The organism is Pantoea sp. USHLN298 (assembly GCF_037149395.1).
GTDB classification, from domain to species: Bacteria; Pseudomonadota; Gammaproteobacteria; order Enterobacterales; family Enterobacteriaceae; genus Pantoea; species Pantoea astica.
Window position 1 is genome coordinate 799,895 of record NZ_JBBCRO010000001.1, and the last position, 57,671, is coordinate 857,565.

General features: G+C 56.8%; 48 protein-coding genes and 1 pseudogene (2 of these 49 running past the window's edge). 32 read left to right on the forward strand and 17 right to left on the reverse strand.

Translation table 11 applies throughout. The features are described from left to right. The 16 genes and pseudogenes from tssH to WFK59_RS03930 all read left to right on the forward strand — a co-directional run. On the forward strand, nucleotides 1–1,153 hold the final stretch of the coding sequence (gene tssH, locus WFK59_RS03855) for a type VI secretion system ATPase TssH (protein ID WP_336755046.1). It extends 1,502 nt beyond the left edge of the window; the window shows 1,153 of its 2,655 coding nt (coding positions 1,503–2,655); the start codon falls outside the window, past its left edge; it ends in the stop codon at nucleotides 1,151–1,153. Continuing rightward, on the forward strand, nucleotides 1,150–3,633 hold the full coding sequence (locus WFK59_RS03860; protein WP_336755047.1) for a type VI secretion system Vgr family protein: 2,484 nt from the start codon (nucleotides 1,150–1,152) through the stop codon (nucleotides 3,631–3,633). Before tssH ends, WFK59_RS03860 begins: the two co-directional genes overlap by 4 nt. A gap of 16 nt (nucleotides 3,634–3,649) precedes the next feature. After that, nucleotides 3,650–4,396, forward strand: coding sequence for a T6SS immunity protein Tli3 family protein (locus tag WFK59_RS03865; protein WP_336755049.1), 747 nt, complete (start codon nucleotides 3,650–3,652; stop codon nucleotides 4,394–4,396). A gap of 141 nt (nucleotides 4,397–4,537) precedes the next feature. Then, complete coding sequence (locus tag WFK59_RS03870) at nucleotides 4,538–5,182, forward strand: T6SS effector phospholipase Tle3 domain-containing protein (protein ID WP_336755050.1); 645 nt, start codon at nucleotides 4,538–4,540, stop codon at nucleotides 5,180–5,182. Between the two features lie 199 nt (nucleotides 5,183–5,381). Further along, a complete protein-coding gene (locus tag WFK59_RS03875; RefSeq protein ID WP_336755052.1) occupies nucleotides 5,382–6,122 on the forward strand; it encodes a T6SS immunity protein Tli3 family protein in 741 nt (246 codons plus the stop codon). A 19-nt stretch (nucleotides 6,123–6,141) separates the two neighbouring features. Continuing rightward, complete coding sequence (locus WFK59_RS03880; protein WP_336755054.1) at nucleotides 6,142–8,106, forward strand: T6SS effector phospholipase Tle3 domain-containing protein; 1,965 nt, start codon at nucleotides 6,142–6,144, stop codon at nucleotides 8,104–8,106. A 45-nt stretch (nucleotides 8,107–8,151) separates the two neighbouring features. Further along, nucleotides 8,152–8,415 (forward strand): PAAR domain-containing protein, encoded by a 264-nt coding sequence (locus WFK59_RS03885; protein ID WP_336755056.1) that lies wholly within the window; start codon nucleotides 8,152–8,154, stop codon nucleotides 8,413–8,415. After that, nucleotides 8,415–9,845: a hypothetical protein gene (locus WFK59_RS03890; protein WP_336755058.1), complete on the forward strand. Its 1,431-nt coding sequence runs from the start codon at nucleotides 8,415–8,417 to the stop codon at nucleotides 9,843–9,845. The genes WFK59_RS03885 and WFK59_RS03890 overlap by 1 nt, the downstream gene beginning before the upstream one ends. Before the next feature lie 5 nt (nucleotides 9,846–9,850). After that, nucleotides 9,851–10,129: a hypothetical protein gene (locus tag WFK59_RS03895; protein WP_336755059.1), complete on the forward strand. Its 279-nt coding sequence runs from the start codon at nucleotides 9,851–9,853 to the stop codon at nucleotides 10,127–10,129. Between the two features lie 8 nt (nucleotides 10,130–10,137). Then, nucleotides 10,138–13,272: pseudogene (locus tag WFK59_RS03900) on the forward strand (ImcF-related family protein); the annotation flags it as partial. Further along, nucleotides 13,272–14,864, forward strand: coding sequence for a type VI secretion system protein TssA (tssA, locus tag WFK59_RS03905; RefSeq protein WP_336755060.1), 1,593 nt, complete (start codon nucleotides 13,272–13,274; stop codon nucleotides 14,862–14,864). The pseudogene WFK59_RS03900 and the gene tssA, both read left to right, overlap by 1 nt. Before the next feature lie 258 nt (nucleotides 14,865–15,122). Then, nucleotides 15,123–16,877 (forward strand): type VI secretion system baseplate subunit TssF, encoded by a 1,755-nt coding sequence (tssF, locus tag WFK59_RS03910; protein WP_233984542.1) that lies wholly within the window; start codon nucleotides 15,123–15,125, stop codon nucleotides 16,875–16,877. Then, entirely contained in the window at nucleotides 16,841–17,926 is a 1,086-nt protein-coding gene (tssG, locus tag WFK59_RS03915) for a type VI secretion system baseplate subunit TssG (RefSeq protein WP_336755061.1), read from the forward strand. The genes tssF and tssG overlap by 37 nt, the downstream gene beginning before the upstream one ends. Beyond that, nucleotides 17,904–18,449: a type VI secretion system lipoprotein TssJ gene (gene tssJ / locus WFK59_RS03920; RefSeq protein WP_336755062.1), complete on the forward strand. Its 546-nt coding sequence runs from the start codon at nucleotides 17,904–17,906 to the stop codon at nucleotides 18,447–18,449. The genes tssG and tssJ overlap by 23 nt, the downstream gene beginning before the upstream one ends. Continuing rightward, on the forward strand, nucleotides 18,449–18,907 hold the full coding sequence (gene tssE, locus WFK59_RS03925; protein WP_336755063.1) for a type VI secretion system baseplate subunit TssE: 459 nt from the start codon (nucleotides 18,449–18,451) through the stop codon (nucleotides 18,905–18,907). The genes tssJ and tssE overlap by 1 nt, the downstream gene beginning before the upstream one ends. 39 nt (nucleotides 18,908–18,946) lie before the next feature. After that, nucleotides 18,947–20,320: a VasL domain-containing protein gene (locus tag WFK59_RS03930; RefSeq protein ID WP_336755064.1), complete on the forward strand. Its 1,374-nt coding sequence runs from the start codon at nucleotides 18,947–18,949 to the stop codon at nucleotides 20,318–20,320. A gap of 327 nt (nucleotides 20,321–20,647) precedes the next feature. On the opposite strand, the gene ychF is transcribed toward WFK59_RS03930, so the two are convergent. Both ychF and pth read right to left on the reverse strand, forming a co-directional pair. Then, on the reverse strand, nucleotides 20,648–21,739 hold the full coding sequence (ychF, locus tag WFK59_RS03935; protein ID WP_031375312.1) for a redox-regulated ATPase YchF: 1,092 nt from the start codon (nucleotides 21,737–21,739) through the stop codon (nucleotides 20,648–20,650). Between the two features lie 108 nt (nucleotides 21,740–21,847). Continuing rightward, complete coding sequence (gene pth, locus WFK59_RS03940) at nucleotides 21,848–22,435, reverse strand: aminoacyl-tRNA hydrolase (protein ID WP_233984537.1); 588 nt, start codon at nucleotides 22,433–22,435, stop codon at nucleotides 21,848–21,850. 260 nt (nucleotides 22,436–22,695) lie between these two features. On the opposite strand from pth, the gene ychH reads away from it, so the two are divergent. Then, nucleotides 22,696–22,971 (forward strand): stress-induced protein YchH, encoded by a 276-nt coding sequence (ychH, locus tag WFK59_RS03945; protein WP_336755065.1) that lies wholly within the window; start codon nucleotides 22,696–22,698, stop codon nucleotides 22,969–22,971. Here the strand turns inward: ychH and WFK59_RS03950 are convergent. The 4 genes from WFK59_RS03950 to lolB form a co-directional block, all read right to left on the reverse strand. Next, the gene (locus WFK59_RS03950) at nucleotides 22,968–24,119 is read right to left on the reverse strand and encodes a GGDEF domain-containing protein (RefSeq protein ID WP_336755137.1); all 1,152 of its coding nucleotides are present in this window, start codon (nucleotides 24,117–24,119) and stop codon (nucleotides 22,968–22,970) included. The two genes, ychH and WFK59_RS03950, sit on opposite strands and share 4 nt — an antisense overlap. Before the next feature lie 213 nt (nucleotides 24,120–24,332). After that, nucleotides 24,333–25,280: a ribose-phosphate diphosphokinase gene (gene prs / locus WFK59_RS03955; protein ID WP_006118899.1), complete on the reverse strand. Its 948-nt coding sequence runs from the start codon at nucleotides 25,278–25,280 to the stop codon at nucleotides 24,333–24,335. Between the two features lie 136 nt (nucleotides 25,281–25,416). Continuing rightward, a complete protein-coding gene (gene ispE / locus WFK59_RS03960) occupies nucleotides 25,417–26,274 on the reverse strand; it encodes a 4-(cytidine 5'-diphospho)-2-C-methyl-D-erythritol kinase (protein WP_233984536.1) in 858 nt (285 codons plus the stop codon). After that, nucleotides 26,271–26,894 (reverse strand): lipoprotein insertase outer membrane protein LolB, encoded by a 624-nt coding sequence (gene lolB / locus WFK59_RS03965; protein ID WP_094121776.1) that lies wholly within the window; start codon nucleotides 26,892–26,894, stop codon nucleotides 26,271–26,273. The genes ispE and lolB overlap by 4 nt, the downstream gene beginning before the upstream one ends. 216 nt (nucleotides 26,895–27,110) lie before the next feature. Here lolB and hemA point away from each other — a divergent pair, with 216 nt between their 5' ends. The 6 genes from hemA to kdsA are packed head-to-tail and all read left to right on the forward strand — an operon-like array spanning nucleotide 27,111 to nucleotide 32,432. After that, entirely contained in the window at nucleotides 27,111–28,367 is a 1,257-nt protein-coding gene (gene hemA, locus WFK59_RS03970) for a glutamyl-tRNA reductase (protein WP_233984535.1), read from the forward strand. 42 nt (nucleotides 28,368–28,409) lie between these two features. Continuing rightward, nucleotides 28,410–29,492, forward strand: a complete 1,083-nt coding sequence (prfA, locus tag WFK59_RS03975; RefSeq protein WP_233984534.1) for a peptide chain release factor 1 — start codon at nucleotides 28,410–28,412, stop codon at nucleotides 29,490–29,492. Beyond that, nucleotides 29,492–30,325, forward strand: a complete 834-nt coding sequence (prmC, locus tag WFK59_RS03980) for a peptide chain release factor N(5)-glutamine methyltransferase (protein ID WP_336755067.1) — start codon at nucleotides 29,492–29,494, stop codon at nucleotides 30,323–30,325. The genes prfA and prmC overlap by 1 nt, the downstream gene beginning before the upstream one ends. Before the next feature lie 23 nt (nucleotides 30,326–30,348). After that, entirely contained in the window at nucleotides 30,349–30,741 is a 393-nt protein-coding gene (locus WFK59_RS03985; RefSeq protein WP_233984532.1) for a SirB2 family protein, read from the forward strand. Between the two features lies 1 nt (nucleotide 30,742). Further along, on the forward strand, nucleotides 30,743–31,552 hold the full coding sequence (gene sirB1, locus WFK59_RS03990) for an invasion regulator SirB1 (protein WP_094121771.1): 810 nt from the start codon (nucleotides 30,743–30,745) through the stop codon (nucleotides 31,550–31,552). A 25-nt stretch (nucleotides 31,553–31,577) separates the two neighbouring features. Then, nucleotides 31,578–32,432 (forward strand): 3-deoxy-8-phosphooctulonate synthase, encoded by an 855-nt coding sequence (gene kdsA, locus WFK59_RS03995; protein ID WP_233984531.1) that lies wholly within the window; start codon nucleotides 31,578–31,580, stop codon nucleotides 32,430–32,432. 64 nt (nucleotides 32,433–32,496) lie between these two features. On the opposite strand, the gene chaA is transcribed toward kdsA, so the two are convergent. Beyond that, a complete protein-coding gene (gene chaA, locus WFK59_RS04000) occupies nucleotides 32,497–33,588 on the reverse strand; it encodes a sodium-potassium/proton antiporter ChaA (RefSeq protein WP_233984530.1) in 1,092 nt (363 codons plus the stop codon). 370 nt (nucleotides 33,589–33,958) lie between these two features. Here chaA and chaB point away from each other — a divergent pair, with 370 nt between their 5' ends. Together chaB and WFK59_RS04010 are read left to right on the forward strand one after the other, a co-directional pair. Beyond that, nucleotides 33,959–34,189, forward strand: a complete 231-nt coding sequence (gene chaB, locus WFK59_RS04005) for a putative cation transport regulator ChaB (protein WP_233984529.1) — start codon at nucleotides 33,959–33,961, stop codon at nucleotides 34,187–34,189. Nucleotides 34,190–34,417: 228 nt separating this feature from the next. Beyond that, entirely contained in the window at nucleotides 34,418–35,095 is a 678-nt protein-coding gene (locus WFK59_RS04010; RefSeq protein ID WP_233984528.1) for a gamma-glutamylcyclotransferase, read from the forward strand. A gap of 87 nt (nucleotides 35,096–35,182) precedes the next feature. Here WFK59_RS04010 and WFK59_RS04015 read toward each other — a convergent pair whose 3' ends face one another. The 8 genes from WFK59_RS04015 to WFK59_RS04050 all read right to left on the reverse strand — a co-directional run bounded on the left by WFK59_RS04015 (nucleotide 35,183) and on the right by WFK59_RS04050 (nucleotide 44,192). Next, complete coding sequence (locus WFK59_RS04015; RefSeq protein WP_336755068.1) at nucleotides 35,183–36,613, reverse strand: serine/threonine protein kinase; 1,431 nt, start codon at nucleotides 36,611–36,613, stop codon at nucleotides 35,183–35,185. A 44-nt stretch (nucleotides 36,614–36,657) separates the two neighbouring features. After that, complete coding sequence (locus WFK59_RS04020) at nucleotides 36,658–37,611, reverse strand: hypothetical protein (RefSeq protein ID WP_233984526.1); 954 nt, start codon at nucleotides 37,609–37,611, stop codon at nucleotides 36,658–36,660. A 14-nt stretch (nucleotides 37,612–37,625) separates the two neighbouring features. After that, nucleotides 37,626–38,402 (reverse strand): PP2C family protein-serine/threonine phosphatase, encoded by a 777-nt coding sequence (locus tag WFK59_RS04025; RefSeq protein WP_233984525.1) that lies wholly within the window; start codon nucleotides 38,400–38,402, stop codon nucleotides 37,626–37,628. Continuing rightward, nucleotides 38,399–39,535 (reverse strand): type VI secretion system-associated FHA domain protein TagH, encoded by a 1,137-nt coding sequence (gene tagH, locus WFK59_RS04030; protein ID WP_233984524.1) that lies wholly within the window; start codon nucleotides 39,533–39,535, stop codon nucleotides 38,399–38,401. The genes WFK59_RS04025 and tagH overlap by 4 nt, the downstream gene beginning before the upstream one ends. Nucleotides 39,536–39,571: 36 nt before the next feature. Next, complete coding sequence (tagF, locus tag WFK59_RS04035) at nucleotides 39,572–40,270, reverse strand: type VI secretion system-associated protein TagF (protein WP_233984523.1); 699 nt, start codon at nucleotides 40,268–40,270, stop codon at nucleotides 39,572–39,574. A 13-nt stretch (nucleotides 40,271–40,283) separates the two neighbouring features. Then, nucleotides 40,284–42,398 carry a type VI secretion system membrane subunit TssM gene (gene tssM, locus WFK59_RS04040; protein WP_233984522.1) on the reverse strand — a complete coding sequence of 705 codons (2,115 nt, stop codon included), beginning with the start codon at nucleotides 42,396–42,398 and terminating at the stop codon, nucleotides 40,284–40,286. Further along, a complete protein-coding gene (icmH, locus tag WFK59_RS04045) occupies nucleotides 42,398–43,615 on the reverse strand; it encodes a type IVB secretion system protein IcmH/DotU (RefSeq protein WP_233984521.1) in 1,218 nt (405 codons plus the stop codon). The genes tssM and icmH overlap by 1 nt, the downstream gene beginning before the upstream one ends. Before the next feature lie 85 nt (nucleotides 43,616–43,700). Further along, nucleotides 43,701–44,192: an SH3 domain-containing protein gene (locus tag WFK59_RS04050; RefSeq protein ID WP_336755070.1), complete on the reverse strand. Its 492-nt coding sequence runs from the start codon at nucleotides 44,190–44,192 to the stop codon at nucleotides 43,701–43,703. Between the two features lie 489 nt (nucleotides 44,193–44,681). On the opposite strand from WFK59_RS04050, the gene WFK59_RS04055 reads away from it, so the two are divergent. The 7 genes from WFK59_RS04055 to cobA all read left to right on the forward strand — a co-directional run bounded on the left by WFK59_RS04055 (nucleotide 44,682) and on the right by cobA (nucleotide 56,587). Next, the gene (locus WFK59_RS04055; RefSeq protein ID WP_233984519.1) at nucleotides 44,682–45,890 is read left to right on the forward strand and encodes a nitrate regulatory protein; all 1,209 of its coding nucleotides are present in this window, start codon (nucleotides 44,682–44,684) and stop codon (nucleotides 45,888–45,890) included. Between the two features lie 261 nt (nucleotides 45,891–46,151). Next, on the forward strand, nucleotides 46,152–47,396 hold the full coding sequence (locus WFK59_RS04060) for a CmpA/NrtA family ABC transporter substrate-binding protein (RefSeq protein ID WP_233988190.1): 1,245 nt from the start codon (nucleotides 46,152–46,154) through the stop codon (nucleotides 47,394–47,396). Nucleotides 47,397–47,407: 11 nt separating this feature from the next. Then, nucleotides 47,408–48,280: a nitrate ABC transporter permease gene (ntrB, locus tag WFK59_RS04065; RefSeq protein ID WP_336755071.1), complete on the forward strand. Its 873-nt coding sequence runs from the start codon at nucleotides 47,408–47,410 to the stop codon at nucleotides 48,278–48,280. A gap of 10 nt (nucleotides 48,281–48,290) precedes the next feature. After that, nucleotides 48,291–49,079: an ABC transporter ATP-binding protein gene (locus tag WFK59_RS04070; protein ID WP_233984517.1), complete on the forward strand. Its 789-nt coding sequence runs from the start codon at nucleotides 48,291–48,293 to the stop codon at nucleotides 49,077–49,079. A gap of 10 nt (nucleotides 49,080–49,089) precedes the next feature. Further along, nucleotides 49,090–53,157 (forward strand): nitrite reductase large subunit NirB, encoded by a 4,068-nt coding sequence (gene nirB, locus WFK59_RS04075; protein ID WP_336755073.1) that lies wholly within the window; start codon nucleotides 49,090–49,092, stop codon nucleotides 53,155–53,157. Further along, the gene (locus WFK59_RS04080; protein ID WP_336755074.1) at nucleotides 53,154–55,772 is read left to right on the forward strand and encodes a nitrate reductase; all 2,619 of its coding nucleotides are present in this window, start codon (nucleotides 53,154–53,156) and stop codon (nucleotides 55,770–55,772) included. Before nirB ends, WFK59_RS04080 begins: the two co-directional genes overlap by 4 nt. After that, on the forward strand, nucleotides 55,769–56,587 hold the full coding sequence (gene cobA / locus WFK59_RS04085; protein WP_233984514.1) for a uroporphyrinogen-III C-methyltransferase: 819 nt from the start codon (nucleotides 55,769–55,771) through the stop codon (nucleotides 56,585–56,587). The genes WFK59_RS04080 and cobA overlap by 4 nt, the downstream gene beginning before the upstream one ends. A gap of 156 nt (nucleotides 56,588–56,743) precedes the next feature. Here the strand turns inward: cobA and WFK59_RS04090 are convergent, their stop codons facing one another. Continuing rightward, nucleotides 56,744–57,097 (reverse strand): DUF6404 family protein, encoded by a 354-nt coding sequence (locus WFK59_RS04090; protein WP_336755075.1) that lies wholly within the window; start codon nucleotides 57,095–57,097, stop codon nucleotides 56,744–56,746. Between the two features lie 96 nt (nucleotides 57,098–57,193). Then, a protein-coding gene (locus tag WFK59_RS04095) for a DeoR/GlpR family DNA-binding transcription regulator (RefSeq protein ID WP_336755076.1) crosses the window boundary here: on the reverse strand, nucleotides 57,194–57,671 show its 3' portion. It continues 335 nt past the right edge of the window; the window shows 478 of its 813 coding nt (coding positions 336–813); its start codon lies off the right edge, out of view; the stop codon is at nucleotides 57,194–57,196.

Sequence of the window (57,671 nt, forward strand, 5' to 3'; positions counted from 1 at the left end):
CAAGGAAAAGGCGCTGGTGCAGCAGCTGATGGCCAGCCGGCAGAACGTCAGCCAGCAGGCTGACATTGCCGGCCTGCAACAGCAGCTGGAACAGGCGCAGCAGGGCGACGTGCTGGTTCAGGGGGATGTGGACACCCGCACGGTCGCGAACGTGATTGCCGACTGGACCGGCGTGCCGCTCTCATCGCTGCTGAAAGATGAGCAGACCGGCCTGCTGACGCTGGAAGATGAAATCGGCAGGCGCGTGGTGGGCCAGCCGGTGGCGCTGAACGCTATCGCACAGCGTCTGCGCGCCGCCAAAACCGGGCTGACGTCAGAGAACGGCCCGCAGGGCGTGTTCCTGCTGGTCGGCCCGAGCGGAACCGGGAAAACCGAAACCGCGCTTGCGCTGGCCGATGTGCTGTACGGCGGCGAAAAGTCCCTCATCACAATTAACCTGTCGGAATACCAGGAGCCGCACACCGTTTCTCAGCTGAAGGGCTCGCCGCCGGGCTACGTCGGCTACGGCCAGGGCGGCATTCTGACTGAGGCGGTGCGCAAGCGTCCGTACAGCGTGGTGCTGCTCGATGAGGTGGAGAAAGCGCACCGCGACGTGATGAACCTGTTCTATCAGGTGTTCGACCGCGGCTTTATGCGCGACGGCGAAGGGCGTGAAATCGACTTCCGCAACACCGTGATTCTGATGACCTCGAACCTCGGCAGCGACCACCTGATGCAACTGCTGGATGAGCAGCCGGACGCCACCGAAGGCGAGCTGCACGAACTGCTGCGCCCGATTTTACGCGACCACTTCCAGCCGGCGCTGCTGGCCCGCTTCCAGACCGTGATTTACCGCCCTCTGACGGAAACCGCCATGCGCACCATCGTGCAGATGAAGCTTGCACAGGTGAGCCAGCGCTTACATCGTCACTACGGCCTGACCACGCAGTTTGATGAGAGCCTGTATGACGCCCTGACCGCCGCCTGCCTGCTGCCGGACACCGGTGCACGCAACGTCGACAGCCTGCTGAACCAGCAGATTTTACCGGTGCTGAGCCAGCAGCTGCTGACCCGGATGGCGGCTAAACAGAAACCGCAGTCGCTTACTCTGGAATGGCGTGAGGAAGAGGGGATTGCGCTGGAATTTGATCCTGTACAAGGAGTGAACGCATGAATCTCCCGATAAGATTCAGCCACAGCCACCACCTGCTGGCGGTGAAAGAGAGTGAAACAGCGCCCGACGTGCTGGCGTTTGAGGGCGATGAGGCCCTGAGCAGGCCGTTCCGTTACCGCATTGAGTTCACCAGCAGTGACCATGCCATCAGCAAAGAAATGATGCTGATGAAGGCCGCCTCCCTGACGCTGCAGGCCCCGGTTGACCAGGGCTACGGCATTAAAATACAGCAGCCGGTGCGGGTGATTCAGGGCGTGGTGACGGGCTTTGAGCGCTTCGGCACCTCAAAAGATGAAACCCACTACGCCCTGACGCTCCAGCCGCGCCTGGCGCTGCTCGACCGTTCGCATCAGAACGCCATCTACCAGGACATGTCCGTTCCGCAGATCGTGGAAAAAATCCTGCGCGAGCGTCACAGCATGCGCGGTCAGGACTTCCTGTTCTCGCTGACAAAAGAGTACCCGCGCCGTGAGCAGGTGATGCAGTACGGTGAAGACGATCTGCACTTCATCACCCGCCTGCTGGGGGAGGTGGGGATCGGGTTCCGTTTTACCACCGACACGCGGCTCAGTATTGACGTGGTGGAGTTCTTCGACAGCCGGCAGGGCTATGAGGCAGGCCCGACCCTGCCGTCGGTGCCGCCGTCGGGGCAGCATTCGGCCGGGGCGGACTCGGTATGGGCAATGGAGAGTCACCACCGCGTGGTGCAGCAGCGGGTCACGACCGGCGATTACAACTACCGTCAGGCCACGGAAGAGATGAGCGCGCAGGCCGGTGCGGTCGCCGGGGATACCATCACCTACGGTGAAGCCTACCATTATGCGGATAACTATCTGACAGCGGGTAGTACCTATGACCACAATCCGGTCCCGGAGTCCGGGGCGTTTTATGCCCGCATCCGTCATGAGCGCTACCTGAACGGCCAGACGCAGACCCGTGCCATCACCAGCTGCCCGGCGCTCGCGCCGGGTCAGGTGCTGAAGGTGACCGGCGGCTATGAGGTGGCGGAGGTCTTTGCTCAGGGCGTGGTCATCACGGCGATGCACAGCCACGCCCGGCGTGACGAAGACTTCAGGGTGAGCGTTGAGGGCATCCCGGACAGCGACGATTTTAGCTTCCGCCCTGAACCCGGCGCCCGCCCGGTGATGGCCGGCACGCTGCCGGCGCGCGTCACCAGCACCACGGAAAATGACACCTACGGACATATCGACAAAGACGGCCGCTACCGCGTCAGCATGCTGTTTGACCGGGACAGCTGGGATACGGGCTTTGAGAGCCTGTGGGTACGGCAGTCCCGCCCGTACGCCGGGGACGCTTACGGCCTGCACCTGCCGCTGCTGGCGGGGACTGAGGTGGCGATTGGCTTTGAGGACGGTAACCCGGACCGGCCCTATATCGCCGGCGTGCTGCATGACTCGGCGCACGGCGACCACGTCACCATCCGCAACTATAAGCGCAACGTGCTGCGCACGCCGGCGAACAACAAAATCCGCCTCGACGATGAGCGCGGGAAAGAGCACATCAAGATCAGCACCGAGTACGGCGGCAAGAGCCAGCTGAACCTGGGTCATCTGGTTGACGCGGAGAAGCAACAGCGCGGCGAGGGTTTTGAGCTCCGGACCGACAGCCGGGGCGCAATACGGGCGCATAAGGGGCTGTTTATCTCGGCGGACGGTCAGGCGAAGGCGCAGGGCCAGGTGCTGGAGATGGGGCCGGCCCTCACACGGCTTTCTGCTGCTTTAGCGGAAATGCAGTCCCTGGCGGCCAGCGCGCAGCAGGCTCAGGCGCTGGCAGCGGACGTCAGCCGGCAGCAGACACTCCTGAAGCAGAAAATAGAACAGCTGCGTGAGGAAGTGATACTGGGCAGCGCGCCGAAAGGAATGGCGCTGGTAAGCGGGGAAGATATGCAGCTGGCGGCCAGTGAAAACCTGACGCTGACGGCGGGCAGGCAGCTGGATGTGGGGGTGCGGAAGGACTTCACGCTGGCGGCAGGAAAGCAGCTCAGCCTGTACAGCCGGGAAGGGGCAAAGCTGTTCAGCTCGCTCAATGACATTGATATTCAGGCGCAGGGGGGGAATATCACCACCTGGTCGACGCAGGACACGCATATATCAAGCGGAAAAAAACTGGTGGTCACGGCGCAGGATGAGCTGACGCTGGTCTGCGGCGGGGGGTATATCAAAATCCAGGGCGGGGACGTTGAGATAGGCGGCCCGGGCAAGCTGCTCATCAGGAATACAGGGATAAAGAAAGCGGGCAGCGGGAGCATGCAGGGCGTGATGAAGTCGTTTGAGCCCTCAACATTTGATGAGAAATTCGTCATTACTCATCCCGTATCGGGTAAGCCGCTGGCAAATCAGAATTATGACATTCATATGCCGGATGGGAGTGTGTTGTCTGGTATTACCGATAACCTTGGGAACTCATCACTAATAACCTCAAAAGCGGTTGATGGACTGAAGATCGTATTGAAGAAATAAATAAAGGAATAGAGTTATGATGAATATGATTATGCGGCTCTGCTTTATATGTGGTGTGTTTGTTCTGAGTGGTTGTGTGGCTGGTCCTTATGGTGGAGGTGTGGCCTTTGTGAATGCTTTTTCTGCACTGAATGATACGCAGACAGAGCCAGAAAAGAAAAAACAGCAACCTAAGGTGTATGGCCCGCCACAGATAATTTATCGCATTGATAAAGATCGTTACTTTACGCTTGAGGAGTATACCCGCTGCGAAAATGGTAAAACATTCTATAACAACAAAGCCAAAGGAATTCATACCCAGATATCTCCCTCTTCAGGCTATTTATTTAAAGGGAGGATTTTCTGGTTATCAACACGTGACGATTATCTGGCATTCCCTGTGACACGGAATGAAAACAAGGCTGCCTGCATAGGGTCTGATAAGGGATGCCTGAATATTGTTGCGGTAACGACCGACGGTGGAAAAACAATGCGTTCAGTGACGTATGGTTCAAATACGCAGGATCCTAATGGGGATACAAAAGACTATGACATGCTGGTGACTGATGATGGGTTTTATATGATTAATTACTGGGATGGCAGAAGAACACCAACAAATGGCTCTGTAGATAAGTGGACATTTAATCCAGCAACTAAGGATTCAAATCCAGCCTATCCAGGAGTAACAGGCCCTGTGTATTTTAAAGAATTTGACATGGACGTTTCTAATGTAATTCAGGAAACAATGCAATGTGACAGAACACTTGAACCTGCCAATCGTTAAGGGAAATGACATGATTAATAAACAATCTGCATCAACTCGGAAAGTCAAGGTTCATATAACGGATAATGGCACCCCGTTCGCACATTCAATAACCACGCATAAAAATATTAAAATAAATGCAGAGGTGCAACCCCATTACAATTGCCTGGTCTGATTATTTTTGTTCATGGTGTTAACTCTGAAGGAGAGTGGTATAACTATGCAGAAAACTCCTTATGTGAAGGTTTAAATGTTCGACTTGGTTTGCTTGAGAGCGGCGGTTATGGTTTAAAACCAAACAAGTATTATAGTCCTCATTGGAATGATGATAAAAGCGAGCGGATCGTACCACCTCGAAAGATAAAAGAAGAAGGTCGCTCCCCTGTGATCCGTTTCTACTGGGGCTACCGGGCTGCCGAGAATGAAACTAATAAATACGCTATTCCACTAAAAAATAAACAGGGCGATAACTATTATGACCTGACGCCTGAGCAGAGAAAAAATAAAGGCCCTTTTTACTGGGGAGGGGGACCATTCCAGAATGGCTGTAACCAACTGGTCAGTTTATGGAGTGATGAAGAATTTGATAACTGGCCTTCCGCACTGGGCATCCCGGTGCCATTCAGTACGCAGTTACTGAATGGGGAGCGCGACAGGCTTCTTACAGCCGCTCCGCCACGACACTATTATGCTCATGCAGCAGGTCGTCTTGCTAAGTTAAACTATATACAGCTTAATTGCAGATTAAGAATTCGGGGGTCAGGAAAGTCACCGCGCTTAGTTTACATGAATGATGAAGTTGTTTGAGCCGTCAATCTTTGATGAAAAGTTTGTCACTACCCATACAATCTTAGATAGACCACTGGAAATGAAGCTTGCGAAGTTTATTCGCCGGGTACGAGTGTGCTGCCTGATATCACTGCTAATTAGGGGTTATCACTAATAACCTCAAAAGCGGTTGATGGACTGAAGATCGTATTGAAGAAATAAATAAAGGAATAGAGTTATGATGAATATGATTATGCGGCTCTGCTTTATATGTGGTGTGTTTGTTCTGAGTGGTTGTGTGGCTGGTCCCTACGGTGGAGGTGTGGCCTTTGTGAATCCTTTTTCTGCACTGAATGATACGCAGACAGAGACAGAAAAGAAAAAACAGCAACCTAAGGTGTATGGCCCGCCACAGATAATTTATCGCATTGATAAAGATCGTTACTTTACGCTTGAGGAGTATACCCGCTGCGAAAATGGTAAAACATTCTATAACAACAAAGCCAAAGGAATTCATACCCAGATATCTCCCTCTTCAGGCTATTTATTTAAAGGGAGGCTTTTCTGGTTATCAACACGTGACGATTATCTGGCATTCCCTGTGACACGGAATGAAAACAAGGCTGCCTGCATGGGGTCTGATAAGGGATGCCTGAATATCATTGCGGTAACGACCGACGGTGGAAAAACAATGCGTTCAGTTACCTATGGTTCAAATACGCAGGATCCTAATGGGGATACAAAAGACTATGACATGCTGGTGACTGATGATGGGTTTTATATGATTGAATACAAGCTTGCTAAGCACTCCCCAACTAGCGCTTACGCGCTAAAATGGACATTTAGTCCCGCAACTAAAACTTCACATCCCGCTTATCCTGGGGTGACTGGTCCGGTTTACCTACCAGAGCTTTCATTCGACGTTTCTCAAGTTCCCCAAGAAAGTATGCAATGTAATCGTAAACCAGAACCAAAATAATAGTCGTAAGGAATATTAGATGAACAAGAAAACGACTCCTACACGAAAGGTCGAGGTTTATACTACAGATAATGGCACCCCTTTCTCTTACTCTGTGACATCACATAAAAATGTCAAGGTCAACGCAGAGGTTCAGCCTCCCTTACAATTACCCGGTTTAATTATATTCGTTCATGGAGTGAATTCTGAGGGAGAATGGTATAACCATGCGGAGAAAGCTATTTGTAATGGTTTGAATGAGCGGTTGGGGTTATCATCTTTAGATGAGCGATTTCAATTGATGGAGAATGAATATGAAGAGTCTCATTGGAATAAAGAACATACTTCCTGGGTAATACCTCCTAGAAAAATAACTGAAGAAGGCCGCTCCCCTGTGATCCGTTTCTACTGGGGCTACCGGGCTGCCGAGAATGAAACTAATAAATACGCTATTCCACTAAAAAATAAACAGGGCGATAACTATTATGACCTGACGCCTGAGCAGAGAAAAAATAAAGGCCCTTTTTACTGGGGAGGGGGACCGTTCCAGAATGGCTGTAACCAACTGGTCAGTTTATGGAGTGATGAAGGATTTGATAACTGGCCTTCCGCACTGGGCATCCCGGTGCCATTCAGTACGCAGTTACTGAATGGGGAGCGCGACAGGCTTCTTACAGCCGCTCCGCCACGACACTATTATGCTCATGCGGCAGGGCGTCTGGCTAAGTTAATCAAAACGATTCGTGACAAACATCCTGAAGATACGGTGACAGTACTGTCACACAGCCAGGGAACTATGGTTGCCCTGGCCGCGGCTGCAATTGAAGCACCAGATGCGCTGTTTGTGATGAATTCGCCTTATGCGCTGGATAATGAGATGACAACCTATATTTCATATCCCATGAATGAAATCCTCAGTAAGGAAGCGAGAGAAGCGACATTTGCCGATATTGTAAAGAAAATTGCTGAAAACAAAACGCGTCTGAAGCAACAGGGGTGTGAAAGATTACTTGCAGGAGCCAGTAGTGAGGGTGAAAGCTGGACACCGGAAGGTAAAACCCATCGAGGTGTACCAGAGCGCGATAACCATGGAACAACCTGGATCTACTGTAATCCTCATGATCGAGTAATGGGATCTGCACCTTTGCGCAGCATTGGCTGGCAGGGATTACCCAACACAGAAGCCAGCCGTTTTAATGAACCTCATCCCTTATTTAAATCTGCGGGTGAGACACTCTATGTTCGTATGCTTGGACGAAATACTCCCTGTGGGGGTGAACCTGACTCACAAATGAACTTTAGCGATCTGGGCGATGGTCATCCATTTTGGGACAGTACGATATCAATAATGCAGAAAATGACCTGGCCTGATCCAGTAAAGGGACAAAAACTGACTATCAATGGACCAATGGTTCCTGAACCTCTGTCAGCAGAAGAATTAAAAGATTTTGACAAAGACTACCGGAGTAAAGAAAAACAAACCGATAAAATAGGGTATGGCTATGGACAGATAGATAAAGATACCGTACAGAACGGAGATATTTCTTCTGGTAAACCTGTAGATTCTGATTACCGATATTATATCTCGCTCTACGGCTATTTTGATCAGAAAATGAAGCTCAAAGATCCCTCAGGAATTAAATTACCGGGACCGGGATCCAAAGAGGAGCGCAACAGGTATGAAAAGCAGTCCAGAGCAGAAATGCTGGAAGATGTTCGTACCTATGTTCAGCGACCAACAGACCACAGCACATTGCCAATGGACGAACGCTTTATGAGCAGGGTCGTTGCTTATGATTTGCCAATTGGCTATTGCTGGCACTCCTGGGACAGAGAAAGTCTTGCTGAATTACGCCATCAGGCTGACTGGCTGGAAAGTGACGACTATTACTGGACAGGTAAGCTGACTATCCCTGCTATGCCTGCAATTATAAGAAGAGAGGTGGCAAGCGATGCCGCAGAAAAGAAAAACCATGAAATGAGACGGCTTCAACAAAAAAAATAAGTTCAAGGGTTGGCGATGCATGCACTTTAATTTAAGGAGTGAAAAATGGTGAAATTTGCCGTCGTTTTAGGTGACGCTACTTCGCATGGTGGCAAAGTCACATCAGCCTCATCCAGTTTCGATATATCTGGTAAAAATGCCGCACTTTTGAATGATACCGTCAGTTGCCCCGAACACGGCACGAATAAAATTATTGAGTGCGATGTTTCTGCATATGAAGAAAACGGGCGTGGAATTGTATTACACGGTTGCAAGACGCAGTGCGGCGCGAATGTTATCGCAAGTTTGCAGGACATGGAGGTTGGCTGATGGGATGGTCTCTGCCAAAGGTACCTGAAAAAGAGCGGGCACCGTCATGGTCGCCATGGATCTGCCTGTTGATTATTACTCTTGGCCTCTTCATTGGGTTACTTGTTGCGGTGTTGAAATCACCGACAGAAGGCTTATCTTCATTGAGCAGTGGGTACTGGTTACCACTGACGACTATGACATTTGTGGGCATTTCGACAGTCATCGCGATCTACAGTTTCTGCTGGGAAACGCTGGCCACCCGTGTCTGGAACTGGAATGAGTGGTGCCGGAATATGCGCCTTACCTGGCGCTTACACGCACATCAGCATCTCGCTATTCTTAGTCATGTTTTCATCATAGCTGATCATGGATTGCTGCCGCGCATCGCGCACGCACAGGAAGAGGGGAATTCAGATACACCGCTTTTCACACTGTTGCCGAAAGAACCGCTCACGCCTGGCATTTCACGCTTTGAGCAACTACTCCGCCACCTCATCTCTCAGATAACACCTTCGCTTCAGCGGCGATATCCTTCGGGTCCGTTACAGATTGTTGTTCAGACCAACGGTAGTGATAAAGACCGTGAATCGCTGTCATTCCACCGCATCTGGACAGTAGGGTCCTTGCCCTGGAAAGCCACGATTCATTTTCAGGATGGTAATTCGTCCTTTTGTGACTGGAATCAGTTTGTGGGATCAACAACGCGACCCGTGTTGGTACTGGCGATGCACTATCGGTTGCCCGATGACGTTCTGCCGGAATTTGCCAGCGCGTTATTTTTGATGCCACCGTCAATGCTGAATCAGGGCGAAAAAAAAACTGCGTTACGGCTATTCCGGGCGATGCCACTTAACACCCGTATGCTTGTAACTGAACTCAGTGAATTACGTGATATGGCTCTCACACCTGCCAGCAAGAAACATCTTGTCTGGCACAGCGGACTGTCTGACGCATCACGACAGTCAATGAACAGAGTCCTGAATGACCTGTCAGTCCCTTTGTATGAGGGTATTGGCACTGGCGGCGTCATTGATTATGACAACGTATGTGTCGGTTATGGTGGTCTTGCTGGCTGGTCAATGATTGGGGCTGCAGTAGATATGGCCGCATATGGGCCAGCCTGCCAGTGGTTTTTTCTCGAAGGGAAGGATGAGGCCTGGGCAGTGGCACTTGGAAATGCCGCCCCCGTTGTCGGGCATGATCATTTCGTTGTTCCAGCACCCTTTCCCGTGGGCTCTGTTCTGATGGCATTGCTGCTGAATGTTGGGCTATACAGCCTGATGATTCACTTTTTTCCTTCAATTGCATTCTCATGGTCGGGGATTGCTCTTCTGCTGTTGTCACTGGTCGTGACATTGCCCGGATTTGCCATTTTGCTGCGACGAGTTACAGCCCGTCTTCAGCGCCCTGTATTTATAAGGGCTGCACGACAGTCCGGAAAGGAATAAGCGGCATGAAAAAGGTTTCGAAAGTACTAGGGGCAGGGCTGCTCATCATCGCAGCCCTGTTTATGGTGCTCTTTGTTTTTGCACAGACAACACATCTGCCCTCCGGAAGTGGTGAAGATAATTTCTGGTATGTGCTGGCAGGTTTCATCACGCTCACTAGCGCGCTATGCACCTTGGTATTTTTACTCTGCCCCGAGAAAAGAATTCCTCTCCCGTTACGCCTGATGACAGAAGTAATGGCAGTGAGGAAAAAACATTGGATCAATATGATTTTTCAGCACTGAGCAAACATCTCAGAAGACGTTACTCGCTCTTCTGGCGTCGCAAGGTTCTTCTGCTGCTAATCACTGGCGATGAGGCGGCAATCGAACAACTGGCACCTGGCCTGAAGGAAAGTCAGTGGCTTGAAGGCAACCGTACCGTGCTGATTTTTGGCGGCAGCCTGAAGGAAGAGCCGGACAGCGAAAAATACACCGCGCTGCGTAAACTGCGTCGCGGGCGCCCACTGGACGGTATTGTACGCGTCATGCCTGAGTCGCTTAACCTGACACCACAAATCAGTGACAACGATTTACGCGGACTGGAAAAAATCAGTGAACTGCTGCGCTATTCCGCACCGGTCTGGCTGTGGCAACTGTGCAGCAGCGACTGGTCGCAGTCGAAGCGTCCTGAGCAGGCGGTAGGGGCAAGCTTTCCACTGCGCGCCAAAGCAGACGATATTTCCCGACAACTTGAACAGATGCTGCCTGCACTGCGCGCGCAGGGTGTCGATCAGGTTATCGAGAACAACAGCCACGATTTCCTGCTACGCCTTGGCCAGCATCTCAGCGACGGCGGTATCGCCCGCTGGGCTCAGCAACTGGTGCCGTGGCTCTCTGTCACCCAGCAGCGTGTTCCGCTGCGTGGCCTGATGTTCAGCCTGCCGGAGAATAAACCTGCAGGCATATCTGAGAATGGCGTAGCCTTTAATCCCACTTCTGCTGACACAGAGAGATTCCGCGCGGAATCACAACGGCATGCACTGACTCTGCCGGTGATCTGGCAGGGTATTGTTGATGACTGCACCCGTATACGTGGCCGCCGTGTCGGAATGGCGTGGGAACAAACACTCGCCTGGACACTGATGATCATTATCGGTGTCTGGGGAGCGGGGACACTGCTGTCATTTGCGGTAAACCGTCTGCAGATAGTGGCTGTTGCTGAACAGGCTCATGCCCTGGTAGAGCATCCTTCCGTATCGGATTACCAACTGACAGCGCTGCATAACCTGCGTAATGATGCTGGCCGCCTGCAACACCGTATTCAGGAAGGCGCGCCCTGGTATCAGCGCTTCGGCCTTGACCATAACCCGCAGCTGCTCGCCGCAATGCTGCCCTGGTATGGTGTGGCGAACAACCGCCTGATACGCGATCCGGCAGCTGCTGCCCTGACGCAAAAGCTTAGCGTGCTGGCAAACTCTGCACCTGGCAGCGACCAGCGAGCACAACTGGCTAAACCGGGTTATGACCAGTTGAAAGCCTGGCTGATGATGGCCCGTCCGGATAAAGCCGACGGCCCATTTTACGCACAGACCATGAAAGCCGTGCAGCCGACGCACATGGGTATCTCAACGGGCCTGTGGCAAAGTCTCTCACCGGATCTGTGGGCCTTCTATATCACCGAGCTGCCACGGCAGCCCCAGTGGAAAATCGTCCCGGATGCCTCTCTGCTCAGTCAGAGCCGTCAGGTGCTGCTGGCGCAGATTGGCCGTCGCAACGCAGAAAGCACCCTATATGAAAACATGCTCAAATCGGTACGTCGTAACTTCGCGGATATCTCTCTCGAAGACATGACCAGTGGCACCGATGCCCGGCGACTGTTCACTACCGATGAGGTGGTCCCCGGCATGTTCACCCGTCAGGCATGGCAGGGTGGAATTCAGCAGGCAATCGAGAAAGCAGCGAATTCGCGCCGCGATGAGATTGACTGGGTATTAAGTGATTCCGGCAAAGCCGTTTCGGCCGACCTGTCGCCGGAAGCGCTGAAGGCGCGTCTGACCCAGCGTTATTTCGCTGATTTTGCCGGTAACTGGCTGAGCTTCCTGAACAGTCTGCACTGGAACCCAGCGCACAATATTGCCGATGTCACCGACCAGCTGACGCTAATGAGTGATGTACGCCAGTCGCCGCTGATTGCCCTGATGAATACGCTGGCGTGGCAGGGACAGACCGGCGAGCAGCGAGCCGGCCTGTCCGATTCAATTATCAAATCCGCAAAAGAACTGGTCGGCAGTCAGGAGAAACCGGTAATCGACCAGAGCGCGGCCGGTCCGCAAGGACCGCTGGATGACACCTTTGGGCCGCTGCTGGCGCTGATGGGGAAAAACAAAGCCAGCAATGTCATGTCAGCTGACAGCACGCTGAGCCTGCAGACCTGGCTAACCCGCATCACCCGTGTACGTCTTCGCCTGCAGCAGGTAGCCAATTCATCGGATCCGCAGGAGAGCATGCAGACCCTGGCCCAGACCGTCTTCCAGGGCAAAAGCGTGGATCTGACGGATACCCAGCAGTACGGCAGCCTTGTCGCTGCCAGCCTGGGGGAAGAGTGGAGCGGTTTTGGCAACACGATGTTTGTTCAGCCGCTGACTCAGGCCTGGGAAACGGTTCTGCAGCCCTCGGCTGCCAGCCTGAATGACCGCTGGAGCCGCTCGGTGGTCGCGAACTGGCACACGGCCTTTGACGGACGCTTCCCGTTTGCAATGAGCAAGAGTGATGCTTCTCTGCCGATGCTGGCCGAGTTTATTCGTAAGGATAGTGGCCGCATCGACCGGTTCCTCAGTACGGAGCTCAACGGCGTGCTCCACAAAGAGGGGAGTCAGTGGGTGCCGGACAATTCACACAGTCAGGGCCTGACCTTTAATCCGGCTTTCCTCAGAGCAGTTAACCAGCTGAGTCAGCTGTCGGATATTTTATTTACCGATGGCAGTCAGGGGATCAGTTTTGAGTTGCAGCCACGTCCCGCGGCAGAAGTTACAGAGACTCAACTGACCATTGACGGACAAAAATTGCATTACTTTAACCAGATGGCCGACTGGCAATCTTTGCGCTGGCCGGGTGATACCTTCAGGCCAGGCACTATGCTGACCTGGACTACTATCAACGCCGGCGCGCGCCTGTTCGGGGACTACAGCGGGACCTGGGGCTTTATTCGCTGGCTGGATCAGAGCAAACGGCGGCAACTTGACCGCAGTCAGTGGATGCTGAGCTTTAGTGCCTCTGACGGCAGAACGCTGCAGTGGGTACTGAGATCGCAGCTAGGCAACGGACCGCTGGCGCTACTTTCACTGCGCAACTTCAGCCTGCCGGACCAGATATTCAGTCTGGATACCCCGGTCACCTCACAGGCTCCGGTTGATACAGATTATTCAGCCATGGAAGGAGTGGAATAATGGCGACATTACAAAATTTACTTCAGGCGATGGGCGCTGATGAGAAGACGTTACTGGAGAGTGCCAGGTCGCGCTGTGCTGAATGGGAACGCTGGCTGGAGCCTGTTAGCGACGATGCGCCTACCGGAGAGGACCCAGGCTACGATGACGATTTCCAGCGCATCCGTGAAGAGGTCAACAAACTTTCCGGCATTGATACCGGGCTGATATGCCAGTTGGCGGAAAAGCTGCTGACCGGCTGCTGCAAGGATCTGCGCGTTATTACTTTCTATGTCTGGGCGCGCCTGCATCAGGATGGTGAGTCCGGACTGGCACAGGGGATTGAACTGCTGGCGGCAATGCTTGAGCGGTTCGGTGCCCGGCTGCATCCGTTACGCGACCGGAGCCGCAAATCAGCTCTGGAGTGGCTGGGTAGCGGCCGCTTAATTGATAGCCTTTCCTTATATCCGGAAGTGGATTTGTCGGTGATGCAGCGCATCACAGCTGGCCTGCTACTTTCGGAGCAGGCTTTTCAATGGTTTGATGAAAATGCCCGTCCCGAACTCGGCGGACTGTATCAGGCGCTGGACAACCGGCTGGTACAGAACGGCGGTGCCAACAGTCTGGTGCCTCAGACCAGCCGTGAGGATAGCGCGGCAGCCGTGTCAGTAACTTCTGCGCCAGTAATGAGCGCTGTTACATCCGGGCGTGATTTGCTAGATCAGGCGAAAGTGCTGGCGAAATATCTTCGCGATCAGCCTGGAGGCTGGCTGGCCGGGCATCATCTGTTGAAAAGTGTCCGCTGGGATACGTTGACCGAACTGCCGCCGCTGGATGCGACGGGGCGTACGCGTCTGGTTCCACCTAAGCCAGACAGCAGGGCTCACCTCAAGCGACTCTACCTGCAAAAAAGTTGGTCTGAATTGCTGGAGCATACAGACACGTTGCTGGCGCAGGGCGTCAATCATCTGTGGCTGGATGTGCAGTGGTACGCCTGTCAGGCACTGGCAAAACTCGATAGCGATAGGGTGCGCGCAGATATTCTCTGCCGTGATCTCAAAGGTTTGCTGGCCCGCCTTCCTGGGCTGGAAGCACTGGCTTTCAGTGACGGAACACCCTTTGCTGACGAGGTGACGCTGAATTGGATAAACGAAAGCGTACTGGATGATATGGCTGGCTGGAAAGAGGGGACGGTATCAGTCGTTGCTGTGGGCAGCGATGATGTGCTGGCACTGGAGCCTGAAGTGTTAACAAAAGCCGATACAGAAGGATTTGAAGCCGCGCTTAACTGGCTTCAGGTTCAGTCGGGTTACACTTCTTCCCGTAACCAGTGGCTGATGCGTCTGCTGATGGCCCGGGTGAGCGAGCAGTACGGAAAAAATGAAATGGCACTGCACCTGCTGGGTGAGCTCGACTCCGGTGCCCGCGAACTCACGCTTAAGCAGTGGACGCCTGAGCTGATATTTGAAGTCAAAGCTCGCCGGCTAAAACTGCTGCGGGGCAAAGCCGCACGCAGCGAAGCTGATAAAACGCGGCTGCAGCCTGAAATGGACATGCTGCTATCCGGGCTTATCTCACTGGATCCTGCTCGGGCCGCGGTGCTGTGCGGCTGAGTACCTCTCAACGGAAAACAGAGTGCTATGGCAGAAGGTAACCCTGCGGTGGTGGGGTATCTTTCTGTATTAACAGGCATTGCTCAGTGAGGGAAGCCCGCTGTAATGGTGTTCCGTCAGGCCAGCAGCCACCCGCCAGATAGCAGACTGTTCTCTTCGAAACCAGCATTAACGATCCTTCACTTCATCTGGTGCCTTCATTGGGGCTGGATTTTTCTTCACCGCTCAACAAGCAGTAATCAACACACAGACATAATTATGGATGACTTAACCCTGCGTTATTACGACGCTGAAATGCGCTACCTGCTTGAAGCAGGCGAAGAGTTTGCCCGTGCTCATCCGGAGCAGGCTGCAATGCTCAATCTCGATAAAGCGGGTGCGCGCGACCCGTACGTGGAGCGCCTGTTTGAAGGCTTTGCCTTTTTGATGGGACGACTGCGTGAAAAGCTGGATGATGACCTGCCAGAACTGACCGAAGGGCTGGTCAGCCTGCTGTGGCCGCATTATCTGCGCACTATTCCGTCGATGTCGGTAGTGGAGTTCACGCCGGACTGGCGCGAAATGAAAGAGCCGATGCGTATCGCTAAAGGCTTCGAAGTCCTTTCCCGACCAATCGGTGAAAAAGGCACGCGCTGCCGCTACAGCAGTACGAAGGCGATCAATCTTCAGCCACTGTCACTGGAACGCGCCCGGTTGTCGACCGATCCTGATGGCCGCTCTGTTATCTCGCTGCGCTTTCATTGCAGCAAACTGGCGGACTGGAGCCGTATCGATCTCAGCCATATTCCATTCTATTTCAATGCGGATGCACCGCTGGCCTGCGCCATGCACGAAGCCTTCACCATGAATGTGTCCCGGATGTGGCTGCGGATGCCGGGTGAGCCGGACAGAAGGGGGCTGGAGGGGCGTTTCACCGCGCTCGGGTTTGACGATGACGATACCCTCTGGCCGAAGGGCAACAGCAGCTTTAGTGGCTATCAACTGCTGCTGGAGTACTTTACCTTCCGCGAGAAATTCATGTTCACCGGGCTGCGCGGGCTGGAGAGCGTAGCATGGCCATCGGATCTTCCCTGGTTTGAAATCGACGTGGTGCTGGCGGAACGCTGGGAGCATGACTTCAGCTTTACCGAGAAGCACCTGCGTCTTAACTGCGTGCCGGTGATTAATCTGTTCCCACTGGAATCGGATCCGCTGACGCTGAACTCGCTGCAGACGGAATATATGCTGCGCCCGATGCGCGTACAGGATGGTCACACGGAAATTTACGCCGTCGACTCAGTAACGTCCTCCAGTCAGCAGACTTATGTGCCGTTCTCCAGTTTTCGTCATAAAGGCGGGATGATGCGCCACGAAGCGCCTGAGTATTACTACCACACTCGCGTTCGCCGCGGTCCGTCCGGACTACATAATACCTGGCTGATTCTTGGGGGCGAAGCCTTTGACAATCATACGGTACCGGAAGACGAAAGCCTGTCGCTGACGCTGACTGGCACTCACGGCCAGTTACCGCGCCGCGCGCTGCAAAGTACAGTTCTTGATACGGTAATGAAAACCACCTCAGCCAGTATCGCCGTCCGCAACCTTTGCGCGCCAACGCTGCCCTGTTATCCGCCAGCACAGGACCGTTTTCACTGGCGTGTGCTAAGTCATCTCGGCAGTGGTTTTCTTCCGATGATGGATAATGCTGACGTGCTGCGCGGCACCCTGGCGCTGTATGAGTGGACCGACAGTGAGATGAACCGCCGCCGTCTGGAAGCCATTATCGATGTGAAGCACAGCGAAACTGAGCGCTTCGAACAGGGTTACCTGGTGCGCGGCGTCCAGATTGACGTGACGCTGGACAGCCACGGCTTTGCCGGGCGTGGTGACATCTGCCTGTTTGGCGAGATGCTGAGCCGCTTCTTTGCACTCTATACCGACATCTATCTGTTTAACCGTCTGATTATTACCCTGCAACCGACCGGAGAACGCCTGGAATGGGAAGAGAAGCACAACCGCCGCATTCCCGGCTGACCCCGCGGCTGGAAGCCGACCTTCACCGTATTAACTTTTATCGTTTCTGTCAGCTGCTGGAGAAGCGTCATCCGGGCAGTCCGCTGCTCGGTTCTACCAGCCATCCGGCTGATGACCCGGTGCGCTTTGTGCCTTATCCGGGGATGGGTTTTCCGGTCAGTGAGCTTAAATCTGTTGAATACGACGAAGATGATGAGAGTAAACCGCCACGCATCCGCACTACGTTTATGGGGATGTACGGCGTCGACTCACCGTTGCCGACCGCCTATCTCGATGATATTACGCAACGCCGGGAAGGGCATGAGGCACTGCAGGGCTTCCTCGATATTTTCAGCCATCGCATCCTGACGCAGTTTTACCGTATCTGGCGTAAGTACTCTTACCCGGCGACCTTCGAGCCCGGCGGGACCGACAGCATCTCACAGTCGCTGCTGGGCCTGGTGGGTCTGGGGATTCCAGGCACCGCAGAGCATATTGCTACGCCGGTATCTCGCTTTTTGTCGCTGCTTGGGGTGCTGCAGCAGCCCGGAAAAACTCAGCAGGGGATGCAGGCGCTGGTCAGCCTGCTGGCACCTGAAACCCGGGTACAGGTCAGCCCGTACTCTCTGCGTCCGGTGGAGATTACCCGGCCGCTTGGCTTTTACGGTGATGAAGACTTTCTGCTGGATGGCAATACGCCGCTTGGCGACGAGGCGATGGATGCGAACAGTCAGCTATTGATTGCGCTGTTCACCGATGATGAGCGGGAATCGCAGGGCTGGAAGCCAGATGGCCTGCTGTATCAGGATTTTCTGGTCATGCTGCGGGTCTATCTGGGCTGGCGCTTTAAAGCAAAAATCACCCTGACCACGCAGACTCGTCTGCTGGCCGTTCCGCCGCTTGGCGAGGGGCCTTTCTGGCTTGGGATGAACGGCGTGCTGGGTGCCGATCAGGAGACACTGGCGGACGATATCCCGCAGACTTTCACCACGGAACTGGGCTGCTACAGTGGCCTGCAGCCCGCAATATTACAACAAGGAAACCGACGTGTTACGTATAAGTTTGACTAAGGCGGCATGCTGGCTGCCCATATTGCTGGCCCTGAGCCTGACGGGCTGTGGCCTGACACAACGCGTCAGTGACGGGACCAAATCGGCCTTCACCGCAGTGTTCTATAAGAAGATCAAAGTGCTGCATCTCGATTTCACCGCGCGTGAAGCGCTGAATACCGATGAACGAGAGAGCAACTCTCTGTCTGAATCGCTTGTGGTGAGAATTTATCAGCTCAGGGATCGTAAAACCTTCGATAAGACGGTGTACCAGCAACTGCTGAAGGAAGGGGAAACGGTGCTGGCCGCAGATCTGTTGTCCACTCGTGATGTGGTGATTAAACCGGGTGGTGACGTGCAGCTTGATATGCCGATGGAAGAGGCGGCGAAATATGTGGGCGTGGTGGGATTGTTCCGCCATCCCGATCAGGTGAAAAACAGATGGAAGCTGACGATTGAGCGTGAAGCGCTTGATCCCGACAAGGCCAGGGTGATTGAGGCCGGGAATAACTCTCTGACGCTGATCGCGGTGAAGGATAAATAATGCCCCAGAACCACAAGACGCCCTCGCTGTATGAGATGCTCGCCGGAAATTTCTCCGGTGGCCTCGATTTACATCAGGTCAGTGAAGAAAACCAGGTGATCATGTCCGTACTCGACAACATGCAGCGCGTCCTGAACTGTCGTGCCGGGACGCTGGCTCATCTTCCTGACTATGGTTTGCCGGACATGACCAAAATTCTCCAGGAAATGCCGGGTACGGCACATGAACTGATGGGAACGCTGTCGGCGGTATTGCTCAAATATGAGCCACGTCTGAAAAGCATTAAGGTCGTGCTGCTCGACCAGGTTATTCCGGGAGAGTTACGTTATGCCATCGATGCTGAACTGAAAGGTGTTGGACTGGTTCGCTACGGTACTGAGTTTATGCCGGAAGGACGGGTGCTCATCAGGCATATGAAACAGCAGCACTATCTTGAGCCTCGGGCGTCAACATACTGACCTGAGTCACCACGATTTTTCCTCCCTGAGTTTATCTTCATGACCAATTTCTCTGACCGCCGGATAAAAACCGGCAGCGATCCGCGCAGGCTTCCTGATTACGCTGCACTGCGCAATGAACTGGCTAAACTCTCGCATCCGGCCCGTCCCGATGTGAACTGGCAGTCTGTCGAAAAACGCTGTGATGCATTGTTTGAGCAGAATGGCGTGGAGTTGCAGTCGGCGGCCTGGTATACGCTGGCGCGTACGCATCTGGCCGGACTTTCCGGCTTGAATGAAGGCTTGTCGTTACTGGAAACCCTGATCACCCATCAGTGGGACGCGCTCTGGCCGCAGCCTGTGGCGGTAAGGATGGAAATTCTGTGCAGCCTCAGTCAGCGGATGCAACAGCTGCTGCGCACCTTCTCGCCCAGCGACAGCGACTACAGCGCGCTCAATCTTGCTGAGCAGCAGCTGACCCGTCTGATAAGCGCGCTACAGCGACGGGAGCTTACCCCTTTGAGCCCGCTGAATGCTTTGCTCAGCCTGATACACCACAGTGCTGTCAGGCTGGAGAAGAGTGACAGCGCCGCGGCGCCAGTCGTTGAAAATGATCCTGACGTAGTCCTTACCAGCACCGGGATTTCAGCGGCTCCCTCACCAGAAACGACCCGGTCGGCCAATGAGGTGAAGTGGATTTATCTGGTGCCGCCGGAACCCCAGCCTGCGACGAACCCGCAGATCCCGCCGCCTGCTGCTGCAACGTTATGGCAGCCGTTTGCGCTGGGAATGTTGGCCATGCTGGTGCTAGCCAGCGTCGCGCTGTGGAGCTGGAACCTTTTTCAGCGTCCGGACCCGCTGCAGACACCACTTGCTTCATCACTGTCAGCGTTACCTTCGGTACTCTCACCGATGCAGCTGGAGGCGCTTCGTCAGCAGGGCCCGCTCTCTGACGCGCTATTTACCGCGACACAGCAGCAGCTTACCCGTCTCAGCCAGTTACCGCCGGACTGGGCAACGGATTACAGCCGTCAGCTGGTGAAACAGGCTCAGGTGCTGTGGCCGGAAAAATCGCGTCAACTGACACAACAGTGGCAGCAGCAGGTTAACGCCGCGGCTTTACCTGCCGATACGATGAATGGATGGCATCAGGGCATGACGGAATTGCAGACTCTGGCGGACAAATTAAATGCTCTGGATGAAAAGCGAGGCAGGTACCTGACGGTCAGCGAGCTTAAATCAGCGGTCTTCAGCATGATGACGCATTTTCGGCAGACGATACCCGTAGAGGAACAGTTGCGGCTCATTCGTCAGCTACCAGACGATTCACCTGCCAGGCAGCAGCAGATCGAGCAAGCCGGGCAGCATCTGCGTGCACAGGCCTATGCGCTGATGAAGGAGAAAGAAAAAGAGACCACGGCAGCATCATTCTGATCTCGCTTTCCGCTGATGAGTGGATTCAGCAATGATCGCTTCCGCTTACAACACTGCTGGCCGCGCCGGTCAGCATTGTTGATGCCATCAGTGCGATACCGCTGCGCCGCTATGATCTGAAAACAACAGATTGATCTTCCGGCAGATCCCTTAACCCGTTACCAGGCTGAGTTAAAGTGCAGCAGATGGCAGCCAGCACTTCATCGCCTCCTTTCAAAGGGCGCTCCATAGCTTCTGAAAACAAAAATCCACGCCAGGGCGTGGATTTTATCGGGTATGTTGCGCTGCATCAGGTTCAGTGAAACCCCATGTGACAACAGAAACCAATCAGACGTTAAACAGGAAGTTCATCACGTCGCCATCTTTGACGATGTACTCTTTCCCTTCAGAACGCATCTTGCCGGCTTCTTTCGCGCCTTGCTCGCCTTTATAAGCGATAAAGTCTTCAAAGGCGATGGTCTGTGCACGGATGAAGCCTTTCTCGAAGTCGGTATGGATTTTACCGGCTGCCTGTGGAGCCGTAGCGCCTACCGGGATGGTCCAGGCACGCACTTCTTTCACGCCTGCGGTGAAGTAAGTCTGCAGGTTCAGCAGGGAGTAACCGGCACGGATCACACGGTTCAGGCCTGGCTCTTCCAGTCCCAGTTCCGCCATGAACTCATCACGATCTTCATCTTCCAGCTCAGCGATATCTGATTCCACCGCAGCACACACCGGCACCACCACGGAACCTTCCGCTTCGGCGATGGCACGCACCTGATCAAGGTAAGGGTTGTTCTCAAAACCGTCTTCATTGACGTTAGCGATGTACATGGTCGGCTTCAGCGTCAGGAAGCTCAGATAGCGAATTGCCGCTTTCTCATCAGCATCCAGATCCAGCGAACGCAGCATACCGGCTTCAGAGAGATGCGGCAGGCACTTCTCCAGCGCAGCCAGTTCGGCTTTCGCGTCTTTATCGCCGCCTTTGGCTTTCTTCTGCACGCGCTGAATCGCACGTTCGCAGGTATCGAGATCGGAGAGCGCCAGTTCGGTGTTGATGACGTCAATATCTTCAGCCGGGTTTACTTTGCCCGCAACGTGAATGATGTTGTCGTTCTCAAAGCAGCGCACCACGTGACCGATCGCTTCGGTTTCACGGATGTTGGTCAGGAACTGGTTACCCAGTCCTTCACCTTTTGACGCGCCTTTTACCAGGCCAGCGATGTCGACGAATTCCATGGTCGTAGGCACCACGCGCTGCGGTTTAACAATCTCAGACAGCTGATCGAGACGCAGGTCAGGCATCGGCACCACGCCAGTGTTGGGCTCAATGGTGCAGAAGGGGAAGTTAGCCGCTTCGATACCCGCTTTAGTCAGCGCGTTAAACAGCGTGGATTTACCGACGTTCGGCAGGCCGACGATACCGCATTTGAATCCCATGGTTTGATACCCTTTATAACTGGATGGACAGCCCGCCCGGCGGCGCACTGTCGGAGACGAAATGAAAATTTTCGCGCATTATACACAGAATCGCGACGATTCGGGCGATTAAGCAGGCTTGAAAGCGTGCAGCCGGTTCATCGCCTTGATGCGATCTTCTTTCAGCCACAGTTCGGTGCAGCGCACCGCTTCATCAATGGCGTCATCAATCAGTTTCTGCTCACTGGCGGGCGGTTTGCCCAGCACAAATCCGGTTACCTTATTGCGATCGCCCGGATGACCGATGCCGATGCGCAGACGGTGGAAGTTATTGTTGTTGCCCAGCTTACTGATGATGTCCTTCAGCCCATTATGGCCACCATGCCCGCCGCCTTGCTTAAACTTCGCTACGCCTGGCGGCAAGTCGAGTTCATCGTGGGCCACCAGAATCTCTTCCGGTGCAATGCGATAGAAGGTCGCCATTGCGGCCACCGCTTTGCCGCTCAGGTTCATAAAAGTGGTCGGCACCAGCAAGCGCACATCTTCTCCGGCGATCGCCAGACGGGCGGTATAGCCGAAGAATTTACCTTCCTCTTTCAGTGACTGATTGTGGCGCTCAGCCAGTAAATCCAGATACCAGGCACCGGCATTATGGCGCGTGGCGGCATATTCAGCGCCGGGATTGGCAAGACCCACAATCAGTTTAATGCTGCTCACAATGAATATCCTGCTGTTATTGCCAAAGGGCGTTAGTTTACTTCGCCGCAGGCGAGATGACAAAGCGCATACCGTTAAAGTGATTCAGAACGGTGATTAATCATTTTTCATCTAAATCAATAAGCTGCAATCAGATCCAGTCACAAGTTTATGGCGGTTGTGTGATCCGGCCCGCAACGTTGCCGTCAGCCATTGCCTAAACTTATGGCAACTTAACATTGTGTGCGGTTTTAATCGGCTCATAAGGATGGAGGTGCAACATGAAACATCAACATTGTCGCGTCGCGGGTAATAGTTTGATGGTACTGGGATTACTCACAATGGTAATGGGTGTTGGCTATTCAATTATCAACCAGTTACCGTCGCTTCATCTGCCACAGTTTCTGGCGCACGGTGCGATGTTCAGTATTTTTATCGGCGCGCTGCTGTGGCTGGTCGGCGCACGCGTCAGCGGTCGTGAAAAAGTGGAAGATCGTTATTACTGGCTGCGTCATTACGACAAACGCTGCCGTCGGTCTCATCACACCCATCACTAACGGATGGCTGCCGATATCGGTTGCTGTTCAGTACGATTTCTGCCGCTGGCTTTGGCGCGATAAAGCGCCTCATCGGCCAGCGCCAGTAAATCCTCGAAGCGGTGCTGGCGATGGGTCGCTGTGGCAAATCCAATGCTGACCGTATAGTCTACGGCGCTGGGTTGTGACTGACTGGTCGCCAAACGAATCGCTTCACACCAGGCCTGTGCTTCCTCTGCACCGGCCGGAATAATCGCTGCAAACTCCTCACCGCCCAGTCGGGCAAAACGTCCTTCTACCGGGATCAGTCCGGTTACTAACTGGCAAAAGTCGATCAAAATCTGGTCGCCCTGATGGTGTCCATAACGGTCATTGACGCTTTTAAAGTGATCGAGGTCGAACAGCACCGCAGTAAACGGGCGGTTCTGCCGATGGCAGCGCGCCACGATTTTCTCCGCCTCAAGGAACAGCGCCCGCCGGTTCCAGACGCTGGTCAGCGGATCGTGCAGTGAGGCGTATTTGTAGGCGATCTGGGTGCGCTCATTGACCATCGCCAGAATGGTGAAGGTCAGGCCGATGACAAACAGAATCGATTCCAGAATCACATAAACCGAAAAGTCAGACCCGCCAATCGCACCGTGCAGGCGGGTCGGTATCGCCTTGTCCAGCAGCATCCGCGCCAGATGAAACAGCAGATGGATCCACAGCAGCAGTTGCGCGGGCCAGAAGGTGACTTTCAGCGAGTCACGGGCCAGCCATAACAACTGGATCAGCGCCGCCGTGTATGCAACACAGGCGATGCACAGCACCAGCACCCGCTTGGGTAAGCTGTAGTAGAACGCTGGAAAACAGCAGAGGATCGCCCAGAGCAGTGCGCCCAGCAGCCAGCCGGTGCCGATCTTTTTACCGCAGAATAAGCGAAAGGCATTGAGTAAGCCGCCATAGGCCAGCATCACCAGCACATTGCCAGCGGCAACCGGCAGAAACTGCATTCCGCTGCTGCGTAAACTGCTAAAAAACACCGCCACCAGGGTAAAAACAAGCGACAGGCAGGTAAAACCCAGCACGCGATCGTATTGCGATCCCATCCAGGCAAAAACCATGATGATGCTTAAAAAACCCAACACGTAGAGCTCACAAATAAATAGCGTATAGATATCCAGAGTCATAGTGGTGGCGTTGTGATGAAAAGTGCGCAGCAAATTATCACTTAACCGTCTGGGGCAGAAGTGAGGAATGCGGCGTTTTACTAAAAGAGTGGGTGGCGTTGAAAATAACCGATTTCGGGGAAATTTATCGCGGGAATAGCACTAAAGGCAGCGAGTTAATCGGGCCGTCGCACAGATGAAAAAAACCGGGCATGAAGCCCGGTTTCGCGAAGATTAATGCTCGAACATCGCCGAGATTGACTCTTCGTTACTGATGCGGCGAATCGCTTCAGCCAGCATGCCAGACAAAGTCAGGGTGCGCACATTCGGCAGTGACTTCATCTCTTCAGACAGCGGAATGGTATCGCAGACAATCACCTGGTCGATCACCGACTTACGCAGGTTTTCAACCGCGTTGCCTGAGAAGATCGGGTGCGTTGCGTAAGCAAATACGCGCTTCGCACCGCGCTCTTTCAACGCTTCAGCCGCTTTACACAGCGTGCCGCCGGTGTCGATCATGTCGTCGACCAGCACGCAGTCGCGGCCAGCAACGTCACCAATAATGTGCATCACCTGAGAAACGTTCGCGCGCGGGCGGCGTTTATCGATGATTGCCATATCGGTGTCGTTCAGCAGTTTAGCGATAGCACGGGCACGCACTACGCCACCAATATCGGGAGAAACAACAATCGGGTTTTCCAGACCAATCTGCAGCATGTCTTCCAGCAGAATCGGGCTGCCAAATACGTTATCAACCGGGACGTCGAAGAAGCCCTGGATCTGCTCGGCGTGCAGGTCAACCGTCAGAACACGGTCAACACCGACGCTGGAAAGGAAGTCTGCCACTACTTTAGCGGTAATAGGTACACGCGCGGAGCGCACGCGGCGATCCTGACGGGCATAACCAAAGTAGGGGATGACTGCGGTAATACGACCAGCAGAAGCACGACGCAGCGCGTCGACCATCACAACCAGTTCCATCAGATTATCGTTGGTGGGAGCACAGGTGGACTGGATGATGAAAATATCACCACCGCGTACATTTTCGTTAATCTGTACGCTCACTTCACCGTCACTGAAACGACCAACGGCGGCGTCTCCCAGACTGGTGTAAAGGCGGTTGGCAATACGTTGTGCTAGTTCCGGGGTGGCGTTACCAGCAAATAGCTTCATATCAGGCACGAGAAGAACCTCAGGCTTTGCGTCCAGAGAATGAACGGCACGACAGTAACCGGCGAATACGGTCATGGGCGTTCACACGGGTGTGTTGATGCGAAACGTGCAGTGTCTGGAACGGGGTGACACTGTCACGCATTCGCTAATCGCCTCGCAGGGCACGCTGTAGCGGCGAAACATTTACGCCTCGGGCTACAAATCCGCGCACCCCATTCGGGGCAAGTTCCAGCACCTGACGAGCAGCAGACTCGGTGTCAAATTCAGCAAACACACAAGCGCCAGTGCCAGTCAGGCGCGACGGCGCGTATTCTAGCAGCCAGGAAACAAGCTCTTCAACCTCGCGAAAACGTTTTCTTACCACTGCTTCACAATCATTAGCGAAGGGTGAGGATAAAAGCGTCGCTAAACTGCGCACCGGCGTGTCTCGCGTCAGCGCGGGGTCGTTGAAGACTGCCGGGGTGCTGATACTCACGCCGGGATGGGCGACAAGATACCACTTTTCTTCCGGCTCTGCGGGCTGAAGTTGTTCACCGACACCCTGAGCAAAGGCGGCGAAGCCTTTTACGAACACCGGAACGTCGGCACCGAGCTGCACGCCAATGGCCGCCAGCTCATCCGGCGTCAGGCCGGTTTGCCACAGATGATTGAGCGCCACCAGCACGGTTGCCGCGTTGGATGAGCCGCCGCCGAGACCACCACCCATCGGCAAACGCTTCTCAATGGCAATCTGCGCGCCAGCCTGGGCGGGCAGCGTCTGCTTCGCCTGAGCCGCCTGTTTTAAGCGTTCGGCCGCCCGGACGATCAGGTTATCCGCCTCGGCCACGCCTGCGACCGGCGTCAGCAGCTGGATGCGATCGCTCTGATCGACCGTAATCTGCAACCTGTCGCCATAATCGAGAAACTGAAACAGCGTCTGCAGGTTGTGATAGCCGTCGGGACGACGGCCGGTGATGTAGAGAAAAAGGTTCAGTTTTGCCGGTGATGGCCAGTAGGTGATCATTGAACGGTCCAGCTGTCCATACGCAGTTTAATCCGCTGATCGCCTTCTTTCAGCTCCAGACTGGCGGGCAGCGGCGGCGTCACTTTGCTGTCGTAACCGGCAATCGACACCTGCCAGCTCTGGCCATCACGGCTGTAGTTCAGGCTGCGCAGCTGGTAGTTCTCATTAAGCTGATAGTCGGTGGCTTCGCCTGGCAGACCCATCATCCACTGACGCAGGTTAGCCAGCGGAATGTTCATCCCGGTCAGCTGCGAAATCATCTTCTGCGCGTCGTTACTGACGTAGCGTTTGCCTTTGTTGTCAACGATCTGCACCACTGTACCCTGGGCATCCAGCTGCAACTCGGTGCTGCCGAGCGGATTGGTCAGCAACAGGCGATAACGATCGGGCGCGGTCTGCTGCCAGTTAAAGCGTGCGTAGACTTTTTGCTTGTCAGAAAGGTAAGCAAAAGCGCCGCGCGTCTGATAATGCGTGACTTTCGATACTGCCTGCTGATGCTGTTGCCACTGTGGCGCAGTTACGCTGGGGCCCGGACCTTGCGGTTTGTTCACGCTACAGGCAGCCAGCAATACGCTGGCAAGGGGCAAAATGCGCAACAGAGTGCGTGGTGAATAAAGCATCAAGTGGTCATCTCCTCAGACACGTTTATAATTCGTAACGGATAACGCTAACCATCCGTATTTAAGCCGTCAATGCTGTTATGCAGCAAATTGAGCACGATCAGGTTAATCTTATTACAGTCATAGGCTTTGTATGGCTTTTCTTGATCTGTCGCATCTTGTAGAATGCGCCTCACAAAACCCTGACATTATTGGGACATCCCAACCGAAACCACCATGACGCTGCTCGCTCTCGGAATCAATCACAAAACTGCCCCCATTGCTCTGCGCGAACGTGTCTCGTTCGGGCCGGAGACGCTTGAGCAGGCGCTGAACAGCCTGTTATCACAGCCAATGGTGCAGAGCGGCGTGGTGCTGTCGACCTGTAACCGGACCGAACTCTACCTCAGTGTAGAGCAGCAGGCTGATTTGCAGGCGCGTCTGGTACGCTGGTTATGCGACTATCATCAGCTCGATGAAGAAGACGTACGCAACAGCCTTTACTGGCATCAGGATAACGAGGCGGTCAGCCACCTGATGCGTGTCGCCAGCGGGCTCGATTCACTGGTGCTGGGTGAACCGCAGATTCTCGGCCAGGTGAAGAAAGCCTTTGCCGACTCCTCGCGCGGCCAGGCGCTGAGCAGCGAACTGGAACGCATGTTCCAGAAAACCTTCTCCGTCGCCAAACGGGTGCGGACCGAAACTGATATCGGTGCCAATGCCGTCTCGGTGGCGTTTGCCGCCTGTACCCTGGCGCGTCAGATTTTTGAATCGCTCTCTTCCGTCAACGTGCTGCTGGTCGGTGCCGGTGAAACCATTGAGCTGGTGGCGCGCCATCTGCGCGAGCATCAGGTCAAAAAACTCATCATCGCTAACCGCACTCGCGAGCGGGCGGAAACCCTGGCGAACGAAGTCGGGGCCGATGTCATCAGCCTGGCGGAGATTGATGCCCGTCTGGCCGAAGCTGACATTATCATCTCTTCCACCGCCAGTCCGTTGCCGATTATTGGCAAAGGCATGATGGAGCGCGCGCTGAAGGCACGTCGTAATAAGCCGATGCTGCTGGTGGATATCGCCGTTCCGCGCGATGTCGAGCCGGAAGTGGGCAAGCTGCCGAATGCCTATCTCTATAGCGTCGATGACCTGCAGGCGATTATCGAGCAGAATCTGGCGCAGCGCAAAGCCGCGGCAGTGCAGGCCGAGAGCATCGTGGTGCAGGAGAGCGGCGAATTTATGGCGTGGCTGCGTTCTCAGGGCGCGGTCAACACCATTCGTGAATACCGCTCTCAGGCGGACGAGATCCGTGCTGAGCTGGAAGGCCGCGCGCTGCAGGCGCTGCAACAGGGTGCCGACCCACAAAAAGTGATGCAGGAACTGGCACACAAGCTGACCAACCGTTTAATTCACGCACCAACCAAATCGCTTCAGCAGGCCGCCCGCGACGGCGATAATGAACGCCTGCAGATTTTACGCGACAGCCTGGGTCTCGAGTAGGCACCAGGCTGCTGCCACCTGTTACGGGAATCCCACATTTAAATGAAAACCTCTATAGTTGCCAAACTGGAAGCCCTGCAGGAGCGCCACGAAGAAGTGGAAGCGATGCTGGGCGATGCTGGCGTGATCGCCGATCAGGAGCGTTTCCGTGCGCTGTCACGCGAATATGCCCAGCTGACCGATGTGACCCGTTGCTTCCGCGACTGGCAGCAGGTGCAGGAAGATATCGAAACCGCGCAGCAGATGCTCGACGATCCTGAAATGCGCGACATGGCGCAGGAAGAGCTGCAGGCGGCGCGTGAGCAGAGCGAAGTGCTGGAGCAGCAGTTGCAGGTGCTGTTGCTGCCGAAAGATCCCGATGATGAACGCGCCTGCTTCATCGAAGTGCGCGCCGGGACCGGCGGTGATGAAGCGGCGATTTTCGCCGGTGATCTGTTCCGCATGTACAGCCGCTATGCTGAAGCGCGCCGCTGGCGGGTAGAGATAGTCAGCGCCAACGAAGGCGAACATGGCGGTTACAAAGAGGTGATCGCCAGGGTCACGGGCGACGGTGCCTATGGTCGCCTGAAGTTTGAATCGGGCGGACACCGGGTTCAGCGCGTGCCTGAAACCGAATCACAGGGCCGAATCCATACCTCCGCCTGCACCGTGGCGGTGATGCCGGAAATTCCTGAAGCGGAACTGCCGGAGATCAACGCCGGCGATTTGAAGATCGATACCTTCCGCTCATCGGGCGCCGGCGGTCAGCACGTTAACACCACCGACTCAGCCATCCGTATTACTCACCTGCCGACCGGCATTGTGGTGGAGTGTCAGGACGAACGTTCGCAGCATAAAAACAAAGCCAAAGCGCTGGCGGTGCTGGGCGCGCGTATCCACGCCGCTGAAATGGCCCGTCGTCACGCCGCTGAAGCCAGCACACGTCGTAACCTGCTGGGCAGCGGTGACCGCTCCGACCGTATTCGCACCTACAACTTCCCGCAGGGCCGCGTCACCGACCATCGCATCAACCTGACGCTTTACCGTCTGGATGAAACTATGGAAGGCAAAATCGACAGCCTGATTGAGCCGATCGTGCAGGAATATCAGGCGGATCAGCTGGCGGCGCTGGCTGGACAGGATTGATGGAGATTCGCCACTGGCTGAAACAGGCCGTTGCGACCTTGCGCGGCGGCGAGAGTCCAAAGCGCGATGCTGAAATTCTGTTAAGTTTTGTGACCGGCAAATCGCGCAGCTGGCTGATCGCTTTTGATGACACCGTGCTGAGTGAGGAGCAGCTGAGCCAGCTTGATGCCTTGCTGAGCCGTCGCGCCCGCGGTGAACCGGTGGCGCATCTGGTTGGCGAACGTGAATTCTGGTCGCTGCCGCTGCGCGTCACGGACGCCACGCTGATCCCGCGACCGGACACTGAGCTGCTGGTTGAGCAGGCGCTGGCACATCTGCCTGCGTCTTTCGCCACCATTCTTGATCTGGGTACCGGCACCGGCGCGATTGCACTGGCGCTGGCCAGCGAACGGCCTGACTGCCAGGTCACCGGGGTGGATCGTATCGCCGAAGCGGTGGAACTGGCGCGCAGTAATGCGCAGCGGCTCAACCTTACCCATGCCCGTTTCCTGCTCAGCCACTGGTTTCAGCAGCTCGCCCCGCAGCGATTTGACCTTATCGTCAGCAATCCTCCCTATATTGATGCCTGCGATCACCACCTGGAACAGGGCGACGTGCGGTTTGAGCCGCGCAGCGCGCTGGTGGCGGCTGACGCCGGTCTGGCAGATTTACGCACGCTGATAGAGCAGTCGCCTGACTGGCTGCAACCCGGCGGCTGGCTGCTGCTGGAGCATGGCTGGCAGCAGGGCGATGCGGTGCGTGAACAGATGCGCCAGCAAGGCTATCGCGCGGTAGAAACCGTCAATGATTACGGTGGCAATCCTCGTGTCACCCTGGGACAATCTTCAACCTGAAAACGGACTGACAAGGACGCACCATGTACGCCTGGTACCCTCTGATCAAAAATGTTCACCTGTTAACGGTGGCGATCACCATTTTTATGTTTGTGCTGCGTTTTTACTGGCTGCGCAGCGGGTCAGCGATGCTGTCGCGGCGCTGGGTGCGCATTCTGCCTCACGCTAACGACACCCTGTTACTGTTGACCGGTGTCTCACTGGTGATGATTACGCACTTCTATCCCTTCACTCCGCAAGGAAGCTGGCTGACTGAGAAGCTATTAGGGGTTATTATCTACATCGCCTTAGGATTTGTGGCATTGAGCCGCCGACCACGCACTGACCGTACCCGCTGGATTGCGTTTCTGGTGGCGTTAATCGCACTGGTGCTGGTCATTAAGCTGGCGCTGAGCAAAATGCCGTTGTGGGGATAGCATGACCTCTACCGAACAATTAGATTTTAGCCAGACACCGTTATGTGAAGCGGTGATTGGCGCTACGCTTGCCATCCGCGCCGATTTCCCGGCCGTGTCGGTGGAAGCACAACTTGCGGCCCTGGTGGCCGAAGCGCGTGACTATGTCAGCCACGCCGAAGATGCGGATCTGCAACTCGAAAAATTGCTGGAGCTGTTCTATCGCCAGTGGGGTTTTGGCGGCGCCAGCGGGGTATATAACCTTTCTGATGCGCTCTGGATCGACAACGTACTGAAAACCCGGCAGGGCACCGCCGTCTCGCTGGGCGTTATTCTGCTGCATATTGCGGCTGAGCTGGAGTTGCCGCTGATGCCGGTGATCTTCCCAACCCAGCTGATTCTGCGTGCCGACTGGATTGATGGCGAAAAATGGCTGATCAATCCGTTCAATGGCGAAACCCTGGATACCCATACGCTGGAAGTGTGGCTCAAGGGCAACATCAGTCCGACCGCGCGGCTGTATGATGACGATCTCGATGAAGCCAAAACCGTCACCGTGATGCGTAAAATGCTCGATACGCTGAAAGCCGCCCTGATGGAAGAGAAGCAGATGGAGCTGGCGCTGAACGTCAGCCAGGTGCTGTTGCGTATCGATCCGGACGATCCCTATGAAATCCGCGATCGCGGTTTGATCTATGCGCAGCTGGAATGCGAACATATCGCGCTGAATGATTTAACGTACTTCGTTGAGCAGTGTCCTGAGGACCCGGTCAGCGAAATGATCAAAGTTCAGATTCACGCAATCGAACAAAAACAGGTCACGCTGCACTAAGCGTACCCACTGAAAAGGAAAGGGCATGACACAGAAAGTCGTGAGTATTGGTGACATCAGAGTAGCAAACGATCTGCCGTTTGTGCTGTTCGGCGGGATGAACGTGCTGGAGTCGCGCGACCTGGCAATGCGCATCTGCGAACACTATGTAAAAGTGACTGACAAACTCGGCATTCCTTACGTGTTCAAAGCGTCGTTTGATAAAGCTAACCGTTCATCTATTCACTCCTATCGCGGTCCGGGCCTGGAAGAAGGCATGAAGATTTTCCAGGAGCTGAAGCAGGCTTTCGGCGTGAAAATCATCACTGACGTCCATGAAGCATCGCAGGCGCAGCCGGTGGCCGATGTGGTTGACGTTATCCAGTTGCCCGCTTTCCTGGCGCGTCAGACGGACCTGGTGGAAGCGATGGCGAAAACCGGTGCGGTAATTAACGTTAAGAAGCCGCAGTTCGTCAGCCCTGGCCAGATGGGCAACATCGTGGATAAGTTTGCTGAAGGTGGTAACGAGCAGGTGATCCTGTGCGACCGCGGCAGCAACTTCGGTTATGACAACCTGGTGGTCGACATGCTTGGCTTCAACGTGATGAAGAAAGTGACCAAAAATAGCCCGGTGATTTTCGACGTGACTCATGCGCTGCAGACCCGCGACCCGTTTGGCGCCGCGTCTGGCGGACGTCGTGCGCAGGTGGCTGAACTGGCACGTGCCGGTATGGCGGTGGGCATTGCCGGCCTGTTCATTGAAGCACATCCGGACCCGGATCACGCCTTGTGTGATGGTCCTTCTGCGCTGCCGCTGGACAAACTGGAGCCGTTCCTGATGCAGATGAAGGCGATTGACGATCTGGTCAAGAGCTTCCCGGATCTCGATACCAGCAAGTAAGTAACGGCCGCAACGAAAAAAAGAGCGAGAAATCGCTCTTTTTTTTCGTCTGCGAAAAGGGTTGTTACAGCATGATGGTGACCAGGTAACCGGCAAACAACGCCAGGTGCGCTGCACCGTTCAGCACGTTGGTGCGGCCGGTAGAGAAGGAGAGCTGACACAGGATCAGCGACGCCATCATAATGACCATCTGTGGCGGCTCCAGGCCAAAGATCAACTCCTGGCCGGTCAGAGTGGCAATGATAGTCACCGCCGGGACGGTTAACGAGATGGTGGCCAGCACGGAACCAAAGAACAGGTTCATGGCGCGCTGCACCTGGTTCATCAGCACCGCTTTGATCGCGCCCAGGCCTTCAGGCGAGAGGATCAGCAGCGCCACCAGGAAACCGGTGAACTGTGCCGGCGCATTCATTTCGGTCAGCAAACTTTCCAGCGTGTTGGCATTCATTTTGGTCACGGCGATCACCGCAATCAGATGCACAATCAGCCAGACGGTATGCCAGATGCTGCTGTGGGCCGAGGGTTTGCCGTGATGCGGATCGCCATCGTCACTCTCATCTTCATGTTCATAGATAAACAGGCTTTGGTGAGTCCGGGTCTGGATCAGCAGGAAAACGCCATACATCGCCGCTGAAATTGCCGCGATCAGCAGCGCCTGCGCGGTGGAAAAGTTGCCGCCGGGCAGGGCGTTGGGAAAGACCAGCACCAGAATCGCCAGCGGGAAGATAGCGATCAGATATTGCTTCACGCCCGCCAGATTAACGTATTGCGTTGCAAACTTATTACCGCCAAGCAGCAGGGCAAAGCCTACCAGCCCACCGGTCACGATCATGACAATCGAGTAGAGCGTGTCACGCATCAGGCCAGGCGCGGCATCGCCGGTCGCCATCAGCGCCGAGATCAGACTCACCTCAAGGATTACCACCGATAAACTCAGAATCAGCGATCCGTAAGGCTCACCCAGCCGGTGTGCCAGCACGTCTGCGTGCCGCACTACGCTGAACGCGCTGCTAAGAATGGCAATCAGGGCCAGAATGTTGATACCGACGACGATCGGGAACGAGGTTTGTGCGCCAAAAAAGTAGAGTACACCCAGCGTAACGATGGGGAATATCAGCGAGAATTCCTTGTGACGTGTTTTTTCATGTGAAGGCATTCACCATCCTCTCTGGTTAATGATCATAAGGGCAGCGGCTGCTGCTGTAAAAATATAATCAGTTTTAGGGCAGGGCGCAGTTTATCTTTTCAGCTGACTCAACGGGGAAAATTTACTGCTTTTTACTTATTCTCAATAAATGAACGTAAGCCTCTTAACCAGATATTATCATCAATATTTCATTATTAATCAGTTAACAATAAAAATCCGAAACCCATCCTTTCATCGTGATAGTCGGATAAAAAGTCTCAGATAACTGCATTTACAGTGCCGATAATCGATTTTTAATCTGAACCTGGCATAAATCGGCATTTGTAATTTTCCGCTGCTGGGCCAGACTTAATATTACCCTGTAAAGCGAGGAGCAAACATGCCTTACGATAACCGAAACGATCTACCCGACAGCGTCAGACACGTACTGCCGGCCCATGCGCAGGATATCTATCAACAGGCATTCAACAGCGCCTGGTCACAGTATAAAGACGCCGACGATCGTCGTGGTGATGAGTCCCGCGAAGAGGTGGCGCATAAAGTTGCCTGGTCGGCGGTAAAGAAAGAGTATGAAAAAGGGGATGATGATAAATGGCATCCTAAGCGTTAACGCCGGCAGGTAGACGGATTTCAGCAAAGGGCCAGAAACATCTGGTCCTTTTTTGCCTCTGCGCTATCAGGTTTATCTGGTTTTTTTTATCCTGCGACCCACCTCACGCTTGAAACCCGTCCGGTAAATGGATTAATGTCAATTTTATGAACGAAACGCGAAGCCGTTTTGGTGATCATTACAGAGGAGCCATCTGGACAGGACGCCGTGATAGTCGAGGAGGTCGCATTGCTTACCCGGGAATTTCTTTTAAAAGCGGATTGTAAAACGTCGTTCGGTGATATCGAAGAGACGCTGCTCTGGAGTTGCGAGCAGCGCGCGGCGTCGCTGGCGGCTACGCTGGCCTGCCGTCCCGATCACAGCCCGGTTTGGATCTTTGGTTACGGCTCTCTGATGTGGAACCCGATCTTTGAAGCGGATGAGGTGGCTTCCGGCTGGCTGGAAGGCTGGCATCGCGCTTTCTGTTTGCGGCTGATTGCCGGACGCGGCACCGCCACGCACCCCGGCCGGATGCTGGCGCTGAAACAGGGCGGTCGCACCAGCGGTCTGGCGTTTCGCCTGCCGGAGGCGCGGCTGCATGAGGAGCTGGCGCTGCTGTGGAAACGCGAGATGATTACCGGCTGCTATCTGCCGACCTGGTGCGAACTGCAGCTGGATGATGGCCGCAGCGTGACGGCACTGACCTTTATTATGGACCCGCGTCACCCGCTGTATGAATCGGACTCCTGCCCGGAGGCGATCGCCCCACTGATTGCCGCTGCCAGTGGCCCGCTGGGTTCCAATGCCCAGTATCTGTTTTCGCTGGAAGAAGAGCTGACCCGACGCGGCATGGAAGAGGAGAGTCTGAGCCGGCTGGCCCATCAGGTACGGACGTTACAACAAAGCCATTGCCTGAAGCAGGCCTGACGCCGTAACCGTAACCCGTTTCCCCTGCCGCCCTCTGGCAGCAGGGGAAACGGTGAGCTGGCGGTTACGTTCCCGCCTTGCCTCACCTCAGTTGGCCGGATTAATCAGCCAGGTGCCTGGCTTATCAATGGTCAGCGATTGTGTGTGGGTCACGCTGCCGTTATGCACTTCAATGCGATACTGTCCGGCCGCCAGATTCAGCGCGGCAAAGCCGCTGCTGCCCGGTTTAACTTCCACCTGCTGTCCGTTGAGCACCACGTTTTCACCGCTTTCCAGCTTGAGATAAACCGTCGCCAGCACTGCTGGCGCGTCCGTGGCCGGCGCTGCCGCTGCGGGGGCACCGGTGGCGGCAACCGGTGCATGGCTGACCGGTTCCGGTGTTGCAGCGTGACGATTCGCCAGCCAGACGGCAGCCACCACCGCCAGCAGCGCAACGGCCGCTGCGCCCAGCAATCCTGGCGACAGTCGGCGTACGGTACGCGGCGTAACCGGCTCGGCGGCGGCGGCACCGTGATTCACCGCCATTACTACCGGGGCTGGCGTCTCGACCGGCTCCTCTTCCACGACGGCAGGACTTTCGCCCGGCACCGGGAAACTGTTAACCACGGCTTCAACATCACTGACCGGCAGATCAATCAGCGCCGCAAACGCATCGATAGTTTGCGGACGATCGCCCGGCTTCATCGCCAGCGCGCAGTCAATCGCATGCAGCAGCGGCAGCGAATACCCTTCTGGCTGACGTTCAACCAGCGGTTGATAGTTATCTTCAATGCAGCGCACCACGCTGACCGGCGGGGGATTACCGGTGATCAGGCTGTGCAGCACGGCACCGAGCGCGTAGATATCCGTCCACGGGCCCTGTTCAACCTCTCCCTCTTCGCTGTACTGCTCAATCGGGGCGAAACCGGGCTTCAGCATGATTTCGGTTTCATCGGAGAGATTGCCGATCTCTTTGCGCGCCGAGCCGAAATCCAGCAGCACCGGCAGCTGGTTTTCCTGAATCTGGATATTATCCAGCGAGATATCGCGATGCAGATAGCCCGCCTGATGAATGGTGCTGATGGCGCCCAGCAGCGGCGGCAGCAGACGACGAATCCAGGCTTCGGAAATCGACTCCGGGCTGGTGAGCTGCCACTCTTTCAGCGTCATGCCGCTGTAGTAAAGCGTGCCCATATAGGCGGTGCCGTTCTGCTCCCAGAAGCGCAATACGTGCAGCAGGCCGGGATGGTTAAAGCGGGCCAGCAGACGTGCTTCCTGGATAAAGCTGTTCAGCCCGGCGTTAAACAGTTTCTGGAAGCGCTCGCCGCGCAGTTCCAGGGTTAAATCCGCCGCACGCACCGCCAGCGAAACCGGCATGTACTCTTTGATGGCGATGGTGCGTTCCAGCTGGTGATCCCACGCGCGATAGACGATGCCGAAACCGCCGCCACCAATCACTTCCTTGATCTCAAACTCGTTAAAGCGGTATCCGTCCGGCAGGGCATTCGGAACCGTTTTCTGATTATCATTTGCCGACATAGTGAACTCTCTGAACACGGCCTGCTCGCCAGGCTGCGCGGTAATTAATTGATGTTACGCCAGGCACCAATGGCAGGATCAACCAGATCCGCGTGCAGGGTGTCGATGAGTAACACATTCACTTTTTGCTGTGGCATGAAATGCGGCGCCCATTGGCCGCGCAAAGTCTCAACCCGCGATTTCACAGCGTCAGCGTCCTGCTGCGCAGCATTCTTATCCATCTTAATCAACAAGGTTCCATTAAAGCGCCAGACATGTTGCTGGCTGTCAAACGGCAGCACCAGCCAGCTATCGGGCGCTTCGGCGCGGGTGACGATCATGCGCTGATTATTCGCCGCAATGACCTCCAGTTTGCTGTCCGGGATGGCCAGATTGGCGATCGGATAGCCCTGATAAAAGGTCACTGCCACCGGCGTCGTATGATCCGGCGTGGCCAGCGTCAGCTCACTTTTGCCCTCGACCCAGCCGTCGGGCGAGCACTGCTGCTTGCTGACATCCGGGATAAACATCGTCTGAGCATTCTCATCCCAGGCGGTGCGGAAATGGCAGCCGCTGGGCAGATCAAAATGTTGCAGCGGCGTGCTGTTGGCCGGACGTGACAGATCGAGCGGGGCGGCATTACTGGCGCTGGCGCTGGCCGTGGCGTCCGCCATCACAATCGGCCGCCAGTTCTGTAACTTGCTGGCGCTGCCGCTGGCGAGTACGCCGCCCTCTTTGTCGGTCATCTGCCACGGCATAACATCCAGCAAGCCGCACTGGTTAGCCAGCAGGGTGCCGACGCGCGGTAAAAAGGTGGTCAGCACCGCCGAATCCTTACTTTTGCCAGAGACAATGCGCAGCGGCAAGGTCTCCTTGCACCAGTCGTCAGGCGCTTTGCTCACCACATTATCGATGTAGACTTCCAGCGCCAGGCTGGGCGAATAGACCACACGATAATTTTCGGCCTGGGCGTGAAAGGCGATCAGTAAGGTGGCGATGCCGGGCAACCACAGTTTCATAAGAATCCTTGGAATCAAAAACGAGGCGGCAGAAAGCGCGCCGAATCAGCCAGTGAATAGAGCAATGTCGCTTCTTCCGGCTCACCAATCCAGACCGCCAGTGCGCTGAGATTATCTTTTTTCACGTTACGGCTCACCGCCTGTTCCATCAGCGCCAGCCACTCTTCGCAGGCGTTGACCATGCGCAGTGCCTGTTCCATTTCACCGGTGGTCAGGTTAAGCCAGAATCCATCGGTGCAGACCAGAAACGCGTCGCCATCTTCCAGCGCAATCTCCTGGGAAAAACTGACGGCACGCGGCGGTTCAGCGCCGAGCGCATTATAGAGTAAATTACTGTTAATGCCGGTATTTTCATAGCCCGCTTCTTTCAGTTGCTGGGCCAGACTGTGGTCCCGGGTCACCTCATGCAGCACCCCACGCCGGAAGTGGTAAACCCGGCTATCACCTGCGTGCGCCCACCATGCGCGCTGTTTCTGGCGGTCAATAAACAGCGCCGCAAGGGTGGTGCTCATGCGTGCAAATTTAGGATTCTTTCCCTGTGCCTCGTGCAGCGCAATCCGGCACTGTTCGATCGCCTGATGGGTAAACTCCGGGGTAAAGTGCTCGCAATGCTGTAGCTGGCTAATCAGGCAGTCACGCACCAGCTGCGCGGCCATCTCGCCGCCGGGGAGGCCGGCGACGCCGTCACAGACCACAAAACAGGCCCGGCGATCGTCCAGCTCGGCACCGGTGCGATCCTGATTATCATCGCGCAGACCTTGCTGGCAGCGGCTGGCAAAAACGATCTTCATGCTTCATCTACCCGCGTCTGGGAATCTTTGTACTGATTGACCTCCATGTCATAGGCATGCAGAAACGCTTCGCCAAACAGGGTATGGAAATCATCGTCAATTTCGCCGGCGGTACGCTGATAGTTGCGGGTAAAGTAATCCCACAGCGCCGCCTTTTTGAGGCTGGTGAAGGGTAGCTTAGGCAGCATGCCGTCGGCGCGGGCCTGCTCTTCCAGTCGGGCCGGATTAAACGACTGCAGCATGGCCGCAATGATGGCGCGGATACCGGCGATCATCCCCAGCTGATGCGCCTGCAGATCAACCAGCGCATCGCGCACCGCCTGCTCGGGCGGCATAAAGCCCGGCATCTGGCTCTGATACATCTGCATCAGCACGGTCTTACCGGAAGGCAGGATCTTAAAGGGGTTGTTAGCCTCGTTAAGGATCATCGTCATGTCCGCTTTCACCCCGCGCTTGAGGATGGAGCGCGACGACAGCAACGCCACCGTACCCTGCGAAAACAGGCTCAGCATCCGGCCGGTGATGCGCATCTGCTCTTCGTCGATGGGCGTCGCGTGGCCGTTGCTCAGCCCCATGCCGTCCAGCAGCGCGGCAATCAGCTTATCCTGATCCTGCGGCTGGGAGGCGAGCGCACGGCGCGGCTCGTTGGCCTGCGGTTCTATCGCCAGCCGCGCATCATTGTGACGCTCGTGCCGCACCGGCGCGCTTTCATTCACCATCAGGCGATCCTCCACCTCATGATGTTCGTGAATGCCTAACGGATTCGCCGGGTGGTCGCTGTTACCGGCAAACAGCGCGAGAGGATCGCTCTGCTCGCGATGGCAGGCGGGATCGCGCACGTCCAGCGCATAGTCGCCGATGCGTAATGCATCGCCATGCTTCAGCAGCACCTGCATCCCGCGACCGAGCGTGATGCCGTTGTGCTCCACCGGCGTGACGCTGCCCTGATTCGTCAGCCGGCATTCGCCGTCGTGCGACACATGAACCAGCGCCTGCAGACGCGAAATGGCGCGTGACTCATCTGGCAGTACCAGATCGTTGTCCTGACTGCGGCCAATGGTGCCTCCAGGCGGTTGAAACACGACGGTTTTAACCGGAACATCCGTAGTGCATTGCACAATGGTAAATTGCATGAGTTATCCCAGATTGAACGGCAAACGCAACCGGCCTTACTCAAACATCGGTGGGTAGAGGCCATTACGTCCCGGCTGTGCACCTGCCGCCGGGTTAAACAGTAACGAAAACAGTTGTGCGGTGAGGTTGCCGCTGTGCTTATGGGTCGCGTGGGCAAAACCATCACTGCGGTTACTCCACCAGTAGCTCATATGCTGCTGGGGATCGAAACGTTCAGCCACTTCACGCCAGCTCAGCGTGCAGGGCAAATCCTGAAACCCGATCACATCCATAATGTCCGAAGGCTGCCTGGCGGGCACCAGCAGCGGCGTCAGCGCCTGGATTTGCTGCTCAAGCTGCTCACCATTAAGCGGCGTCTGTACCGCACGCAGCAGCGTGGCACCCAGCTCCTGAAACCACTCTCCCGAGATAGTCAGCTGCGCCGGATGCCACTGGCTGAGCGGAAAGCTGTGCAGCGCCAGCAGCGGCCAGGCCCGTCCGACGCGGTCACAGGAGGGGAGTAAACAGCCCATCTGCACCTGTTGCCGGGTCGGGGTGATCGGCAAGACAAAATTCCATACCGGCGCGCGCAAAAAGTTCGCGGTCACCGCGTCGTCCTGCTGATGCCAGTGCAGTAATCCCTGCTGGAACCAGTGGTTCCACGGGGTGATCTGTTGCTCGCTCAGCCGATGGTGCAGAAAGTCGCCGGTAGACGGCAGCTTGCCATACCAGCCGGGGGCAGTATAAGCAGCCATATTCACCTCACCATTACTCGCTATGCAGGGTCAACCGCTGTGCAGAGCGCGAGGGCGTTACCGCCAGCACAGGGCCGGATTGCCCCGCAATTTTCAGATTTTCCGCAAGTTTCCGCATCATCAGCGCATTATCACGTGCATAGGGCGATGACTGAATCTGCTGATCCAGTAGCTGACTCAGGTGCCAGTCGAGCTGCTGAAGGTCGCGGGTGCTGACCGTATCGGGCAGCGAACGCTGTAAGTTTTGCAGCAGCCAGGCACGCAGAAATTCACCATCGTAATTACGCGGTTGATAGAGCATCTGATAGGCGCGCAGGGCATTGCGGCTATACGCATTATCATCGCCTGGGTCATTACGCAAAATATTGGTGATCTGCTGGGCCACGCGCGGCAGCAGTAAAGACTTAAGCGCATTTTGATAAAGTGCCCAGGCCGCATCGCTGACCTGGGTTCCGCGATATAAGCCAATCCGCATAGTAAGCGGCGGATTATCGAGAGAAAAACGGTCTGAGAGCGGCAGTTTCACCAGGCTATTAAGAAAGGGTAGCAGATCAAAAATATTATCAGCAGGCTGATGAATCACCTGCTGGCTCTGCTCACGAATAGCCGGTACCCGCGCCTCAACCTGATCCAGATAGTGCTGGTTCTGGTAGTAACTGATGCCCCACAGGCTCGACATAATCAGCAGAGCGCCGGCCAGAACGCCATAGCCGATCCAGTGAAACAGCTGATTACGGTATTCCCAGCGTCGGTTGCTGCCAGCCAGTCCGCTCTCTTTAAAGATCAGATCGCTGAGCAAATCGCGGATAAAGAAGCTCTGTCCTTTGTTACCCGGAATCGGGCTATTGCGGTTAACGCTGTCCCACGCGGCGATCGAATGGTCACCCGCCGGGCGCAGCTGCAATTTTCGGCTCAGCTCGCCCATCACCCGGTCAAAAGGCAGGCCTTCCTGCGTACCGCTGGTGAAAAACAGGCCGCGCGGACTCCAGGCAACCGCATCCTGATGATCGGAAAAGACGATGTCGAGGTACTCATTCAGCAGCGGACGCAGCGAGGCAAACTCCTGAGGAAACAGGAAGCATTCAGCACGCTCATTGAGATCGCGCTCCTGCGTCATCTGGTCAGCCAGCTGCTGCTGTAGCTGCTGCTCCAGCCGCTGAAACTGCTGGCCGAAATGGCGATGCCAGTCACCTTTATGCGGCTTGCCGAGGTCCCAGTTAAAGGTGAAACCCCAGATAGCATCACGCTTCGCTTTGTCCACCGAGCCGAAATAACTCATAAAGCCTTTCAGCAGGTCGGTTTTGGTCACCATCACATAGACCGGGAAATGGATGCCGCTCTGCTGATGCAGTTCTGCCATGCGTTCACGCAGCGCGCTGGCCTGCGCAAAGCGCGCCTCAGCGGAGTCACTCAGCAGATCGGCGACGCTGATGGTCATGATCACACCGTTAATCGGCTGACGGGTGCGGTAACGTTTAAGCAGGTTGATAAAGCTGTGCCACTCGGCGGCGTCGCGCGCACGCTGGCTCTCCTGCAGGGCGTAGCGGCCCGCGGTATCAATCAGCACCGCACTGTCGGTAAACCACCAGTCGCAGTTCCGGGTGCCGCCCACGCCGCGAATCGCATTTTTACCCAGCGTGTCGGTCAGCGGGAAATTCAGACCGGCATTCAGCAGGGCGGTGGTTTTTCCGGCGCCCGGTGCGCCCATCACCAGATACCACGGCAGCTGATAAAGGTAGTTTGAATTGAACCGCGTCAGCAGACCGCCAGCGTGACGACGGCCAAACTGGGTCCGTTTGAGCTGCATTGCTGCATCGCTGAAGCGCTGGTTGAGCAGCTCCTCGGTGACCTGACGTTCAGCCGGATCGTCGCTGCCGGCGGCCTGCAGCTGGGTCAGTAACCGGCTGTTAAACCAGGCACGATAAAGCGAGGGGATCAGCTGGAACAGAACCCAAAGAAAATAGAGCGCAGCGACGGTGAGCTGACGCGGCAGGATCGGCTCCAGCGGGCGCGATTCGCCCCACGACCAGAGCGGCCCGAGCATCCAGACCAGACAGCTCAGCGCCGTGACGCCGATAAAACTCCATAACAATCGATGCGTCAGAAGCAGTCGAACGGAAGCGCGCATTATTGTGCTCCTTGATGATTACTGAGCGTTTCGGGCGCGGCAAACAGTGTGATTTCAACGCGGCGGTTGCGGGTTCGGTTTTCGCTGCTGTCATTCGGCAGCAGCGGGTCGCTGTCGCCGCGGCCTTCAGAGCGCACCGTATGGCCATCCGCCAGTTGGGACTGCAGCAACTGCGTGACCGCACGGGCGCGGGCGAAAGAAAATTCGTAACTGGAGGCAAAACGGCTATTGTCGACTGGATGATCGTCGGTAAACACCGACACCAGGATAGCGCCTTTCACATTTTTCATCGCCGTCGAGACACGAGCCAGCAGGGCGCGGCCCACCGGATTGATCACCGTGCCCTGTTCGGCGAACAGCTTATCCGCCGGGATAATCACTTTGCTGCCGAAGGCGCCGTCGCTGACTTCCAGCTGACCGGCGGCAATCACATCATTCAGACGCTGGCGCAGATCGAGCAGCGCCTGCGGAGAGGAGGGACGACGGCCAGCCGTAATCTGCGGCAATGGGGTCTGGTAGATGGCGCGCAGCAGCGGCTCGGCGGCATTACCCAGTCGCCAGTTGAGGCCGCTGTAGATCAGGCAGCCAATCAGCGCCACCAGCATCGCGCAGGCCCACAGCGGCACCATCGGCCGCGCCAGCGTGCTGACCAGCGGATGCACCTCCACCAGCGGTGGCTGCGGCGTCTGACGCTGCGCGCGCGTTTCGTCAATCAGGCTTTTCAATCGCTTGCGGATGCCGTCGCACTGGGCGCGACCGTTTTCACTGCCGCGATAGCGGCCTTCATAGCCCAGCAGCAGACAGTAGTGCACCACCTCCAGCAGCCAGAGATGCTGTTGCGGGCTTTGTGAAATGCGTGACAGCAGCTGAAAAAATTTCTCGCCGCCCCAGCTCTCATTGTGAAACGTCACCAGCATACCGTTGCCAGACCAGACGCCGCGCGTCCCCCACGGGGTTTGTGCCGCCGCTTCATCCAGCGCACTGCAGACGCAGTAACGTGCGCCGATAATCATCTCAAACGGCAAACCCGCCTGTTTACAACGCTGTTCGAACAGGCGGATCTCATCAATAAGCGACTGGCGTAAGCCCGCGGGGTCGTCATGGGTGGCTGACTGACGAATTTGCACCACCGCGTTCAGCAGTGGTGCTGCAGCCTGAAGTAATAGATTCTCATTGCCTGAGGGGATGACCTCACGCGCAGGGGATTCCACAGTCATTAATTCGTGATCTTCCAGCCAATGGCAAATCCCTGTACCCGCAGCCCAGGACGGTGCTGCGGGCAATATGCGCCGGATTTCATGTTTAGTCTAAGATCCAGGTCGCGGTATCGTTAGTGCGGCACGCTTTACTGGCACCGCCAACGGCGACACAGACCTGTTTCGTTTTGCGGGGACGGGGACGATCACTAAGCACCGTTGCATCATAACGACTGCTTTCCACACCCGCTTTTAACGGGACGTAACCGATCATCGGGCCGTCAGCCTGGTCAGCAATCGCCAGCCAGTGATTTTCCACATTGCCTAATACTTCAAACGGTTTACCCGTTTCGAGATAGCGAACCACTTTGCCGCCATAATCGGGCGTGGTCATAACTGACGCACCGTATAGCGCCCGCCAGGTCTGGTTGACCGGCTCAAATTCAGTCGGCGGCGCCACGGCGTGCCGATGAACCAGTTTGACGCCATTAATTTCGCTGGTCACCAGCGTGTCATCAGTGACGGGCGGCGGCGGGGCCTTACAGCCTGCCAGGGTAAGGACCGCCAGCAGTGTTAACGCAAGACTCTTTTTCACCATGTTCCTCGTGATCTCATCAAAGTATCTGCATATTGCCTGGCCCGACGCAGGGGAAGGCCGACATTGGCACCGCAGTGGGCCAACGTTCTGACATTCAAAAAAAGGTCAGATTACATCGGGATAGTACTGCGTTCAGTCTACCTAAGACTTTTGAGAATTCAAACCATTGCACCGGCTGCCGATGCGTGATAGCGGGCGCGTTACCGCTAAGCCAGGGCGCAGGAAAAGCGCCATGCTTTACAATAGTTAAAGCGAACTGAATTATCGCGACCGCAAACCGGTTGTGAATGTTGCCGCGCATCTTGCCATGCATTGAATTCAATTGGAAACTATTAAGTTTTTCTAATCACTTATTACCAGAAAATTTTATCCGTTTGCCTTAATAATCTTATTAAAATCGGAATTTCCGGGTCCGTCTCATCCCGCTTATGCGCCGAAAGCGGCACGGCTTTTGCTTAAAAAGTGTTTTATGGCGATGAGAGGTGAGCAATGAGAGACGCCCTGACCTGGCTACGTGCATCGCGGGAAAGCGATATTGCCAGCCTGCAACGGCTACTCCAGACCGGACAGCTGATTACTGCGGTCAGTGAGCTGGTTCACCAGCTGCAGCGGGAACGCGGGGCCAGTAATATCTGGATCTGTTCTCATGGGCGGCTGTTTAGCACTGAGCGGCTCGCCCGTCAGCAGGATGTCAGCGCCTGCCTGCAGCACTTTTATCAGGCGCTACCGCCCGCCGTGGCGCAGCCGGGCTACAGCCGCTTCTGTCACCTGATTGCCGCCGCGTTGCAGGCGCTGAGCGAGCTGCCCGCGCTACGACAGCAGATCGCTGAAGAAACGCTGACTCAGGTAACGGCAATGGCGGCGTTTAATCAGGTGATCCGCACCTTACTCAATCTGGTCTTTGAAGCGGCAGACACTGCCAGCCATCCCGATATTTCTCGCGCCCTGATAGCACTATTCAGCTTTATGCAGGGCAAAGAGCTGGCCGGACAGGAGCGCGCCATTGGGTCCGCTGGCTTTGCGGCCGGGCAGTTCACTGCCGACCAGCGCAGCCAGATGGTGGCGCTGATTGCCGCCCAGGAGCAGAGCTTCACCACCTTTAGCCAGTTTGCCGATGCTGAAGCCTGTACCCAGTGGCAGCCGCTGGCGCAGGCCAGCCGGGATATCGAGCGGCTACGGCGCATCGCCTGCACCGGCGGCACCGGCGAAGAATCTGGCGCGCTGAACTGGTTTTCACTGCTCTCTGAGCGGCTCGATCAGATGAAAAGGGTCGAAGATGGTCTCTCCGCTACCCTGATGCTGCGTTGCCGCACCGCGATTGACCAGGCGGCATTGCCGCTGACCCCCGCGCAGGGAAACAGCAGTTTTGCGCTTTATGTTTCCGGTGCCGACTGGCTGCCCGGCGCGGCCACGCTGGACAGCGATGGTTTGGCACCGCAGCTTGGGCGTTCGGTACTGTCGTTGATTGGCGAACAGCAGCAGCGCTTGCAGCAGCAGGCTGATGAACTGGCCGCTATGCGCGCGTCACTTGATGAGCGCCGGATCATTGAACAGGCCAAGCACTGGCTGATGCAGCAGCACGGTTTCAGTGAACAAGCGGCCTGGCAGGCACTGCGTAAAAGCGCCATGAACCAGAACAAAAAGGTCGTGGAGATCGCACAAGCGGTGCTGGCCGTCGCCGCGACGCTCAGCGTTTAACCCGTAAGAGGTAGCTGCACAACGCTTGTGCGCACGCTGCGTCAGGGGAGTGCAAAAACGGTTATTTTTCCACCACTCCTGAGGCGGGAGGCCTGATAGCGCGTGGGCATGGAGACTGGCACGCTGTTTGCTTAACCTTACAGACAGTACGCATTGTTCCTGCCAACGGCGGTGGGGCCAGTGCTTTGGATAAAGGCGTCCATCCGCATGCTTCGGCATGTCGGAGGACGCCTTTTTTTATTCCTGTTCAGGGGCCATATGATGAGCAAAATGCCAGTCTCACGACGCCAGTTACTGATTTCCGGGGCCGCGCTGGGTGCGGCCTGGGTTATCCCAGGATTACGCAATGCCGTCTGGGCGGCGGGATCAGATGCACCCGAAAAAGCCGAGGTCCGGGTCGGCTTTATTCCGCTCACTGACTGCGCGCCGGTGGTGATGGCGTCCGTTAAAGGCTTCGATAAAAAATATGGCCTGAGCCTTCAGGCCAGTAAAGAGGCGAGCTGGGCGGCAGTGCGCGACAAACTGACTTCCGGTGAACTGGATGCGGCGCACGTGTTATACGGCATGATCTACGCGTTACAGCTCGGCGTGGCCGGTCCGCAACACGACATGGCTAACCTGATGACGCTCAACCACAACGGCCAGGCGATCACCCTGTCGAACCAGCTGAAAGCCAGCGGCGTGACCGACGCGGCCAGCCTGAAAAAGGCGGTGGAGAGCCAGGCCAAAGGCAGCCTGACCTTCGCCCACACCTTTCCTACCAGCACCCATGCCATGTGGCTCTATTACTGGCTGGCTAATGCTGGCATCAACCCGTTTGAGGATGTGCGCACTGTGGTTGTGCCGCCGCCACAGATGGTGATGAACATGAAAATTGGCAACATGAGCGGCTTCTGCGTCGGTGAGCCGTGGAACCAGCGTGCCATCAGCGACAACATCGGCTTTACCGCCGCCACCAGCCAGCAGATCTGGCCTGAACATCCGGAGAAAATCCTCGGCACCCGTGCGCAGTGGGTCAAAGAGAACCCCAACACCGCCCGTGCCCTCACGGCGGCAGTACTGGACGCCGCCCGCTGGATTGACGCCTCCGACGATAACCGCCGCGAAACGGCTCAGGTATTAGCCGGACGCGCCTGGATCAATACCAAAGTTGAGACGTTACAGGGACGGATGCTGGGGCAGTATCAGAACGGGCTCGGTCAGTCGTGGCAGGATGCGCACCCGATGCGCTTCTTTGGTGACGGCAACGTCAGTTTCCCCTGGCTCTCCGACGGCATGTGGTTTCTGACCCAGATGAAGCGCTGGGGGCTGCTGACCCGCGATCCCGATTATCAGGCCGTCGCGCGCCAGATTAATCGTATCGACATCTATAAACAGGCCGCCAGTGCGGTCGGCCAGATCGCGCTGCCCGCCACAGAGATGCGCAGCAGTACCCTCATCGACGGCAAAGTGTGGGACGGCAGCAATCCTGCCGCCTATGCCGCCAGTTTCGCCATCAAACGTTAAGAGAGGATGCCATGAAAACTGACGCGCGCGCCCTGGCGCAGCCGGTGCAGTCCGACAGCAGTGCCACCGTGATCCCGTTGCAGATTACCCCGAAAGCCGCCGCCAGACCGGCCCGCCTGCGTCCGCTGATCCAGCGGGCTATTCCGGTCGCTGGTGGGATGCTGTTGCTGCTGCTGGTGTGGCAAATCGCTGCGCTATCGGCGCCGGCTTTTCCAACGCCGTACGCCACCTGGCAGGCGGCGCAGATTCTGTTTGCCGATCCGTTCTACAGCAATGGCCCCAACGATCAGGGTATCGGCTGGAACGTGCTGGCGTCACTGCAGCGTGTCGCTATCGGCTTCGGCCTGGCCGCCCTGGTGGGTATTCCCGCCGGTTTTCTGCTCGGTCGGTTTCTGTTTATGGCGCGGATGTTTAATCCGATTATCGCCTTGCTGCGCCCGGTCAGTCCGCTGGCCTGGCTGCCGATTGGCCTGCTGCTGTTTCAGCGCGCTGAGCCTGCCGCCAGCTGGACCATTTTCATCTGTTCGATCTGGCCAATGATCATCAACACCGCCGAAGGGGTACAACGCATTCCGCAGGATTACCTCAATGTGGCGCGGGTGCTGCAGCTTTCCGAGTGGACCGTGATGCGCCGCATCCTGCTGCCGGCGGTGCTGCCCGCCGTGCTGACCGGGGTTCGCCTGTCGATTGGCATTGCGTGGCTGGTGATTGTCGCCGCTGAAATGCTGACCGGCGGACTCGGTATCGGCTTCTGGATCTGGAACGAGTGGAACAACCTCAACGTGGAAAACATTCTGATCGCCATCCTGATTATCGGCGGCGTCGGCCTGTTGCTGGAGCAGGGCCTGATGCTGCTGGTACGTCGTTTTAGCTGGGATAAATAAGGAGTTCACCATGACACACATTATACGCGTCCAGCAGGTCAGCCAGCGCTTCAATACCGCCAGCGGTGAATTCCTGGCACTGGATAACGTCAGTTTTGATATTCACGAAGGCGAAACCCTGAGTCTGATCGGCCATTCCGGCTGCGGAAAATCGACGCTGCTGAACCTGATTGCCGGACTGAGCCGGCCCAGCAGCGGCGTATTGCTGTGTGATAACCGTGAGATCGGCGGTCCGGGGCCGGAGCGGGCGGTGGTGTTTCAGAACCATTCGCTGCTGCCGTGGCTGACGGCGTTTCAGAACGTTGAGCTGGCGGTACAGCAGGTGTTTAAAGGCAGGCTGAGTAAAGCGGAAATGCAGGACTGGATTGAGCACAACCTGAATCGGGTGCAGATGAGCCATGCGATGCACAAGCGGCCGGGTGAAATTTCCGGCGGCATGAAGCAGCGGGTTGGCATCGCGCGGGCGCTGGCGATGAAGCCGCGTGTGCTGCTGCTGGATGAGCCGTTTGGCGCGCTGGACGCCTTGACCCGCGCCCACCTGCAGGACAGCGTGATGCGCATTCAGCAGGAGCTGAACACCACCATCGTGCTGATTACCCATGACGTCGATGAGGCGGTGCTGTTGTCCGATCGGGTACTGATGATGACCAACGGCCCAGCAGCGCGAGTCGGTGAGATCCTGCCGGTCAACCTGCCGCGTCCGCGTTCACGCGTCGCGCTGGCCGATGAGCCGCGCTATCACCAGCTGCGCCAGCAGGTGCTGCACTTTCTGTATGAAAAACAGACCACGGCGGCGTGAGGATCGCATTATGACGCAACGGCTGCTGGTAATAGGGAATGGCATGGCGGCGATGCAGCTGGTCGAGAGCCTGTTGCAACGGGCGCCGCAGCGTTACGCCATCACGGTGATTGGCCGCGAGCCGCATGGCAACTACAACCGCGTGCTGTTATCACCGGTGCTGGCGGGTGAGATGCGCTTCAGCGAGACCCTGATCCATGCAACGTCGTGGTATCAGCAGCACGGCGTGACGCTGCTGGCGGGCGAAACGGTGCAGCAGGTCAATCTGGCGGCCCGTACGGTGCTGACCGACCAGCGTCAGCTGGGCTGGGACCGGCTGGTGTTCGCCACCGGATCGCAGCCGCGCCTGCCAGCTATTCCAGGCATCGATCGGCCGCAGGTCAGCAGTTTCCGCTGCATCAGTGACGTTGAGCGGCTGCTGGCGGGCCACGGTCCGGTGGCGGTGCTGGGTGGCGGTTTCCTCGGTATTGAGGCGGCGGCGGCGCTGCGAGCCCAGGGACGCGAAGTGACGCTGATTCATCACAAAGGCTGCCTGCTCGATCGCCAGTTGGATGCCAGAGCGGGCGAACTGCTGCTGACGGCGCTGCGCGAGCGTGGCATACGGTGTGCGCTGAACAGCGGCGTGCAGGCGATCACTGCCGCGGGCGTGCTGCTGACCGATGGCCACCATTGCGCGGCCAGCCAGGTGGTGATCGCCATTGGGGTGGAACCGGCGGTGGCCGTGGCGCGGGATGCGGGCCTGCCGTGTCAGCGCGGTATTCTGGTCGATCGCCAGCTACGCAGCGCCGTGCCCGGTGTCTACGCCGTCGGCGAGTGCTGTGAAATTGAGAGCGAAACTTTTGGCCTGGTGGCGCCCTGTCTGGCACAGGCGAAGGTACTGGCGGCGCAGCTGGCCGGTACGCCAGAACCCGATTACCGGACGCAGCCCGGCGGCACGCGGCTCAAAGTCAGCGGCATTTCCCTGTTCAGCGCCGGGGATATCCGTGAAGCGCCGTCGGTCAGCAGTTTTGATCCGATCTCCGGCGATTATCGTCGTCTCTTTCTGCGACAGGGACGCCTCAACGGCGTGCTGCTGTTTGGTGACAGCCAGCAGGGGGCCGCACTGCTTGGCCGCCTGCAGCGCGCTGAATCCGCCACCCTCGCGACCCTGTTCGATCCCGATCAACCTGAAACGCAGCCACAGGCTGCAGAGAGCCTTCTGATGAGTAAACCTCTATTAGCCGTGATTGGTCACGGCATGGTCAGCCACTATTTTCTTGAGCAACTGGTCGCCCGTGAACTGCATCAGCACTATCAGATTGTGGTGTATGGCGAAGAGTCTCAGCCAGCCTATGACCGGGTACATTTGTCGGACTATTTCAACGGCAAGCAGGCGGCTGACCTCTCTCTGGTGGAGGCGGATTTCTTTGCTCAGCACGGTATTGAACTGCGCAGCGGCTGCCAGGTGGTGTCGGTTGATCGGGCGCAGCGTAGCCTGACTGACAGCGCGGGCAACCAGCTGGCGTGGGATCGGCTGGTGCTGGCCACCGGGTCACGCGCCTTCGTGCCGCCGATTCCCGGCCACGACGCGGCACGCTGTTTCGTCTACCGCACGCTGGACGATCTGGACGCGATTGCCGCCTGCGCCCGGCACAGTCAGCGCGGCGTAGTGATTGGCGGCGGGCTGCTGGGTCTGGAGGCAGCGAATGCGCTGCGGCAACTGGGGCTGGAAACCCACGTGGTGGAGTTTGCGCCGCGCCTGATGGCGGTGCAGCTGGATGAGGGCGGCGCGTTAATGCTGCGTCAGAAGATCGAGGCGCTCGGCGTGACGGTACATACCTCAAAACAGACAGAGCAGATTGAGACCCGGGCTGACGGCAGCGTGCTGCTGCACTTTGCCGATGGCAGCAGCCTGCACAGCGATCTGGTGCTGTTCTCGGCGGGCATCCGACCGCGTGATGAACTGGCGCGTGATGCCGGGCTGATGCTCGGTCCGCGCGGCGGTATTGAGATTAACGATCGTTGCCAGACCAGCGATGAAGCGGTCTACGCCATCGGCGAATGCGCGCTGTGGAACGGGCAGATTTTTGGTCTGGTGGCACCTGGCTATCAGATGGCACGGGTGCTGGCGGGCCATCTGGCGGCGGAACCCAGTGCGTTCAGCGGTGCAGACATGAGCACGAAGCTCAAGCTGCTGGGCGTCGAGGTGGCCTCGTTTGGTGATGCACAGGGGCGGGCCCCGGGCTGCCAGAGTTATCACTGGACGGACGGTCCAAAGGGCATTTACAAAAAAATCGTGATTTCTGCCGACGGCAGCCGGTTGCTGGGCGGCGTGCTGGTGGGTGACAGCAGCGATTACGCCACGCTGCTGCAGATGATGCTGAATGCGTTGCCGCTGCCTGCCGCGCCAGAGAGTCTGATCCTGCCGCAGCTGGCGGGCGCACCGGCCAAAGCGCCCGGCGTAGCCGCGCTGCCTGACAGTGCTCAGGTCTGCTCCTGTCATAACGTCAGCAAAGGCGATATCTGCGCCGCGGTGAAAAGTGGCTGCAGTGAGATGAGCAGCATTAAAAGCTGCACCAAAGCCGCCACCGGCTGCGGCGGTTGTTCCGCACTGGTGAAACAGGTGATGGACTACCAGCTGTCGAACCTCGGCGTCGAGGTGAAGACGGATATCTGCGAGCACTTCCCCTGGTCACGGCAAGCGCTTTATCACCTGATTCGGGTGGAAGGTATCACAACCTTTGACGATCTGCTGGCGGCGCACGGCAAAGGCCACGGCTGTGAAGTGTGTAAACCGCTGGTGGCCTCGTTACTGGCCTCCTGCTGGAACGATTATCTGCTGCAACCGGCGCATCTGCCGCTGCAGGACACCAACGATCGCTACTTCGCCAACATCCAGAAAGATGGCACTTATTCGGTGGTGCCGCGCGTGCCAGCCGGTGAGATCACTCCGCAAGGCCTGATTGCCATTGGTGAAGTGGCGGCGCGTTACGATCTCTACACCAAAATTACCGGCGGGCAGCGCATCGATCTGTTCGGGGCGCGGCTCGAACAGCTTCCCGCTATCTGGCAGACGCTGCTGGATGCCGGCTTTGAAACCGGCCACGCCTACGGCAAATCGCTGCGCACCGTGAAGTCCTGCGTCGGCTCGACCTGGTGCCGCTACGGCGTACAGGATTCGACGGCATTCGCCATCGCGCTGGAGAATCGTTACAAGGGCCTGCGCGCCCCGCACAAGATCAAGATGGCGGTCTCCGGCTGCACCCGTGAGTGTGCCGAAGCACAGAGCAAAGATATCGGGGTGATCGCCACCGACAAGGGCTGGAACCTCTACGTCTGCGGCAATGGCGGCATGAAGCCGCGTCACGCCGATCTGTTCGCCAGCGATCTCGACGACGCCACCTTGCTGCGTTATGTCGATCGACTGCTGATGTTTTATATCCGTACCGCCGATCGTCTGCAGCGTACCAGCGTCTGGCTGGATAACCTGGAGGGCGGACTCGACTATCTCCGCCAGGTGGTGATCGACGATAGCCTCGGTCTGGCCGCCACCCTGGAGCAGGAGATGCAGCAGGTGGTGGAGGCTTACCAGTGCGAATGGCAGACCACGCTGGCCGATGCGTCACGCCTTGCGCTTTTTACTCCGACGGTCAACAGCGATCAACCGGATGAGAGTCTTTATTACAGCCGGGTACGCGGCCAGCGCCAGCCGGATGAAGCGACATCCCGGCCGGTGCTGCAACTGCCCGCTGAACCCTGGAGCGCGATCTGCGCCCTTGATGCGGTGCCACAGCAGGCGGGTATCGGGGCGCGGCTGGGCAGCGAGCGTATCGCCCTGTTCCGCTTTGGCGAGGCGCTTTATGCGCTGGAAGATCGCGAACCGGGCAGCGAAGCCAGCGTGTTGTCGCGCGGTATCCTCGGTGATGTTGGCGGTGAGCCTGTGGTGATTTCGCCACTCTACAAGCAGCGTGTGCGTCTGCGGGACGGTCAGAGTCTGGATAATCCGCAGCATCAGTTACGCTGCTGGCCGGTGAAGCTGGAAGCGGGGCAGATCTGGCTGGCCAATCGCCCGATTAATCAGCTGGCGCAGGCATCATGAAGACCACCTGTCCCTATTGCGGCGTCGGCTGTGGCGTCTGCGTCACGCCGCAGGACAATCATCGGGCGCAGGTGATGGGCGATCCCCAGCATCCGGCCAACGCCGGGCGGCTGTGCGTTAAGGGCACTGCGTTAGGCGAGACGCTGACGCCACAGGGACGGTTGCTTACCGCGCAGGTCAACGGCCAGCCAGTGACGCTCGACGCAGCGCTGGATGCCGCGGCAGAGGGATTAAGAGAAGTGATGGATCGTTATGGTCCGCAGGCGGTGGCGTTTTATGGCTCCGGCCAGCTGTTGACCGAGGATTATTACGTCGCCAATAAGCTGATGAAGGGCTATATCGGCGCCGCCAATATCGATACCAATTCGCGGCTCTGTATGGCGTCGGCGGTGATTGGCTATAAGCGGGCATTCGGTGCGGATGCGGTGCCCTGCTGTTATGAGGATCTGGAGCAGGCCGATCTGGTGGTGCTGGTCGGTTCCAATGCTGCCTGGGCACATCCGGTGATCTGGCAGCGGCTGGCACAGGCGAAACAGCAGCGTCCGGAAATGCGGATGGTGGTGATCGATCCGCGCCGCACCGCCAGTTGCGATCTGGCCGACCTGCATCTGCCGCTGCGTCCTGGCAGCGATACGCTGCTGTTTTCCGGTCTGCTGCGCTGGCTGGCAACGCAGGGCGGCATCGATCAGACGATGCTGCCCCATCTGAGCGGCGTGGAAGAGACCCTGGCGGCGGCAGAGCCGTGGGAGATTGCGCACGTCGCCGCGCAGTGCGATCTGACACTGCAGCAGGTCACGGCGTTTTTTACGCTGTTCAGTGGCACCGATCGGGTACTGACGCTGTGGTGCATGGGGATTAATCAGTCGGTGACCGGCAGTGATAACAACCAGGCGATTCTCAATGCACACCTGTTAAGCGGCAAAATCGGCCGGACAGGCTGCGGCCCGTTTTCGCTGACCGGACAGCCAAATGCGATGGGCGGCCGTGAAGTGGGTGGGCTGGCCAATCAGCTGGCGGCGCACATGGGATTTGACCCGGCTGACTGTGATCGGGTGCAGCGTTTCTGGCGCAGTCCGACCATTGCCCGTCAGCCTGGTCTGACGGCGATGGATCTGTTCCAGGCTATTGCGCGCGGCGAGGTGAAAGCAGTCTGGATTATGGGCACCAATCCGGCGGTGTCGATGCCTGAGGGCAATCGGGTGGCGCAGGCGCTGGCGGCCTGTCCGCTGGTGATTGTGTCGGACATCATGGCGCACACCGATACCAGTGCGTTTGCTGACATCCTGCTACCGGCCCAGGGCTGGGGCGAGAAAAATGGCACCGTGACCAATTCCGAACGGCGGATTTCGCGTCAGCGCGCCTTTGCCGCCGCACCTGGCGATGCCCGTCCCGACTGGTGGTTGCTGGCCCAGGTGGCCCGGCGTTTAGGTTTTGATGGATTTGACTGGCAGCATCCGGCGGCGATTTTTCGTGAACACGCGGCGCTGTCGGGCTTTGAGAACGGTGGTCGACGAGCGTTTGATATCAGCGCGCTGGCGCAGTTAAGTGATGCTGGCTGGGATGCGTTGCGTCCGGTTCAGTGGCCGGTGAACGCTGAACATCCCGAGGGTTGCGCCCGATTGTTTCGCGATCGGCGGTTTTATCATCCTGATGGTAAGGCGCGACTGTGGGTGCCGGCAACGCCCGCGGTGATGTCACGCGAGGCGGCTTATCCGTTACTGATGAATACCGGACGGGTGCGCGATCAGTGGCATACCATGACCCGTACCGGGCTGGTGCCGCGGCTGATGCAGCATTGTGACGAACCCTTTGTGGCGCTTCATCCGGCCGATGCGGCCCGTTATGGGTTAACGGCAGGGGCGCTGGCGCGGGTGCAGTCGGTTGCGGGCTGGATCAGCGTCCGGGTGACGATTGATCGCGGGCTGCGGTGCGGAGAGCTGTTTGTGCCGATGCACTGGAACCGTCAGTTCAGTCAGCAGAGCCATGTCGATATGTTGGTCGCCGCACGAGGCTGTCCGTTTTCACAGCAACCGGCGCTGAAACAGACGCCGGTGCGGATTATGCCGTTGCCGGTGAGCTGGCAGGGCTGGTTATGGCAGCCCGCGGTGACGTCGCCAGCGGGATTACGTTACTGGGCACGCTCACCCTACGCCGGGGTGCAGCGCTATGTGGTCGCGGGCGAGGGCGCGCCGGAAGCCTGGCTGGCTGCGCATGATGATCTCACCGGGTGTCAGTTGCAGGTCGCGGGCGGCAGCGGCAGTGATTATCGGGTGCTGGCATGGCGCGACGGCGTGCTGCAACGGGCGTTTTATGCCGGGGCCAGGTTGCCGGATGTCGATCACGATTTAGTCGCTGCCGCGTTTCAGGCTGCGCCACCGGATGCGTTTCGGCGGCACCGTTTACTGGCAGGTCAGGCCGCGCAGGGCCAGGCGGCGGGGCGGATTATCTGCAGTTGCATGGTGGTTGGCGAACAGGCCATTTTGCAGGCGGTGGCGCAGGGTTGCAGGACGACCCAGGCGCTGGGTGAGAGGCTTAAATGCGGCACGCAGTGCGGTTCCTGCATTCCGGAACTGAAACAGCTGTTGCTTTCCCAATCGGTAACGGAGGAATCATGACGCTGGCCATTGAATCGCTCGATAAATTACTGACGCCACAGGGCGTTGTTCCGCAGCAGGGTGCAGTGTGGTTAGTCGGTGCCGGGCCGGGTGATGTTGAGTTGCTGACGGTGAAAGCGTTGCGGTTACTGCATTGCGCTGAGGTGGTGGTCTATGACCGGCTGGTGAGCGAGGCGGTGATGGCGGAAGTGCCGGAGAGCGCCTTGTGTATTGATGTCGGTAAACAGCCTGGGCAGCACGGTCTGAAGCAGGCGCAGATCAATCAGTTGCTGATCGATCTGGCATACAGTGGCCGGGATGTTATCCGGCTGAAAGGCGGCGATCCCTTTATTTTTGGTCGTGGCGGAGAGGAGATGGTGAGTCTGCAGCAGGCCGGGATCCGTTGTGAAGTGGTGCCGGGGATTACTGCTGCGGTCGGCTGTGCGGCGGCCAGCGGTATTCCGTTGACGCACCGTGATTGTGCGCAGTCTTTGCGGCTGATTACCGGGCACGGGCGTAGCGGGGAGCCGCAACTCGATGCCGCCGCCGTGGCGGCGGACAATCAGACACTGGTGTTTTATATGGGCCTGAGCTGGAGTGCCTCGATCAGTGCGCAACTGCAGGCTCAGGGGCGTGATGCAGAGACGCCGGTGGCGATCATTGAGAACGGCACCCGGCCGGATCAGCGGGTGTTGATTACCACGCTGGCCGGGCTGGCACAGACGGTAGCTCAGGAGAAGCCGGTGTCGCCGTCGCTGTTGCTGGTCGGTGAGGTGGTGCGTTATTACCGTGCTGATTTGCAGGTGGGTGCGCTGGCGCGCGTTGCCGCGTGTTGAGGTCAGGGGGCTAACCGTGCGACGGAGCGGGCTGTGAGACAGGTGCAGTGGTCAGTAAGTGCCTGCCCGGCGGGCTGGAGTACGCGTTTTGGTGAGGGGCTGAAAGGGCTTAATGATCTGAGTGGGCTAAGCGTCAGGTGCGAGCGCTGGCTGCGCTTAAAGCAGATCCCATTCGGGCAAACGATAAACTTTTTTACGCCAGGCGTAGAATCCCGCGATCGACAGGCCAAAAAAGAGCGCGGCCATCAGGTTGGTGGCGATGGAAATGGCGTCAAAAGTGGGCGCGGAAAGTGAAGGAAATAACAGCAGCAGCGGCATCATTAGCGTATAGAGCGAGGCAAAAACCAGCACATTGAGCCAGAAAGCAGCAAAGGGCGGCAAGGGAAGGTAGATTTTCATGTTCCACAGCAGTCGATGTAACGGCGGTGGGGCGTGGCAGCCCCACATTTTTTTCTCCGCCATGATGGCGAATGCCCGTGTCCGCCTGCGCTCAAAAATCTCGTCTTTCATCGGTTGTTCACCTTTCTGACCGCGACGTTCAGCGTCGTGATCGCAACATAGACGCACCACATGTCGTTGTGATGAACCCCGCCGACGCTATTGCGGTTACATTGCCCGCTTCATCGGCAGCGGTGCCACCAGCACCCTGACACCCAACGTTTCGAAAGCCCTGACCTGCGCCGGGCTGATGCCGCTATCGGTAATCAGATAGTGGATATTGCTCCAGTCACAGGGCAGCGCAAACATTGAAACTTTATCAATCTTGCTGGAATCGGCCACCACATACACCGTACTGGCGGAGCGGATCATCGCCAGCTTGACCTTGATATCGGTTTCGCTTGGAAAGCTCAGGCCGAGGCGCGGTGAGATGCAGGCGGTCGCCAGAAACAGTTTTTCCGCTAACACATTTTCGAAAAAGTTAGCTGCCTTCTCGCCGGAGGTCGACAGCGTCGGAAACTTAAAGGTGCCGCCGGTCAGCAGTATGTTAATGCCGGGCTCGCCGCCCAGTTTTAGTGCGATATTTACCGCCGTGGTGACCACCGACAACCGGCGGATATGCGTCATGGCGTCGGTGATGGCGGTG

Excerpts from the sequence above, each read along its gene's own strand:
- nirB (WP_336755073.1), top strand. The coding sequence starts at position 49,090 with ATGACGCAACGGCTGCTGGTAATAGGGAATGGCATGGCGGCGATGCAG.
- WFK59_RS04080 (WP_336755074.1), top strand. The coding sequence starts at position 53,154 with ATGAAGACCACCTGTCCCTATTGCGGCGTCGGCTGTGGCGTCTGCGTC.
- WFK59_RS03865 (WP_336755049.1), top strand. The coding sequence starts at position 3,650 with ATGATGAATATGATTATGCGGCTCTGCTTTATATGTGGTGTGTTTGTT.
- kdsA (WP_233984531.1), top strand. The coding sequence starts at position 31,578 with ATGACACAGAAAGTCGTGAGTATTGGTGACATCAGAGTAGCAAACGAT.
- icmH (WP_233984521.1), bottom strand. The coding sequence starts at position 43,615 with ATGACTGTGGAATCCCCTGCGCGTGAGGTCATCCCCTCAGGCAATGAG.
- WFK59_RS03930 (WP_336755064.1), top strand. The coding sequence starts at position 18,947 with ATGACCAATTTCTCTGACCGCCGGATAAAAACCGGCAGCGATCCGCGC.
- WFK59_RS03985 (WP_233984532.1), top strand. The coding sequence starts at position 30,349 with ATGTACGCCTGGTACCCTCTGATCAAAAATGTTCACCTGTTAACGGTG.
- WFK59_RS03885 (WP_336755056.1), top strand. The coding sequence starts at position 8,152 with ATGGTGAAATTTGCCGTCGTTTTAGGTGACGCTACTTCGCATGGTGGC.
- sirB1 (WP_094121771.1), top strand. The coding sequence starts at position 30,743 with ATGACCTCTACCGAACAATTAGATTTTAGCCAGACACCGTTATGTGAA.
- WFK59_RS04070 (WP_233984517.1), top strand. The coding sequence starts at position 48,291 with ATGACACACATTATACGCGTCCAGCAGGTCAGCCAGCGCTTCAATACC.
- prfA (WP_233984534.1), top strand. The coding sequence starts at position 28,410 with ATGAAAACCTCTATAGTTGCCAAACTGGAAGCCCTGCAGGAGCGCCAC.
- tagH (WP_233984524.1), bottom strand. The coding sequence starts at position 39,535 with ATGCAATTTACCATTGTGCAATGCACTACGGATGTTCCGGTTAAAACC.
- tagF (WP_233984523.1), bottom strand. The coding sequence starts at position 40,270 with ATGGCTGCTTATACTGCCCCCGGCTGGTATGGCAAGCTGCCGTCTACC.
- WFK59_RS04020 (WP_233984526.1), bottom strand. The coding sequence starts at position 37,611 with ATGAAACTGTGGTTGCCCGGCATCGCCACCTTACTGATCGCCTTTCAC.
- prmC (WP_336755067.1), top strand. The coding sequence starts at position 29,492 with ATGGAGATTCGCCACTGGCTGAAACAGGCCGTTGCGACCTTGCGCGGC.
- WFK59_RS04055 (WP_233984519.1), top strand. The coding sequence starts at position 44,682 with ATGAGAGACGCCCTGACCTGGCTACGTGCATCGCGGGAAAGCGATATT.
- ntrB (WP_336755071.1), top strand. The coding sequence starts at position 47,408 with ATGAAAACTGACGCGCGCGCCCTGGCGCAGCCGGTGCAGTCCGACAGC.
- WFK59_RS04025 (WP_233984525.1), bottom strand. The coding sequence starts at position 38,402 with ATGAAGATCGTTTTTGCCAGCCGCTGCCAGCAAGGTCTGCGCGATGAT.
- ychH (WP_336755065.1), top strand. The coding sequence starts at position 22,696 with ATGAAACATCAACATTGTCGCGTCGCGGGTAATAGTTTGATGGTACTG.
- chaA (WP_233984530.1), bottom strand. The coding sequence starts at position 33,588 with ATGCCTTCACATGAAAAAACACGTCACAAGGAATTCTCGCTGATATTC.
- WFK59_RS04050 (WP_336755070.1), bottom strand. The coding sequence starts at position 44,192 with ATGGTGAAAAAGAGTCTTGCGTTAACACTGCTGGCGGTCCTTACCCTG.
- ychF (WP_031375312.1), bottom strand. The coding sequence starts at position 21,739 with ATGGGATTCAAATGCGGTATCGTCGGCCTGCCGAACGTCGGTAAATCC.
- WFK59_RS03895 (WP_336755059.1), top strand. The coding sequence starts at position 9,851 with ATGAAAAAGGTTTCGAAAGTACTAGGGGCAGGGCTGCTCATCATCGCA.
- cobA (WP_233984514.1), top strand. The coding sequence starts at position 55,769 with ATGACGCTGGCCATTGAATCGCTCGATAAATTACTGACGCCACAGGGC.
- WFK59_RS03875 (WP_336755052.1), top strand. The coding sequence starts at position 5,382 with ATGATGAATATGATTATGCGGCTCTGCTTTATATGTGGTGTGTTTGTT.
- WFK59_RS03890 (WP_336755058.1), top strand. The coding sequence starts at position 8,415 with ATGGGATGGTCTCTGCCAAAGGTACCTGAAAAAGAGCGGGCACCGTCA.
- tssE (WP_336755063.1), top strand. The coding sequence starts at position 18,449 with ATGCCCCAGAACCACAAGACGCCCTCGCTGTATGAGATGCTCGCCGGA.
- WFK59_RS04015 (WP_336755068.1), bottom strand. The coding sequence starts at position 36,613 with ATGTCGGCAAATGATAATCAGAAAACGGTTCCGAATGCCCTGCCGGAC.
- WFK59_RS03950 (WP_336755137.1), bottom strand. The coding sequence starts at position 24,119 with ATGACTCTGGATATCTATACGCTATTTATTTGTGAGCTCTACGTGTTG.
- WFK59_RS03880 (WP_336755054.1), top strand. The coding sequence starts at position 6,142 with ATGAACAAGAAAACGACTCCTACACGAAAGGTCGAGGTTTATACTACA.
- tssG (WP_336755061.1), top strand. The coding sequence starts at position 16,841 with ATGGGAAGAGAAGCACAACCGCCGCATTCCCGGCTGACCCCGCGGCTG.
- hemA (WP_233984535.1), top strand. The coding sequence starts at position 27,111 with ATGACGCTGCTCGCTCTCGGAATCAATCACAAAACTGCCCCCATTGCT.
- WFK59_RS03860 (WP_336755047.1), top strand. The coding sequence starts at position 1,150 with ATGAATCTCCCGATAAGATTCAGCCACAGCCACCACCTGCTGGCGGTG.
- chaB (WP_233984529.1), top strand. The coding sequence starts at position 33,959 with ATGCCTTACGATAACCGAAACGATCTACCCGACAGCGTCAGACACGTA.
- tssM (WP_233984522.1), bottom strand. The coding sequence starts at position 42,398 with ATGCGCGCTTCCGTTCGACTGCTTCTGACGCATCGATTGTTATGGAGT.
- ispE (WP_233984536.1), bottom strand. The coding sequence starts at position 26,274 with ATGATCACCTACTGGCCATCACCGGCAAAACTGAACCTTTTTCTCTAC.
- tssA (WP_336755060.1), top strand. The coding sequence starts at position 13,272 with ATGGCGACATTACAAAATTTACTTCAGGCGATGGGCGCTGATGAGAAG.
- WFK59_RS04060 (WP_233988190.1), top strand. The coding sequence starts at position 46,152 with ATGAGCAAAATGCCAGTCTCACGACGCCAGTTACTGATTTCCGGGGCC.
- tssF (WP_233984542.1), top strand. The coding sequence starts at position 15,123 with ATGGATGACTTAACCCTGCGTTATTACGACGCTGAAATGCGCTACCTG.
- lolB (WP_094121776.1), bottom strand. The coding sequence starts at position 26,894 with ATGCTTTATTCACCACGCACTCTGTTGCGCATTTTGCCCCTTGCCAGC.
- WFK59_RS04090 (WP_336755075.1), bottom strand. The coding sequence starts at position 57,097 with ATGAAAGACGAGATTTTTGAGCGCAGGCGGACACGGGCATTCGCCATC.